At 62.2% G+C, this 57,671-nt stretch carries 48 protein-coding genes and 1 tRNA gene (1 of these 49 running past the window's edge); 30 read left to right on the top strand and 19 right to left on the bottom strand.

Going from position 1 to position 57,671, the window contains the following annotated elements:
• Positions 1-679: the end of an Rne/Rng family ribonuclease gene (locus QM649_RS11145; protein ID WP_415199114.1), read on the top strand. The gene continues 2,681 nt to the left of window position 1, outside the view; 679 of the gene's 3,360 nt are visible here — the last part of the coding sequence; the start codon falls outside the window, past its left edge; it ends in the stop codon at positions 677-679.
• Between the two features lie 512 nt (positions 680-1,191).
• On the top strand, positions 1,192-1,824 hold the full coding sequence (locus QM649_RS11140; protein WP_415199127.1) for a hypothetical protein: 633 nt from the start codon (positions 1,192-1,194) through the stop codon (positions 1,822-1,824).
• A 66-nt stretch (positions 1,825-1,890) separates the two neighbouring features.
• Here QM649_RS11140 and murG read toward each other — a convergent pair whose 3' ends face one another.
• Genes murG through mraY form a run of 4 tightly spaced genes read right to left on the bottom strand, consistent with a single transcriptional unit; the run spans position 1,891 to position 6,655 of the window.
• Positions 1,891-2,967 carry an undecaprenyldiphospho-muramoylpentapeptide beta-N-acetylglucosaminyltransferase gene (gene murG, locus QM649_RS11135; RefSeq protein WP_415199113.1) on the bottom strand — a complete coding sequence of 359 codons (1,077 nt, stop codon included), beginning with the start codon at positions 2,965-2,967 and terminating at the stop codon, positions 1,891-1,893.
• A 5-nt stretch (positions 2,968-2,972) separates the two neighbouring features.
• Positions 2,973-4,064 (bottom strand): putative lipid II flippase FtsW, encoded by a 1,092-nt coding sequence (gene ftsW, locus QM649_RS11130; protein ID WP_415199112.1) that lies wholly within the window; start codon positions 4,062-4,064, stop codon positions 2,973-2,975.
• A gap of 26 nt (positions 4,065-4,090) precedes the next feature.
• Positions 4,091-5,464, bottom strand: a complete 1,374-nt coding sequence (murD, locus tag QM649_RS11125; protein ID WP_415199126.1) for a UDP-N-acetylmuramoyl-L-alanine--D-glutamate ligase — start codon at positions 5,462-5,464, stop codon at positions 4,091-4,093.
• A gap of 57 nt (positions 5,465-5,521) precedes the next feature.
• The gene (gene mraY, locus QM649_RS11120) at positions 5,522-6,655 is read right to left on the bottom strand and encodes a phospho-N-acetylmuramoyl-pentapeptide-transferase (protein ID WP_415199111.1); all 1,134 of its coding nucleotides are present in this window, start codon (positions 6,653-6,655) and stop codon (positions 5,522-5,524) included.
• A gap of 156 nt (positions 6,656-6,811) precedes the next feature.
• On the opposite strand from mraY, the gene QM649_RS11115 reads away from it, so the two are divergent.
• Positions 6,812-7,144: an STAS domain-containing protein gene (locus QM649_RS11115; RefSeq protein WP_415199110.1), complete on the top strand. Its 333-nt coding sequence runs from the start codon at positions 6,812-6,814 to the stop codon at positions 7,142-7,144.
• A gap of 233 nt (positions 7,145-7,377) precedes the next feature.
• Here QM649_RS11115 and QM649_RS11110 read toward each other — a convergent pair whose 3' ends face one another.
• Complete coding sequence (locus tag QM649_RS11110) at positions 7,378-9,324, bottom strand: tetratricopeptide repeat protein (protein WP_415199109.1); 1,947 nt, start codon at positions 9,322-9,324, stop codon at positions 7,378-7,380.
• Positions 9,325-9,458: 134 nt separating this feature from the next.
• Here QM649_RS11110 and QM649_RS11105 point away from each other — a divergent pair, with 134 nt between their 5' ends.
• Positions 9,459-9,803 carry an STAS domain-containing protein gene (locus QM649_RS11105; protein ID WP_415199108.1) on the top strand — a complete coding sequence of 115 codons (345 nt, stop codon included), beginning with the start codon at positions 9,459-9,461 and terminating at the stop codon, positions 9,801-9,803.
• Here QM649_RS11105 and QM649_RS11100 read toward each other — a convergent pair.
• The 3 genes from QM649_RS11100 to QM649_RS11090 all read right to left on the bottom strand — a co-directional run bounded on the left by QM649_RS11100 (position 9,798) and on the right by QM649_RS11090 (position 13,376).
• The gene (locus tag QM649_RS11100) at positions 9,798-10,976 is read right to left on the bottom strand and encodes an acyltransferase family protein (RefSeq protein WP_415199107.1); all 1,179 of its coding nucleotides are present in this window, start codon (positions 10,974-10,976) and stop codon (positions 9,798-9,800) included. The genes QM649_RS11105 and QM649_RS11100 overlap by 6 nt on opposite strands.
• A 101-nt stretch (positions 10,977-11,077) precedes the next feature.
• The gene (locus tag QM649_RS11095) at positions 11,078-12,346 is read right to left on the bottom strand and encodes an EAL and HDOD domain-containing protein (RefSeq protein ID WP_415199106.1); all 1,269 of its coding nucleotides are present in this window, start codon (positions 12,344-12,346) and stop codon (positions 11,078-11,080) included.
• A 52-nt stretch (positions 12,347-12,398) separates the two neighbouring features.
• Positions 12,399-13,376, bottom strand: a complete 978-nt coding sequence (locus QM649_RS11090) for a KpsF/GutQ family sugar-phosphate isomerase (protein ID WP_415199105.1) — start codon at positions 13,374-13,376, stop codon at positions 12,399-12,401.
• A gap of 120 nt (positions 13,377-13,496) precedes the next feature.
• On the opposite strand from QM649_RS11090, the gene QM649_RS11085 reads away from it, so the two are divergent.
• From QM649_RS11085 to tsaE, 9 genes are all read left to right on the top strand, one after another.
• Positions 13,497-14,165, top strand: a complete 669-nt coding sequence (locus QM649_RS11085; protein WP_415199104.1) for a TlpA family protein disulfide reductase — start codon at positions 13,497-13,499, stop codon at positions 14,163-14,165.
• A 35-nt stretch (positions 14,166-14,200) separates the two neighbouring features.
• Positions 14,201-14,719, top strand: a complete 519-nt coding sequence (locus tag QM649_RS11080) for a protein-disulfide reductase DsbD domain-containing protein (RefSeq protein ID WP_415199103.1) — start codon at positions 14,201-14,203, stop codon at positions 14,717-14,719.
• A 137-nt stretch (positions 14,720-14,856) separates the two neighbouring features.
• The gene (locus QM649_RS11075; RefSeq protein WP_415199102.1) at positions 14,857-15,336 is read left to right on the top strand and encodes a hypothetical protein; all 480 of its coding nucleotides are present in this window, start codon (positions 14,857-14,859) and stop codon (positions 15,334-15,336) included.
• 143 nt (positions 15,337-15,479) lie between these two features.
• Positions 15,480-16,637, top strand: a complete 1,158-nt coding sequence (locus QM649_RS11070; RefSeq protein WP_415199101.1) for a cell division protein FtsQ/DivIB — start codon at positions 15,480-15,482, stop codon at positions 16,635-16,637.
• Complete coding sequence (gene ftsA, locus QM649_RS11065) at positions 16,634-17,851, top strand: cell division protein FtsA (protein WP_415199100.1); 1,218 nt, start codon at positions 16,634-16,636, stop codon at positions 17,849-17,851. Before QM649_RS11070 ends, ftsA begins: the two co-directional genes overlap by 4 nt.
• Positions 17,852-17,920: 69 nt before the next feature.
• The gene (gene ftsZ / locus QM649_RS11060; RefSeq protein WP_415199099.1) at positions 17,921-19,276 is read left to right on the top strand and encodes a cell division protein FtsZ; all 1,356 of its coding nucleotides are present in this window, start codon (positions 17,921-17,923) and stop codon (positions 19,274-19,276) included.
• Positions 19,277-19,871: 595 nt separating this feature from the next.
• Positions 19,872-21,122, top strand: coding sequence for a penicillin-binding transpeptidase domain-containing protein (locus tag QM649_RS11055; RefSeq protein ID WP_415199098.1), 1,251 nt, complete (start codon positions 19,872-19,874; stop codon positions 21,120-21,122).
• Between the two features lie 229 nt (positions 21,123-21,351).
• Positions 21,352-22,959, top strand: coding sequence for an NAD(P)H-hydrate dehydratase (locus tag QM649_RS11050; protein WP_415199097.1), 1,608 nt, complete (start codon positions 21,352-21,354; stop codon positions 22,957-22,959).
• Positions 22,956-23,468: a tRNA (adenosine(37)-N6)-threonylcarbamoyltransferase complex ATPase subunit type 1 TsaE gene (gene tsaE, locus QM649_RS11045; protein WP_415199096.1), complete on the top strand. Its 513-nt coding sequence runs from the start codon at positions 22,956-22,958 to the stop codon at positions 23,466-23,468. Before QM649_RS11050 ends, tsaE begins: the two co-directional genes overlap by 4 nt.
• A 384-nt stretch (positions 23,469-23,852) precedes the next feature.
• Here the strand turns inward: tsaE and QM649_RS11040 are convergent, their stop codons facing one another.
• Positions 23,853-24,992: a glycoside hydrolase family 43 protein gene (locus tag QM649_RS11040; RefSeq protein ID WP_415199095.1), complete on the bottom strand. Its 1,140-nt coding sequence runs from the start codon at positions 24,990-24,992 to the stop codon at positions 23,853-23,855.
• A gap of 264 nt (positions 24,993-25,256) precedes the next feature.
• Here QM649_RS11040 and QM649_RS11035 point away from each other — a divergent pair, with 264 nt between their 5' ends.
• Positions 25,257-26,036: a glycosyltransferase family 2 protein gene (locus QM649_RS11035; protein WP_415199094.1), complete on the top strand. Its 780-nt coding sequence runs from the start codon at positions 25,257-25,259 to the stop codon at positions 26,034-26,036.
• Between the two features lie 191 nt (positions 26,037-26,227).
• Here QM649_RS11035 and QM649_RS11030 read toward each other — a convergent pair whose 3' ends face one another.
• The 5 genes from QM649_RS11030 to QM649_RS11010 form a co-directional block, all read right to left on the bottom strand.
• Positions 26,228-27,514 carry an ArnT family glycosyltransferase gene (locus QM649_RS11030; RefSeq protein ID WP_415199093.1) on the bottom strand — a complete coding sequence of 429 codons (1,287 nt, stop codon included), beginning with the start codon at positions 27,512-27,514 and terminating at the stop codon, positions 26,228-26,230.
• Entirely contained in the window at positions 27,511-28,803 is a 1,293-nt protein-coding gene (locus QM649_RS11025) for an ArnT family glycosyltransferase (protein ID WP_415199092.1), read from the bottom strand. The genes QM649_RS11030 and QM649_RS11025 overlap by 4 nt, the downstream gene beginning before the upstream one ends.
• Before the next feature lie 9 nt (positions 28,804-28,812).
• Entirely contained in the window at positions 28,813-30,111 is a 1,299-nt protein-coding gene (locus QM649_RS11020; protein WP_415199091.1) for an ArnT family glycosyltransferase, read from the bottom strand.
• A complete protein-coding gene (locus tag QM649_RS11015; RefSeq protein ID WP_415199090.1) occupies positions 30,108-30,758 on the bottom strand; it encodes a KdsC family phosphatase in 651 nt (216 codons plus the stop codon). The genes QM649_RS11020 and QM649_RS11015 overlap by 4 nt, the downstream gene beginning before the upstream one ends.
• An 87-nt stretch (positions 30,759-30,845) precedes the next feature.
• On the bottom strand, positions 30,846-31,079 hold the full coding sequence (locus QM649_RS11010) for a hypothetical protein (RefSeq protein WP_415199089.1): 234 nt from the start codon (positions 31,077-31,079) through the stop codon (positions 30,846-30,848).
• Between the two features lie 165 nt (positions 31,080-31,244).
• Between QM649_RS11010 and QM649_RS11005 the strand changes: the two genes are divergently transcribed.
• On the top strand, positions 31,245-35,699 hold the full coding sequence (locus QM649_RS11005) for a DEAD/DEAH box helicase (protein ID WP_415199088.1): 4,455 nt from the start codon (positions 31,245-31,247) through the stop codon (positions 35,697-35,699).
• On the top strand, positions 35,692-35,868 hold the full coding sequence (locus QM649_RS11000; RefSeq protein ID WP_415199087.1) for a DUF5522 domain-containing protein: 177 nt from the start codon (positions 35,692-35,694) through the stop codon (positions 35,866-35,868). The genes QM649_RS11005 and QM649_RS11000 overlap by 8 nt, the downstream gene beginning before the upstream one ends.
• A gap of 49 nt (positions 35,869-35,917) precedes the next feature.
• Here QM649_RS11000 and QM649_RS10995 read toward each other — a convergent pair whose 3' ends face one another.
• Positions 35,918-38,377 carry a TIM-barrel domain-containing protein gene (locus tag QM649_RS10995; protein WP_415199086.1) on the bottom strand — a complete coding sequence of 820 codons (2,460 nt, stop codon included), beginning with the start codon at positions 38,375-38,377 and terminating at the stop codon, positions 35,918-35,920.
• A gap of 139 nt (positions 38,378-38,516) precedes the next feature.
• Here QM649_RS10995 and QM649_RS10990 point away from each other — a divergent pair, with 139 nt between their 5' ends.
• The 4 genes from QM649_RS10990 (at position 38,517) to QM649_RS10975 (ending at position 42,125) form a co-directional block, all read left to right on the top strand.
• Positions 38,517-39,569, top strand: a complete 1,053-nt coding sequence (locus QM649_RS10990; protein WP_415199085.1) for a 4Fe-4S dicluster domain-containing protein — start codon at positions 38,517-38,519, stop codon at positions 39,567-39,569.
• On the top strand, positions 39,566-40,855 hold the full coding sequence (locus QM649_RS10985; protein WP_415199084.1) for an MFS transporter: 1,290 nt from the start codon (positions 39,566-39,568) through the stop codon (positions 40,853-40,855). The genes QM649_RS10990 and QM649_RS10985 overlap by 4 nt, the downstream gene beginning before the upstream one ends.
• Before the next feature lie 93 nt (positions 40,856-40,948).
• Positions 40,949-41,512: a carboxymuconolactone decarboxylase family protein gene (locus tag QM649_RS10980; RefSeq protein WP_415199083.1), complete on the top strand. Its 564-nt coding sequence runs from the start codon at positions 40,949-40,951 to the stop codon at positions 41,510-41,512.
• Positions 41,513-41,546: 34 nt separating this feature from the next.
• Positions 41,547-42,125, top strand: a complete 579-nt coding sequence (locus tag QM649_RS10975) for a carboxymuconolactone decarboxylase family protein (RefSeq protein ID WP_415199082.1) — start codon at positions 41,547-41,549, stop codon at positions 42,123-42,125.
• A gap of 75 nt (positions 42,126-42,200) precedes the next feature.
• Here the strand turns inward: QM649_RS10975 and QM649_RS10970 are convergent, their stop codons facing one another.
• Together QM649_RS10970 and QM649_RS10965 are read right to left on the bottom strand one after the other, a co-directional pair.
• Positions 42,201-44,633 carry an ABC transporter permease gene (locus tag QM649_RS10970; RefSeq protein WP_415199081.1) on the bottom strand — a complete coding sequence of 811 codons (2,433 nt, stop codon included), beginning with the start codon at positions 44,631-44,633 and terminating at the stop codon, positions 42,201-42,203.
• A gap of 185 nt (positions 44,634-44,818) precedes the next feature.
• A complete protein-coding gene (locus tag QM649_RS10965; protein ID WP_415199080.1) occupies positions 44,819-48,388 on the bottom strand; it encodes a carboxypeptidase regulatory-like domain-containing protein in 3,570 nt (1,189 codons plus the stop codon).
• A gap of 892 nt (positions 48,389-49,280) precedes the next feature.
• Between QM649_RS10965 and QM649_RS10960 the strand changes: the two genes are divergently transcribed.
• On the top strand, positions 49,281-49,916 hold the full coding sequence (locus tag QM649_RS10960) for a hypothetical protein (protein ID WP_415199079.1): 636 nt from the start codon (positions 49,281-49,283) through the stop codon (positions 49,914-49,916).
• A 110-nt stretch (positions 49,917-50,026) separates the two neighbouring features.
• Here QM649_RS10960 and QM649_RS10955 read toward each other — a convergent pair.
• Positions 50,027-50,103, bottom strand: a tRNA-Val gene (locus tag QM649_RS10955).
• A gap of 281 nt (positions 50,104-50,384) precedes the next feature.
• Here QM649_RS10955 and QM649_RS10950 point away from each other — a divergent pair.
• Positions 50,385-50,948 carry a CDP-alcohol phosphatidyltransferase family protein gene (locus QM649_RS10950; protein WP_415199078.1) on the top strand — a complete coding sequence of 188 codons (564 nt, stop codon included), beginning with the start codon at positions 50,385-50,387 and terminating at the stop codon, positions 50,946-50,948.
• 15 nt (positions 50,949-50,963) lie between these two features.
• On the opposite strand, the gene QM649_RS10945 is transcribed toward QM649_RS10950, so the two are convergent.
• Positions 50,964-51,122, bottom strand: coding sequence for a hypothetical protein (locus QM649_RS10945; RefSeq protein WP_415199077.1), 159 nt, complete (start codon positions 51,120-51,122; stop codon positions 50,964-50,966).
• A gap of 184 nt (positions 51,123-51,306) precedes the next feature.
• Here QM649_RS10945 and QM649_RS10940 point away from each other — a divergent pair, with 184 nt between their 5' ends.
• The 8 genes from QM649_RS10940 (at position 51,307) to iscX (ending at position 57,564) form a co-directional block, all read left to right on the top strand.
• Positions 51,307-51,762, top strand: a complete 456-nt coding sequence (locus QM649_RS10940) for an RrF2 family transcriptional regulator (protein WP_415199076.1) — start codon at positions 51,307-51,309, stop codon at positions 51,760-51,762.
• Positions 51,763-51,806: 44 nt separating this feature from the next.
• Positions 51,807-53,063: an IscS subfamily cysteine desulfurase gene (locus tag QM649_RS10935; RefSeq protein WP_415199075.1), complete on the top strand. Its 1,257-nt coding sequence runs from the start codon at positions 51,807-51,809 to the stop codon at positions 53,061-53,063.
• A gap of 57 nt (positions 53,064-53,120) precedes the next feature.
• The gene (iscU, locus tag QM649_RS10930) at positions 53,121-53,543 is read left to right on the top strand and encodes a Fe-S cluster assembly scaffold IscU (protein ID WP_415199074.1); all 423 of its coding nucleotides are present in this window, start codon (positions 53,121-53,123) and stop codon (positions 53,541-53,543) included.
• 114 nt (positions 53,544-53,657) lie between these two features.
• Positions 53,658-54,038: a HesB/IscA family protein gene (locus tag QM649_RS10925; RefSeq protein ID WP_415199073.1), complete on the top strand. Its 381-nt coding sequence runs from the start codon at positions 53,658-53,660 to the stop codon at positions 54,036-54,038.
• A 43-nt stretch (positions 54,039-54,081) separates the two neighbouring features.
• Positions 54,082-54,789 carry a Fe-S protein assembly co-chaperone HscB gene (gene hscB, locus QM649_RS10920; RefSeq protein ID WP_415199072.1) on the top strand — a complete coding sequence of 236 codons (708 nt, stop codon included), beginning with the start codon at positions 54,082-54,084 and terminating at the stop codon, positions 54,787-54,789.
• 171 nt (positions 54,790-54,960) lie between these two features.
• Complete coding sequence (gene dnaK / locus QM649_RS10915) at positions 54,961-56,850, top strand: molecular chaperone DnaK (RefSeq protein ID WP_415199125.1); 1,890 nt, start codon at positions 54,961-54,963, stop codon at positions 56,848-56,850.
• 14 nt (positions 56,851-56,864) lie between these two features.
• Positions 56,865-57,311 (top strand): 2Fe-2S iron-sulfur cluster-binding protein, encoded by a 447-nt coding sequence (locus QM649_RS10910; RefSeq protein WP_415199071.1) that lies wholly within the window; start codon positions 56,865-56,867, stop codon positions 57,309-57,311.
• Between the two features lie 34 nt (positions 57,312-57,345).
• Positions 57,346-57,564, top strand: coding sequence for a Fe-S cluster assembly protein IscX (gene iscX / locus QM649_RS10905; protein ID WP_415199070.1), 219 nt, complete (start codon positions 57,346-57,348; stop codon positions 57,562-57,564).
• Positions 57,565-57,671 lie beyond the last annotated feature (107 nt).

Here is a 57,671-nt window from a genome sequence, read left to right as displayed (position 1 = left end):
AACCCCGCTGTTCGAGCAGTTCGGCATCCAGGACGAGATCTCGAAGGCGCTCAAGTCCAAGGTGTGGCTCAAGTCCGGCGGCTCGATTGTCATCAACCAGACCGAAGCGCTGGTGGCCATCGACATCAACACCGGCAAGTACGTCGGCAAGACGGCGCGCCTCGAGGACACCATCCTCAAGACGAACCTCGACGCCATCCCGGAGATCGTTCGCCAGATTCGCCTGCGCGACCTGGGCGGCATCATCGTGATCGACTTCATCGACATGGACGAGCGCAAGAATCGCCACAAGGTGATGGCCGCGCTCGAAGAGGCTCTCAAGGCCGATCGTGCCCCGTCGAAGGTGTTGCAGTTCAATGACTTCGGCCTGGTTGCGATCACCCGTAAGCGCGTTAAGCAGTCGCTCGAGCGCACCCTGTCTGTGCCTTGCAACATCTGCACCGGCACCGGCATGGTCAAGAGCCCGACGACGGTCGCGAACGAGATCTACATCGAGCTGCGCAAGATGAACAAGCACTTCGAGCGCGGCGATGTGATGCTGCGTGTGCATCCGGAAGTGGTGAAGACGCTCAAGGCCAGCAACGCCAAGTGGATCAATGAGATGGAAGAGCTGATCGGCCGGACCATCATCATCAAGTCCGACCCGGCGCTGCACCCCGAGCAGTTCGACATCCACTAGCTCCTGCGCGGAGGGCGAATGGCCTTAGGCCTCCGCTCCCTTTGGCCGCGATCTTTGGTGCGGCAGAAAAAGAACCCGTCCGGCATCAGCCGGGCGGGGTTCTGCTTTTTGAGGATGATGGGCCTCAGTCTGAAGGGAATGAAGCCTTGCGCGTTCCAGGTATTTCACATGACAAACAATTTGGAGATGGAAATATTCCTGCCTGGACGACCCACCCATTCCTGCCGAAATCCGGAGTATCCCGGCAAAGAGCGCCAGGAAGCTTTATTTTCATAGCCTTGAGCAGCCCCCATCGCGATTCCCGATAGCGGAGGCGGATGTGCGATCCGTACACACCCGCCAGGCAACAAAAATCGAAAGCACAGAAAGCAGCTACCTCGCAACTTTCCCGGGCATCTACTGTTATATGAGATAGGCCGGATGGTCCGGCGGAACGAGCAAAGACGGACCGATAATGGCCGCGTCCTCCTGGAAGTAGATGGTAGTAAGGGAGCGGCGGGGAGGTGAGTGAAATGCGCATCCTGCGCTCTGTTGCTTTGATGATGTTGCTGGCGTTGCCCCTGGCTTTGGTACCGGCGGCAAACGCACAAATTGCGGTGGGCATCGGTGTCGGGCCCTATGTCGGTTACCCTGCGCCGGTGGATGTCTATGCGGCTCCAGCGTGCGAATGGGGTTATTACTCCTATTACCCGTATGCCTGCGCCCCCTATGGCTATTACGGCGCGGATTGGTTTGTCGGCGGCGTCTTCATCGGCGCTGGCCCGTGGTATCGCGGCTGGTATGGCCATGGCTGGGGTTGGGGCTATAACCGCGTAGGCTTCGGCTGGGGCGGCTACGGTCGCGGCTTCTACGGCGGTTACGGTCGTGGTGGATACGGCTACGGTGGATATGGCCGTGGTGGCTACGGCGGCTACAACCGCGGCGGCTTTGGAAACTACGCTCGCGGCGCTTACGCCGGCGGTGGCTATCGTGGTGGCGTAGGCGGCGGGTATGCCGGCGGCGCACGTGGCTTCAGCGGTGGCGGTGCAGCCCGCGGTGGATTCAGCGGCGGTGCCCGTGGCTTCAGTGGCGGCGGCGGTGGCGGTTTCCACGGCGGCGGTGGTGGCGGTGGCTTCCACGGCGGTGGTGGCGGCGGACACCGGTAAGTTTCGCCCGCACGAATCGAAAAGGCCTGTCCTTCGGGACAGGCCTTTTTGCGTCTGGAGCGGAAGTTACGCTTTACCGGCGATGCGGGCGACCATGCGGGCGATCCGCTCGCTTGCGTCCGGATGGGCCAGCGTCCGCGCCGTCGCGGACATGGCGCGCAGACGAGCCGGATCGCCGAGCAGCCTGGTGAGCGAGTCTGAGAGTCTCTCCGGCGTGGTCTCGGCCTCGATCAGCATCTCTGCCGCGCCTGCCGATGCCAGCACCTCGGCGTTCTTGCGCTGGTGATCGTCGGCGGCCTGAGGAAAGGGAATCAGCAGGGAGGGCTTGCCCGCGGCGGCCAGCTCCGCGACGGTGCTGGCACCACTGCGCGCAAGCACGAGATCGGCTGCGGCGAAGCGGGCGCCCATGTCATCCAGAAAGGCTGCCACCTGCCAGCGCGCCGGATCGGCGCCGCTCTGCTGGTAGGCGTCCAGAGTGGTTTCGGCGTGGCGTGCCCCGGTCTGGTGCAGGATCGTGAGTTCAGGTACAGCAGCGAGCAGTTGCGCCGCGATCTTCGGCATGAGGGCATTCAGCGCCCGCGCGCCCTGGCTTCCGCCGAAGACGAGCAGGTGCGGCGGTGCGCCCTCGGGGCGCGGCGGCAGGGCGAAGAATTCCTTGCGGACGGGGATGCCGGTGATCTCGGCGTTGCGGAAGAACTTTGCGGCGGGGGCGAAATTTACAGCAGCCGCCGAGACGCGCTTTCCGACGAGCCGGTTGGCGAGGCCGGGGAAGGCATTCGGCTCGAAGGCCAGCGTAGGGATGCCGGAGAGTACGGCCGCGCCCATCGCCGGTCCCGAAGCGTAGCCGCCGACGCCGACGACGGCATCGGGCCGGAAGCGGCGGAGCAGGCCGCGGCAGTGCAGGACGCTGAGCGGCAGGTCGGCGAGGGTACGCAGGCGCGTAATCAGGGAAACATTCTTGAGCTGACCGACCTGGATCAGCTCGAGCGGATATCCGGCCTGCGGGACGAGCTTGGATTCGAGTCCGCGCGAGGTGCCGACGAAGAGCATCTCTGCGCCATAAAGAGACTTGAGCTCGTCGGCAATGGCGAGAGCAGGGATGATGTGTCCGCCGGTGCCACCACCGGCGATGAGAATTCGCATAAAAACTAGTCCACTTCGCGGGTAATGTTCAGCAGCACGCCGATCGAAGCGAGCTCGATAAACAGCGAGGTGCCCCCGTAGGAGATAAGAGGCAGCGTAATGCCCTTGGTGGGCACCAGCGCCAGCACGACGCTGATATTGAAGAAGGCCTGGATGAGCAGCGTGGCCGTAACGCCAAAGGCGAGGAAGCGCGCGAACGGGTCCTTGCAGAGGATGGCTGCCCGCATGCCGCGGTAGCCGAGCAGCACGAAGAGTCCGATGACCAGCAGGCATCCCAGCAAGCCGAGCTCTTCGGCCACGTTGGCGAAGATGTAATCGGTGTGCGGCTCAGGCAGGTAAAAGAGTTTCTGCTTGCCTTCGAAGTAGCCGACGCCACGCAGTCCCCCGGTGCCGACGGCAATCAGCGACTGGATGATGTGGAAGCCTTTGCCCAGCGGATCGGCCTGCGGATTGAGGAAAGCCAGGATGCGCTCGCGTCGCCACGCCACGCGGAAGAGCATGAAGTAAAGCACCGGAGCGGCGGCCAGCGCGGCATAGCCGAGATACTTAAAATTCATGCCCGCGAGATAAAGCATGAGTGCCGTGACGCCGGCACAGACCATGGCGGTGCCGAGATCGGGCTCCTTCAGTAGCAAAGCAATAAAGATGAGGCTGGGAACGACCGCGGGCAGCACCGTGCTGCGAATATCCTCGATGGAGCTCATGCGGCTCTGCAGCCACCAGGCAAGGAAGAGCACCATGACCGGCTTTGCGATCTCCGAGGGCTGGAATGAGATGGGACCGAGGCGGATCCAGCGGTGCGCACCGTGCGAGTCGTGCATCACGAAGGCCATCAGCAACAGCAAAACGGTAATGCCGATGGCGGGAAATACGGCGTTTGGCCGGTTATAGAGCCGGTAGTCGATCTTCATCAGCAGCGTCATGGCGACGAGGCCAAGCGCGGCATAAACCGACTGCAACATGACGTAGTGGTAAGGCGAGCCGGTGCGCTCCTTGGCCATCACGGCCGAGGCGCTGAAGACCATCAGCAGGCCGATGACGACCAGCACCAGCGTGGCGCAGTAGAGCCACTTGTCTACTCCGACTCTTTTCGCCATACCACTACTCCTCTGCTACGAAATGCTTACCCGCGCAGCGCCTTGACCAGCTCCTTGAAGGCCTGGCCGCGCTGCTCGTAGTTCTCGAACTGGTCGAAGCTGGAGCAGGCCGGAGCCAGAAGCACCAGCTCGCCTGCCTTTGCCGTTTCGGCTGCCTTTGCGACCGCCACTGCGAGCGTGCCGGCGCTGACGATAGGCGCTGCTCCTTCGATGTGGGCCTGGATCTTCTCCGCCGCCGCGCCGATGGTGTAGACCGCCTTCACGCGCTCGTGGAGCAGGGGACGCAGGACGCGGTAGTCCGACCCCTTGTCCTTGCCGCCGAGGATCAGGTGAATGCCGCCGGGGAAGGCTTCGAGCGCCTTGATGGTTGCGTCGACATTGGTGGCCTTCGAGTCGTTGTAGTAGGCAACGCCGTCGATTTCCGCGACGAATTCGAGCCGGTGGGCAACGGCCTTGAAGCCCTTGACCGCAACGCGGATCGCCGAGGCATCGACACCGGCGAGGCGTGCTGCGCAGACAGCAGCGAGGACGTTCTCGATGTTGTGGCCGCCCTTGAGGGGAATCTCATCGACGCGGAGGATGGCCTCCTGCGCGGCATTCTCGGAGGAGCGGAAGAAGAGGGTGCCGTCATGCACGAAAGCGCCCTGGCGGACGACGCGCTTGCGGCTGAACCAGTAGATCGCCGGACCGTGGCCGCTTGCGCCGGCATGGACAGCCGTCTTCGCCGAGGCTTCGTCGTCGGCGTTGAGCACCAGCGCATCCTCGGGCGTCTGCTGCGCAAAGATACGCTCCTTGGCGGCAACGTAGTTCTCGAAGCTGCCATGGCGGTCGAGGTGATCCGGGGTGATGTTGAGGATGACCGAAATGTTCGGGCGGAAGCTATCGGTGGTCTCGAGCTGGAAGCTCGAAATCTCGAGCACCGACCAGCCTTCTTCGGTCGAGCCATCCACCAGCGCGATCACGGGCAGGCCGATATTGCCGCCGACAGCGGTTTTGAGGCCGCCCGCCGCGAGGATTTCGCCGCAGAGCGAGGTGGTGGTGGTCTTGCCGTTGGAGCCGGTGATGGCGAGGCTCCTGCCCTTGAGGAAGCGCGCAGCCAACTCGACTTCGCCGATGATGGTGAGGCCTAAAGCGCGCACCTGCGCCAACTCCGGGGTATCGAGCGGCACGCCCGGGCTGACGACGATCAGGTCCTGGCGGCGGAAGGTGAGCAGGCCGTGGCCGCCGGCCTCGACCATGATGCCTTCCTCGAGCAGCGCGGGGATGTCCTTGCCGAGCACGGCGGCGCTCCGGATATCCGATACGGTGACCTGCGCGCCCTGGCGGCGCAGAAACAAGGCGGCCGCGAGCCCGGATTTACCGAGTCCCACGACGAGTACTTTTTTGCCCTTCAATTCCATCTTTTTCGGTTCGAGTCCAGTCAATTCAGCCTCATTGTTGCACGTTGCGTCGACGCCCTAGCGCAGCTTCAGCGTGGTGAGTGCCAAGAGCGCAAACACCAGCGCGGCGATCCAGAAGCGCACGATCACCTTCGATTCGGACCATCCCAGCAGCTCGAAGTGATGATGCAGGGGGGCCATCTTGAAAATGCGTTTCTTGCGAAGTTTATAGCTGCCCACCTGAAGCATGACCGAGAGCGCTTCGAGCACGAAGATGCCGCCGATCAGCGGCAGCAGCAGCTCCTGGCGGATGGCCACAGCCACGGTGCCGATGGCGCCGCCGATAGCCAGCGAGCCCACGTCGCCCATGAAAACCTCGGCCGGATGAGCGTTGTACCAAAGGAAGCCGATGCTGGCCCCGACCATCGATCCGCAGAAGATGGTCAGCTCGCCTACGCGCGGCATGCGCTGCAGTTCGAGATAGTCGGAGAAGACGGCGTGGCCGCTCACATAGGTGAGTACGGTAAGCGCGCCGGCGGCGACGATGGTGCAGCCGATGGCCAGACCGTCGAGGCCGTCCGTGAGGTTTACGGCGTTGCTCGAGCCGACCAGCACCAGCGCGACAAAGGCGACGAAGGGGATGAAGGCGAGCAGTCCCCAGAAGGGCAGGTGCGTGAGAAAGCCGGGCGCCAGATGCGGATGGAAGTTTTTGACGAAGGGCACGGTCATCTGCGCCGAGTAGATGCCTTCCTCCTGCATGGCGATGAGCGCCAGCGCCACACCGAGCGCGGCGATGAACTGCCCGCCCATCTTGGCGCGGCCTGTCAGACCGAGGTTCCGGCGATGGACCACCTTGATGTAGTCGTCCGCAAAGCCGATGGCGCCGAAGGCCAGCATGGAGCCCATCACCAGCCACACAAACGGATCGGACAGGTTGCTCCAGAGAAACGTGGGCAGCAGGACGGCGATGACGATCAGCACTCCGCCCATGGTCGGGGTGCCGGCCTTCTTCTGATGATCCTTCGGCCCCTCTTCGCGGATGTACTGGCCGATCTGGAACTCGCGCAGCTTGCCGATGACGAACGGCCCGATGAGCAGCATGATGAGCAGGGCGGTCAGCGTGGCGAAAGCCGTGCGGAAGGTCTCGTACTGGAAGATGCGGAAGGGGCGGAAATAGAGATAGAGCTTCTGATACAGCAGCCAGTAAAGCAAGCGTCCTCCGCCGAATTGGTGTCCTCCCACATCATACGGCTCGGATCGCCGGGATAGAGGAACCCGCCTCAAGGCCGTCAACCGGAATCGGCGGCAGGCACGGTATGATGGGGGCGGCGTCTTTATCCCACGACTGCAACTGAGGTTTTTCGCTGCGTGTCCCTGTCGATCGATGTGTCCCCGGGCCGTTTCGCCACCACGCGCGTTCTCCGCGCGTCCGGGCCGATCACTCTCCAGAACTTCACCCGGCTGCAGGCGGAATTCATGCGCGAGCAATCGCCGCTGACGATTCTCGACCTCTCTGAGGTGCCGCAGATGGACTCAGCCGGACTCGGCGTGATCCTCAAGTACTACGTTGCGGCGCAAAAGCGTGGACACAAGCTGGTGCTGGCCGGCACACGCGGCCGGGTTCTCGACCTGCTCAAGCTGACGCGCGTGGACTCGCTGATTCCGCTGGCAGATACGGTGGAGCAGGCGGAATTGCTCTAGGTTGTATCCACAGATAGAGATGACAGAACCAAAAGTTTTACCAGCTAGCTTGTCATTCCGACCGTAGCGGAGCGGAGGAACCTACAGTTTGCCAGCACGCGCGGAACTGCAGGTTTCTCCACTCCGCGGGACGATGAGACAGTCCCGCTGCGGTCGAAATGACAAGTTTGGGGCGCTCCTCTATGTGGATGCGGTCTAGATCTGCGTCCGGTTCGATGGGTCAGTCCCGTGCTCTAACGGCTTAGCTCGATCGAAACCACCTGCCCGTCCGTCGTCTTATCTGAGGCGATTTTGGAATACCGGATGTTGGCCTTCATTCCCTCAAGATCCTTGCAGGGATGGATGTCGCCCTCCGGGGTGAAGTTCGTCGCCGCGTACTCGATCCGGTAGTAGTTGTTGTTGTAGACGGAGAGCTGCTTTCCCGCTGCGGAGAGCGTGAACTCGAGGACGGCTGGATCGGAGCACTTCACGGCCGAGATGACTCCCTTGGCTGTGTGCCATGGACCGGCGGCCTCCACGCTGGGGTGCTTCGGCGCATCCGAGATCACCACCGTCCTGCCGCCTTCGCCGAAATTCGAGACGCTGGAGAGCCGGGTGGCTACTTTGCCGTCGGGAGCCGTGACCGTGGCGCCATCGGGGATGGCATCCGAGGGCAGCGGGCCGGTGTTCCCTGCAATGGTGCGGCTTTCGATCCTCTGCTGGTTGGCCTGCATTGCGGCCTCCTGCTGCTTGATCTGGGAGATACGGATCTGCAGCATGGCGGACTCCTGCGGCGTCTTCGCAACGGCCTCGGCGGCTTCGAGCACCTGTATGGCGGATCCGGGATTCTGCGCCTCCATCAGCACGTTGGCGGCGTTGATGCGGTAGTTCAGATTTCCGGGTTCGAGCGCGACGGCGTTCACATTCATGATGTGCGCCTCGCTCAGGTTCTTCTGCCGCCGGGCATAGGAGGAGGCCAGAAGATCGTAGGCAGGCGCGAAGCGCGGGTTCAGTTTGATGGCCGCCTTGAGGCAGCTCTCTACCTGGTCCTCATCGGCTTCATTGCTGCTGTACAGGAGCATGGTGGCGTAGTAGTAGTTCGTGAGATAGCTCTGCGAATCGAGCTTGACGGCCTGCTCGTACCACTTACGCGCTTCCCCCGTGCGGCCATCGCGAAGCTCGAGATCGCCCATGGTCTCGTGCGCCTGCACGTTGTCCGGCTCGTCGTGGAGCACAGTGCCGATCATGGCGCGTGCATCCAGCGTCCGCCCGTTGTCGGCGAGGAAGTCGGCTTCGACGGCCTCGGCCTGGGCATCGCTCACCGGCTTCGCGGTGAACGCTGCAGGATCGATGGGCGCGGCCGCCGTGGACAGGACAAAGTAAGAGAAGTTCGCGCCCGAGACATAACCATCCAGCTGGCTCTGGAGCTGCTTCAGATCTCCGAAGGCCTTCTGCGCCGCTTCGAGCGAATCGGTGTGCTGGCTTACCAGTTCGAGGTAATCGCGCAGCCGGTGCGTGTTGTTCTTGCGGTCGGTGATCTCGAGATAGTGGGTCAGCGCCCAGGACTCGGAATAGAAGATCGAGCCCTTCTGTTCTTCATGATAGTAGGGGGAGTTTGCGTCGATCTTGAGCAGCGTGGTGAGTGGGATCAGCCGGTTCTGGCGCAGGTAGAGGATGTCATCGACGCTGGGTTCGCCGAGCCTTACATCCTTGCCGATGATGTCCGTGTTCTGGAAGAACTCGGCCATCCCCTCGTTCAGCCACAGGGGCATCCACTCGATGGCGTTGCCCAGCTGCAGGTGGGTGTACTCGTGATAGACGGTCGCGTAGGGATGCTCGCCTTCTGCATCGAGGCGCAGCGCGATGTAGTTCTTCTCCGGCGCGCGCAGGAAATAGCCGGCAAGCGCCAGGCTTCCCTTGTTGAGATAAGCCTCCGGCTCGAGGACTGCAAACTCCTTCTGATTCTTCACCGCGACTACAAGGATCGGCGAGACAGGGTCGACATTCGCCTTGGGATGCAGCGCCTGGAAGACCCAGCGCATGCGCTCGAACTGGTCGAGGAGCTGGCGGCCGCGCTTCTCCCCGGCATCGGTGAGCACCGTGAAGTGCGGGCTGCGGACTTCGGTCCAGCTTTGGGAGGATGCGGCGAAGGCAGAAGGAACGACAAGGGACAGAAAGAGCAGAGCCGTGCGCTTGAACATGGGAGTTTGGGGCGATCGTAGCAGAGGCGAAGCGCTTTCTCGGAGGAAATCCAGTAGGTTGCTCTGACCGCGCGCCGTGGGAATTCACGCTCCTGTAATATTCCAGCCGGGATGCCTCCCTACACTTCGTCGACATGGAACAGGAACCGTTCTACCTGGAAGTGCTGGCCAGTGACAGGCGCGAAGGTGTGCGGATTTTCCGCGTCATCGGGCCTCTCACCCTGCGAACCTTCTTCGCGGTGCAGGAGGAACTGCGCCATGCGCCGTCTCGACTCAAGATCTTCGATCTAAGCGCCGTGCCGTACATGGATTCTGCGGGTATGGGCGTGATTATCAATGCCTATGTTTCGGCAAAACGCCGTGGCGGCAACGTCGCGGTGGTGGGGCCGAACTATCGTGTCATCGAGCTCTTCAAGCTGACGCATGTGGATACGCTGATCCCGGTCCTCGAGACGGTGGAGGCAGCGGAAGCTTTATAGCGCAGGGTCGGCCAGGGCCAATGCCTCCGCTCTTGAGAGGTTGAGGCGGTCGCGGTGTTCGCGCAGACGCAGGAAGGGCAGCTCGACGATGCGATGCAGCAGCCATGCGGCGGCGAGGCAGCTGACGGCATAGAGCGGAATGGCTACGGTGAGACCTGTCTCCGTCAGGCGGTGCAGGTAGAGCTGGTCGAGATGGATGGCGGCTTTGTGCGAGAGGTAAAGCGCATAGGAGAGTGTCGCGACGAGCTCCGCGCCGGGTATGCGGAGGCGCGCCAGCCAGCCGTCATGGCTTACTGCCGAGGCCGTGAGCAGCGTGAATCCGAGAGCCAGCAGCGGATAACCGACGAGTGTTCCTGCTGCTGAAACTCCGGTGACGGAGGCAAACCGGTCTGCAAATAAGTACAGCGACACGCCGGTCAGAATGATGCCGGTGGCGAGGAGCGCATGTCCGCATGCTGCGATCCGCGCCCACCATGCCGGGCGGAAGAGGCGAATGGCGGCGAGGGCAACGCCCATGGCGAGTCCATCCAGCCTTGAATAACTCGGATAATAGATGCGCTCGAGATAGGCCATGCTGAAACCGTTCTCGGTATGGCTGAGCGGTTGCAGCAGGTGGGTGAGGAACCACCAGCGCACGGCGATGCCGCCGAGGAGGACGGCGGTAAAGAGGCCGCAGGCCTTCCACGCCGCAGGGCGGCGCATGAGAGCAAGCATGAGCAGCGGCAGCAGCAGATAGAAGTGCTCCTCTACGCAGAGCGACCAGACATGCGAGTAGGCCGGGTTCTGCGCGTAGTCGATGCAGAGGTTGAGCGTGAAGGTGAGGAACTCCCAGAGTGGCGAAAGACCAGGCCACTCCCGGAAGGACGGCCATGCGAAGTAGAGTGTCGTGACGACTGCGTAGACGGGCAGGATGCGATAGGCGCGGCGGCGGTAGAAGTCGAGGATCGAGGGGCGCCTGCCGTGCAGATACGGCTTGAGCAGCTGCGTGCCGATGAGATAGCCGCTGAGCACGAAGAAGAGATCGACGCCGATCCATCCGAATTGCGCTCCGGCCTCATACCAGGCGGCCAGGCGATGCTCCAGAGGGATGAGATGAAAGGCGATGACGCTGAGGATCGCGAACGAGCGCAAGGTATCGAGACCAGGCAGGCGGGAAGAAGAGCTGTTTGGCAAGGGACAGGCCTTGAAAGGCGGGGATTGCAGCGATCATAACGGCAGAATGCGCGGAGTTTTTCGCGTATTGCTTGCGCTTCGTTGAGGCAGTATCCAATGTGTCAGCACGCGAGCTGTTGCATCTGGACGTTGGCCCAGCGCAGCGAGTCGATGTAGATGCCGGCAATCCTCGCCTCGCTGATATGCAGATGTTCCGCCGTTTCGGAGATGGGCTCCCAGTCGCCTGATTCGAGCGCGATGATGAGGCGCAGGGCCCGGGCGATGGGGCAATCGACGCCGAGGAGTACGTTTTTCGCCTCTTCCCGCAGCGGCAGGGCATGCACCAGTTTTTCCATGGGGCTGTGCAGCATGGCGCCGATGAGCGACAGCAGGCCGAGCAGGTACTGTTCGTTCGGATCCTCGCCGAGCAGCGATGCGATGCGTTGACAGAAATGCGCCCGTTCGAGCGAGATCTGCAGCAGTACCTTCGGCTGGTCTGCGCCGAGGGCGGCGGCCAGCGCGAGCGAGGCCAGGGTCCGGAAGCGCGCCTCTCCGACCATCATCACCGCGCTCGTCACGCTGGTGATCTGGCTGCGGGTGGGGATGGCCGCCGAGTTCGCGAGACGCAGCAGCCGATAGCAGAGCGAGGCTTCGGCTTCGACGATCGGCGCAATCTCTGACAGGGCGAGCGTCTCGCGGTTCAGCGCGCTGACCAGACGCATGTAATTCGACCAGTTGGCGGGCAGGTCCCGCTCCGCGAGGATGCTCGGGCGGCAGAAGAAGTATCCCTGGAAGAGCTGGTATTTCTCTCGTCTTGCGTCATCAAACTCCTGCTGGCTTTCGATCTTCTCTGCCAGCAGCACGGCATTCGTCTTGGAGGCGATCTTCGCAATGCGCTTCCGTTCGTCCGGACCGGACAGGCGGAAGTCGACTTTGAGATAGTCCGCGTCCCCGGCCAGCGCGCACAGCGCCGAGTCAGGGCGGAAGTCGTCGAGGGCGAGGCGATAGCCGAGCGATTTCAGCTCGAGGCATGCGGCGCGGACCTCGTCATCGGGTTCGATGGTTTCGAGAATTTCAAGAACGGTGGTCGCCGGAGGCAGTATGGTCACCAGCCGCTCGACGAGCGCGGCCCTGGTGCAGTTCACAAAGGCGAGCGTGTGCTGGGTGAGGTTGTCGACGCCCATCATGATGCAGTTGTCGAGCATCTGCAGCGTGGCGTCATCGGCCTCGCCGCGAAAGAAGTTCTCCCATCCCGAGCGGAAGAGCAGCTCATAGCCGATGACCTGGCTGGAGAGGTTCAGGATCGGCTGCCGGGCGAGAAACCGGGTCGGTCCCGTGAGAGAAGCTTCGTCGGATCTTATCTGGGCGGTTGCTGCATGGCAGTCCGGCATCGGGAACTCACTTCCCGGTCATCGGCATTGTGGAGCAATCCGTGAGGATGCCCTAAAACAGTTCCGTCTCCCACAAATCGTGCAGGTGGACGACGCCTTCGATCGCGCCTGACGAGTCGACCACCACGAGCGAGGTGATCTTTCGGGCCTCCATGGCGTCGAGAGCCCGGACCGCGAGTTCGTCGCCGGAGATGGTCTGGGGATGGGCATTCATGGCTTCGCCGGCGGTCTTGCGCAGGCCGTCGGGGCCGTCGCGCTCGAGCAGGCGGCGCAGATCTCCATCGCTGAGGACGCCGGCCAGCCGGCCTTCCTGCTCGACGGTCGTCATGCCCAGCTTCTTGCGCGACATCTCGTAGATGACCTCGGTCATCGGCGTCTCCGGGGAGACTTTCGGGATGGCGTCTCCCTTATGCATCAGCTGATGGACGCGAGCCAGCCGCTTGCCCAGCTTGCCGCCCGGGTGCAGTTCGGCAAAGTCCTCTGCCTGGAAGCCTTTGCGCAGCGAGACGGCGATGGCCAGCGCGTCGCCGAGGGCGAGCATGGCGGTGGTGGATGCCGTCGGCGCGAGGCCCATGCCACAGGCTTCGGCAGGAACGCTGCAATCGAGGGCGATGTCGCTGGCGCGGGCCAGGGTCGAGTCGAGATTGCAGCAGAGGCTGATGAGCGCATCGCCGATGCGCTTGATCTTGGCCAGCAGGCGCAGGATCTCTTCCGTTTCACCGCTGGCGGAGAGCGCGATAACCACATCGCCGCGGGCAACCATGCCGAGGTCGCCGTGTACCGCTTCAGCCGGGTGCAGATAGAGCGCGGGGCTGCCGGTGGAGCTGAGCGTGGCGGCGATCTTCTGCGCAATGATGCCGCTCTTGCCCATGCCGGTAACGACGACGCGGCCGCGGGTCTGGCCGCAGGCGACGATGCATTCCACGGCCCGCTCGAAGTCGGCGGCCATCGGGCCTTCCAGCCGGCCGGCCAGGGCCAGGAGCGCCTCGGCTTCAATGCGGACCAGGCGGGATGGAGTGAGCGGCGTCAAACATCTCAGCGTAACAGGGCGCAGGGCTTAGAGGACAGGTGTCAGAGTGACGGGGAGCGGTCGATCGTCAGCGCCGGGAGATGCCAAGGCACTAGAATGATGCAGAGAGGGAATCGTCGGGTGAAGCGCAACGCAATCGTACTCGCCGTGGTTGTCCTCGCCCTGGTAGTCATGGTCTGGGCGGGCGTCGTCAATTATCGTCATCGCAAGGCGGAAGAAGCCAAGCTCAAGGCCATACAGTCGCAGATGATCACGCTGGGACCGCCGGGCGCGCCGTCTCCGGCTGCGCAGCAGGAAGCCACCGCGGCGGCAAACAATCCGCTGGTGGGTAAGATCGCTCCGGCCTTCACGCTGAAGGACACAAGCGGCAAGAAGATTTCGCTCGCCGATTACAAGGGCAAGGCACTGGTCATCGATTTCTGGGCCACCTGGTGCGCGCCCTGCAAGGTCGAGATCCCCTGGCTGACGAAGTTCCGCGATCAGTATGCCTCGCAGGGTTTTGAAATCCTCGGCGTGTCGGAAGACGACCTCGACGCGCAGAGCAAGGCTGAGCTTGCGAAGCAGGAAAAGGACGTAGCCACGGGCGCGGGCAAGCTGGGGATCAACTACCCGGTGCTGCTCGACGAGAACAATACGGCCAAGCCTTACGGCGGCATCGACGCGCTGCCAACGACATTCTTTGTCGGGCGTGACGGCAAGGTGGTTGCCTCGACCGTCGGTCTTGCCGATAAGGACGAGATCGAAGCCGATATCAAGAAGGCTTTGGCCACGCCGGCCGGGCAGTCGTGATGGCTGGACGCCGTCCGCTGGCTGGGGAGAATCCTATGTTCCGCTCTGTCGCCGTTTTCGCTGCGTTTCTCCTGATTTCGCTGACGCCAGGCGCGCTTTCCGCGCAGAAGATGCCGTGGCAGTCGGACAGCCCGGCGGGCGGCCATTCGGATGCTTCGCCGCAGTCGGTGGAATATCTCTTCCCGGAGCAGATTTCCGTTCCGGCGTGCAAGGACACGGTGGTGGAACTGCACTTCCGGGTGAAGCAGGGAATGCACGTCAACTCTCACCAGCCGCGTGAGAAGTCGTTGATTCCGACGCAGTTCATCGCGGCCGAGGACGGCAATGTGGACATCAGCGCAGTCGATTTTCCGGAAGGAAGCGACTATGTTCTGCCATCCATGCCGAATGACAAGCTGAGCGTGTATACCGGCGAGTTCGTGCTCAAGGCGCACATCCGCGCCAGGGCCGGGGACCACATGCTCGAGGGCGCGTTGCGCTACCAGGCCTGCGACGACCACTCCTGCTATCCGCCGCGCAAGGCTCCGGTCGCTGTGGATGTCATTGCTCGCTGACGGTTTTGGCGCCGATACCACATCGGCGCCGCCTCCGCCTGGGAACATTCACAGCGGAAGTAACGTCAAACCACCGAAGCAGTAGCCTGTTTCACAACCAACCTGCGGTATTCTCGAATCGAAGTCTGGTGAGTCTGATGAGCGGCCTGTCCCTGCGCGATCCCCAAGTTGTCGGTATTCTGGCTGCGGCCGGGTTGTGCCTTGGGGGCATGGTTGCCTACTATTCGCTGCGCAAAAAGGTCTCCGAAGACGAGCTCGAGCGGCTGCGGCGCGAGGCGCTGGTCAAGGCCGGGCGTATCATCGACGGCACCATCCTCGATATCTCTGACCTGAGTCCGGAAGAGAGCGGGCGGCCGGATGGGCTGCGCCTGATCCTCTATAAGTATGAGATCGCGGGCGTAAGCTACGAGTGCTCGCAGGACGTGACCCGGCTGGGCGATTACGTGAATATCTACGAGGCGCGGCTGAGCTTCCCCTGCTCGGTGCGCTACGATCCCCATCGCCCGGTGAACAGCATCGTGGTCGCCGAGGGATGGAGCGGGCTGCGCGATACGGCGAACTCGATTCCGATCCGGAGAGCGCCCCGGCGTTCGCGGATTCCGACTCCGTATCTTTAGAGGGCCAGGGGTGAAGCGGTTAGCGTGGCTTCGCTTCCTTGCCGCTTTTTGACTTTCCTGCTGCTTCTCCTGATTCCCCCCGCGCATGCACAGGGGACGCCCGGTTATAGTCGAAACGGCGACTCTCACGACCTGGCTCGGGCGTGGCGAAAAACGATTCCTATTCAACCCGGAGTTCGGCCTACGCCGACGATGACGCGGACGACGCGTTTCTGCGTCCGGCCAAGCCAGCTGCGCCTTCGCGTGGAAAGAGTTCCCGCGTCTCGAAAACCGAGTCGGTAAAGAACTCCGTACGCGAGCGTCTGCTCGACAAGGCCTCTGAGAATCTGAGCCGCTCCGCCGAGGAAGACGAGCCCTTTCTTCGCACCCGTCGCCGCGTTCCCATTCGCAAGGGGTTTCTGCCGCTCTGGACGCAGACCCGTCTGGGCCGTATCGGGCTGGCCGTGGCCGGACTCGTGGTGCTGGCCGGAGGCGTGGCTCTATTCCTCTCCGTGCAGCACTTTCTGAATACTGATCCGCGCTTCCGCATGGATTCGGCCGCCGATGTACAGACAGTCGGCAACAGCCAGCTCAGCCGGGAAGACCTTCTGTCGGTCTTCGGAGAAGACATCGGCCGCAATATCTTTCATGTGCCGCTGGCGGAGCGCCGGAAGAATCTCGAGGAGATCCCCTGGGTACAGCACGCGACGGTCATGCGCATTCTGCCGAATGAGCTGCGCGTCTCGGTCACCGAGCGCACGCCGATTGCCTTTGTCCGCATCGGGGACCAGGTAAAGCTGGCCGATGCCGACGGCGTGATCCTCGACATGTCCCCGGCGATGATGGCCGCGCGCCACTTCTCGTTCCCGGTGGTCACCGGCATCAAGCCGGAAGATCCTCCGGCTGCGCGCAAGGCGCGCATGCAGCTGTATCAGAACTTCCTCGCCGCGCTCGATTCCGGAGGACAGCATCTCTCCGACCAGATGAGCGAGATCGATCTCTCGGATGCCGAGGATGCGCGGGCTACCGTTCCGGCAAAAGGCACCGATCTGCAGCTGCACTTCGGCGATGAGAAGTTCCTGGAGCGCTACCAGGTGTATCAGTCGCATATAGCCGAGTGGGAACAGCAATATCCCACGCTGGTGTCGGTCGACCTGCGGTATGACGGCCAGGTGGTACTAAAGAAGGGCAACGCCCCCGCGCCCGACGCCTCTTCCGCTCCCGCGCCTGCGGATGCCGCGGTAAAGCCGGATGCGAAGCCGGCAGGCGCGAAGAAACATACAGTCGTGGCCCCACGCCACGCACGGAGGGCCGGCCGATGAGCCAGAAGTCCGACAATCTGATTGCCGTCCTCGACATGGGCAGCGCGAAGACGCGTGTGCTGATCGCTGAGCTGCACGACGGCGCATTGCGCTATCGCGGTCACGGCATTGTGGACGCGGCCGGCATGCGCAAGGGCGTGATCGCCGAACTGAAGCCCGCGGCCGAGGCGGTGAACAAGGCCGCGACACTGGCTGAGAAGCGCGCCGATGGGACGATCGAAAAGTGCGTGATCGCTGTTGGCGGCCCGCACATCCGCGGAGTGAACAGCCGCGGCGGCATCAGCCTGGGCAATCGCCTGCGCGAGATTTCGCGCGAGGACGTCCGTGCCGCTGTTGATCGTGCGCGTTCTGTTTCGCTGCCGCAGGATCGTGAGGTCATCCACCTGTTGCCGCAGCAGTTTATCCTCGACGACCAGCCGAATATCCACGACCCGGTGGGCATGGTGGGTGGGCAGCTTGAAGTGAACCTGCACATCGTGACCTGCTCGGCGGGAGCACAGCAAAGTGTCGTGACCTGCTCCAATCGCGCCGGGCTCGAAGTGACAGAGTCGGTGTTCGAAGCCGTGGCCGCGGCCGAGGCGACGATCTCCGCCGATGAGCGCGAGCTGGGCGTCTGCCTGCTCGATATCGGGGCAGCGACCAGCGAGCTGATCGTCTTCTTCGAAGGATCGGTGGCGCATACCTCGGTGATTCCGATCGGTGGCGACCACTTTACGAACGATCTCGCTGCCGGTCTGCATGTGACGCCGCCCGAGGCGGAGTGGATCAAGTGCAATTACGGCCACGCGGTGGTGACCGCGGTCTCGACCAGCGCGGAGATTGAAGTAACCGGCCTGCCTGGTCATGAGCCGCGCACGGTGCGCCAGCGCATGGTCTGCGAGATCCTCGAGCCGCGCGCACGCGAGCTCTTTCACATGCTGCGCGATAACCTTCGCCAGGGCGGGGTGCTCGAGGCGCTGGGCGCCGGATGCGTGCTGACGGGCGGCGGAGCGCGTCTGCCGGGCCTGCTAGATACGGCGGAGAGCCTGCTGCGCGTGCCCGCGCGGATCGGCTCACCGGTGCCGCTCTCGAAGATGCCGGATGAGCTGGCGCAGCCGGAGTGCTCGGCGCTGATCGGTGCGCTGCTCTATACACATCGCACCAGTATTATTCGAGCGGCGGAAGACAGCAGCCTGCGCGCCAAGCTGCGCGCGATTTTTGCCGGAAGTTTGTAAGTTGAAGAAGTGCAGCAAGAGAGATCGAAAGCAGTTCAGCAGTAGAGGATTCAGAAGGAGTCGGAGCCGATGAGCTACCCGGAAGAGATTCGCATTCAGTATTTTGACGAGGTTCCGCGCGGCGCACGGATCAAGGTGATCGGCGTCGGCGGCGGTGGTGGTAACGCGGTCAATCGCATGATCCAGGCCCGGGTCGAGGGCGTTGAATTCATCGCCGCCAACACCGATCGCCAGGCGCTCCAGCTTTCCGAGGCGCCGGTGAAGCTGCAGCTGGGCACGAAGCTGACCAGCGGCCTGGGCGCAGGCGCGAATCCGGACATCGGCCGCCGCGCGGCTCTGGAGGATTCGGAAAAGATCATCGAGGCGCTCGAGGGTGCGGACATGGTCTTCGTCACCGCCGGTCTCGGCGGCGGCACGGGCACCGGCGCGGCTCCGGTCATTGCCTCGTTGGCGAGTGAGATGGGCGCGCTGACGGTTGCCGTGGTCACCCGGCCGTTTAGCTTCGAGGGCAAGCGCCGTATGGCGCAGGCCGAGCGCGGCATGCAGGAGCTGCTCGAATCGGTAGACACGATGATCGTGATCCCGAACGAGAAGCTGCTTGCGGTAGCCAAAGACGCGGGCTTTTTCGAGTCCTTCCGCATCGCTGACGACGTGCTGCGCCAGGGCGTGCAGGGCATCTCGGACATCATCACCATCCCCGGTATCATCAACCGCGACTTTGCCGACGTGAAGACGACGATGGCGGGCATGGGCTACGCGGTGATGGGCACGGCGCAGCGCTCGGGCGAGAACCGCGCGGTCGACGCCGCGATGGCCGCCATGGCCTCGCCGCTGCTCGAAGCCGGCGCGATCGACGGCGCGCGCGGCATCCTCATCAACATCAGCGGTTCCAGCTCGCTCAAGCTGAGCGAGGTGAACGAGGCCTCGACGCTTATCCAGAACGCGGCGCACGAAGAGGCGAACATCATCTTCGGCGCGGTGCTCGACGAGAACATGGGCGACGACGTGAAGATCACGGTGATCGCCACCGGCTTCAAGCAGGCCGAGGCGCCAGAGCGTCGTGAGCGGATGCTGAACCAGGCGCTGCGGGAGCCGATCGGCCATGCGCATGAGCAGGTGGAGATCAGCTCGACGCCGGTACGGCCGCGCTTTGCCAGTGAGGATTCGGACGACGAATCGGGTTACACGACTTCCATGCGGGACGCGGTGCAGGCTCCGGCGAAGGAACAGGTTCAGGAAGAAGCCTCTGCGGCGCATGTCGCCCCGGTGGCCGAGCCGGTCGTTGCCGTAGCGGAGCCGACCTATACGCAACCGGCGTACGAAGCGTCCGCGCCGGTGCCCGATCCGTTTGCGGACGTTCACCAGGACGAAAACGGCGAAAGCCTGGACATCCCGGCATATCTGCGCCGGGGAAACAGCTTCTAGCCGTTATCGACATGTTTCTGACAGGCTGCATTCGTCAGGATTTTTAGGGGAAGCGTGTCATTCCGACCGAAGCGAGACCGTTCTCATCTCGCGCAGTGGAGGAACCTGCAGTTTTGCCCGCACTTCGAGGGATTTCTGGAGTGAGCAGCCTCACTGCAGGTTCCTCCACTGCGTTCCCTGCGGTCACTTCGGTCGGAATGACAATTTCGAGGCAGAAACAGAACCGCAACACGAATAGGCGCATTGGAAGGCTTTTCGCCCCGATCAAAAGGCCGTCGGGGGCGCCACGATACACTGGATAGAGGCGACTCTACCCCGAAACGCACGTGATTTGAGCCGGTGAGTGGAGCCTGGCGGAACTCTGCGTCTGCCGCGGGGTTTTTACCGGTAGATCTTCCGCGACCCCGGCAGGGGTCTCTTTTTCCAATGGGACCGGCAAGAACCTTAGCGTGAGCCTGTTGACGCTTTTGGTCATTGCCGATGAGTCCTACATAAATTTAGGCATTTCGCCTTTCCCGTTTCTGCGTACGATCAGGCTTAAGGGATCGGATTTTGGGGAATCGGGCTCAGGGATGAGCTCGAGGATGGGATTTCAATGAAGCGCATTTTCCTTTTCGTGCTCGCCATGGCTTTTGCCGGCTCCACGCTCTGCCGTGCCGGCTCCGCGACCACGCATCATCCCGTCCGTCACCGGGCCCGCGTACATGAATCCGCCACAGCGGCAAAGCATATCACCAGCAGCCAGCACAGCCGGCGCGTGGCCTCGACCACGGTCGTTCGTACCCGCACCCGTGGAGGCGCACGGTTGCGCCGTGCGAACCTGGTCGTCCGCCGCGGCGGTGGTGAGCGCTTTTATGCCAGCTCCTTTACCGACATCGATCAGACCCAGGGCGACATTACGACCGGTGAAGATCCGGTCGTCCGCCAGGCGGCGATTGCCGCGCTCGGCAACATGAACGGTACAGCGGTTGCGATCGATCCGAGCAATGGCCGCATCCTCGCCATGGTGAACCAGAAGCTGGCTCTTTCGAGCGGCGCCGAGCCCTGCTCCACGATCAAGGTTTCGGTCGCGCTGGCCGCCCTCGAAGAGGGAATCATCACCAAGGACACGCAGGTGAATCTCGGCGGTTCGTACCACATGGACCTCACCGAGGCGCTGGCACACTCGAACAACCTCTACTTTGAGACGGTCGGTCGTCGCCTCGGCTTCGAGCGCGTGCGCCACTATGCGAACCAGTTCGGTCTGGGCGAGCTGGCCGGTTACAACATTCCCGGTGAGCAGCTCGGTGTGTATCCCGACCAGGTGCTGCCTGAGGATCGCGGCGGCGTAGGTCGCATGTGCTCCTTCGGCGAGAGCGTCTCGATGACCCCGCTGCAGCTCGGCGCGCTGGTCTCGGCGATTGCGAACGGCGGCACGCTCTACTACCTGCAGCATCCGACCTCGCCTGACCAGGTGCTGAACTTCCAGCCCAAGATCAAGCGTACGCTCGACATCGCGCGCATCATTCCTGAGATTCAGGATGGGATGCAGGCCGCGGTGCAATACGGCACAGCCCGCTCGCTGCGCGCCAACTTCAGCCAGTTCCCGGTGATGGGCAAGACCGGCACCTGCTCTGACAATGGCACGCGCTTCGGCTGGTTCGCCTCCTATGCGGATACGCAGTACGGCCGCATCGTAACGGTGTTCTTCCTCGAGGGCGGACGTCCGACCTTCGGCCCCAAGGCAGCGGAGCTGACCGGCGTGTTCTACCGCAACCTCTGGGATCACAGCTACTTCGCCTCGAAGCAGCCGAATGAGCCGATGAGTCCGGCCGCGGCTTCCACCGCTCAAGGCGCTCCCCAGTAGGACTGGCCGTCCAGGCCTTTCGCCTTCGGCTCCCGCTCCCTTTGGTCGCGGGACTCGCCGTCCAGGCCTTTCGCGCGTCGCGCCTTCGCTCTCGTTGGTCGCGGTTTTTCATCTCCACTGGAATGGCCTCTGCAAAGCAGAGGCCGTTTTCTTTTTCAGAGATTTCTCGCGGTGCCACCGTCCGTTATGGCAGTTCGTGCATCTCGAATCAGTTAGGATGCGAAACGAGATGCGGATTCTTTCAGCGGACGAGATGCGGGCCACCGATCGTGTGACGTCCGAGCAATATGGTGTGCCCCCGATCGACCTCATGCGCCGTGCCGGTGCGGCGGTGGCGCGCTTTGTGTTGCGCGAGTTTTCTTCCGCTGCTTCGGTGCTGGTGCTTTGCGGCAGAGGCAACAATGGTGGGGACGGCTTCATCGCTGCGCGTGAGCTGATCGCTGCCGGACGGCAGGTGCATGTTTTGCTGCTTGGCGATCCAGCTGCCATCCAAGGCGATGCGAAGATCGCCTTCGACGAGATGGGATTGACGCCGGTGCTGATTGGCGAAGAGACCGATCTCGACAAGCCTGAGGTGCGCGAGCTTTTTGAGAATGCGGACCTGCTGCTCGATGCAGTGGTCGGCACAGGGTTCCAGCCTCCGTTGCGGGGTACGGCTGCGGCGCTGCGGGATCGAGTGCATGCGCTCGAGACGCCGGTGGTTGCGGTCGATCTGCCTTCGGGCTGGGACGCGGACTCGCGGGAGTTCGCCGTGGAAGGCGCCTTTCGTGCCGATGCGGTTGTTACCTTTACCGCGCCCAAGGCGGCGCATGTCTGCGGCAATCTCTGCGGGTCGGTGTATGCGCCGATCGTCGTCGCGCCGATCGGATCGCCGGATGCAGCCATCCGGTCGGAGCTGAACCTGACGTGGACTGGGGCGTCGAAGGTGGCACTCGACGGGCCGCGGCAGGCGGACAGCAACAAGGGCATCTACGGCCATGTATTGCTCGTGGGAGGAGCGCGCGGCAAGTCGGGTGCTCCGGCGATGGCGTCGCTGGCCGCGCTGCGGGCAGGCGCTGGGCTGGTGACAACGGCGGTGGCCGAGTCGATTCTGCCGCAGGTGGCTGCGATCACCCCCGAGCTGATGACGGCGGCTCTGCCTGAGGATTCCGATGGTGGCTTTGACCTCAAGCGCGTAGATTTAGACGCGCTGCTCGATAAGATCACGGTGCTGGCCATCGGTCCGGGCCTGGGGCAATCGCCTTCAGCGGAAAAGCTGGTATTGACGCTGCTGGACCGGGTAAAGATTCCGCTGGTGCTCGATGCCGATGCGCTGAATATCGTGGCGAAGCATCCCGATAAGCTCGATGGGCGCGGCCGGACGATTGTGCTCACGCCGCATCCGGGCGAGATGGGACGGCTCGCAGGGATCAGCACGAAGGATGTGCAGGCGAAGCGCGAGACGCTGGCCCGGGAGTTTGCGGCGAAGCATCACGTAACACTGGTTTTAAAGGGATGGCGTACACTCGTGGCTCAGCCTGATGGCCAGATCGCGGTGAATACGACGGGCAATCCCGGCATGGCCAAGGGCGGTAGCGGAGATATTCTCACCGGCATCGTCGCGGCGCTGCTGGCGCAGCATCCCAGACAGGTAACCGAAGCGGTGAACGCGGCTGTTTATTTGCACGGGCTCGCAGCGGATTTCGCTGTCCGCGAGCAGGACGAGCGCACGTTGCTGGCTACCGATACGGTCGCGCATCTGTGGCGGGCGTATCGCTTTTCACCGCAGGACGAGGCCGGATTCACATGGCTCGCAGGCCTGCCGCAGGATACTCTGGACTCCCTGGAGGTTCGATGACGACGACCGAGAACGCAAAGGCCGAAGCTGTCGCGAAGGCCGCAGGCGTGAAGACCTATGAGTTCACCACGACCTCTGCCGCGGAAACGATCGCGGCTGGCCACAAGATTGCCGCGTTGCTCACGCCGCCGAAGTTTCTCATCCTGCGTGGAGACCTGGGCGCTGGCAAGACGACGCTGGTAAAGGGTATCGCCGAGGCGCTGAACGCGGCCGATCCGGACGAGGTGACGAGTCCGACCTTCACGCTGATCCACGAGTATGAAGGCGAGTATAAGGGCGCGCATGGCGGGGGCAAGACGCCGGTGGACCTCTACCACCTCGACCTTTACCGGATTGAGGGAGAACGGCAGCTCGACACTCTCGGTCTCGATGACCTGGCTACGCCGGATAGCATTGTGCTGGTCGAATGGGGCGAAAAGTTTCCCAGCGTAATCCGGCGCAGCGATGGCGAGATCGTGATGAGCTCAACCGGCGGCGACGCGCGCAAGATCGTACTGACGCTCAAGTAGGGACTGGCCGTCCAGGCGTTTGTCTTCGGCTGCTTCGCGCAGGCGATCCGCCTTCGGGTCCCGCTCCCGTCGGTCGCGATTCAGTCGGGGCGGGGACAAAGGCGTAGAAAAACTGTCATTCCGACTGGAGCGAGACGTCTTTCGTCTCGCGGTGTGGAGGAACCTGCAGTTCTCTTTGCACAAACGAGGATACTGATACCCCATCCAGGCTCTGTTTTGGGGGAGCGCAGAAATCACCCTATCTTGCGAAGAACTGCAGGTTCCTCCACTGCGCTCCCTGCGGTCGCTTCGGTCGGAATGACAAAGCTGTTTGGAGTTTGTGCTTCCCCACTCAAGCCAGAAGCGGGCTTGGATGGGCGGTTGAGGCTCTATCTGAGCCCTGAGCTACTGATCCGCCAGCGTTTCGAGGTCGGGTGAGGCGAGACGCGTGTCCGTGGGGCGCACGTGGAACTTCTTCGGATAGAAGACGACCTGCGGCGTCCACGTGGCTACCATCTTTACGCTGTCGCGATCGATGCGCATGGGAGTGATGACCAGGTGCGGCAGCTGTCCTTTGCCTTTGAGATAGCCATGGCAGCCGAACCACAGGTCGCCGTCCGGGCCGATGAAGGGCGAGCCGTGTCCGAGCTGGCCGTAGGGGACGTCAGATTTCTGCGTGTAGGCGTGTTTATAGATCTTCGCCCACTCTTCATCCTGCGCGCCGTAGATCGGATTGTTGCGTGATTTGCGCCAGGGGCCGCTGATGGTATCGGCGGTTGCCTCCCCCACCTCGTAGCCGCGTCCCCAGGAGGAATACAGCAGGATGTAGGTGTGGCCGTGCTTCATCACGGTCGGGCCTTCGAGTCCGACGGATGGCCCTCCCTTGGCGGGGCCATCCCATGCGCCATCGGTGCCGGGCTGGATGACCGGGAATGGCTGCCCGATGGTGGCGGCGTTTGCCAGGTCGACCTGCGTGGCGGTGACGCCATCGCGGAAGAGATAGATTTTGCCGTCGTCATCCTGGAAGAGCGTTGCGCCGTTGCCTTCCGTGAGTGGCTTGTCCTCGGTGAGCACCTTGTAGGGGCCGGTGATCTTGTCGGCCACGGCGAGAGCGATGCTCTCGGGGCTGTCCGGCGTCTCGCCGAAGGGGCAGGAGAAGGTCAGGTACCACTTGCCCTTGTACGGAAAGAGCTCGGGAGTCCAGAAGCGGCGGCGGTACCAGTGGTCCTTGCTGGGAGTGATGAGGAGGCCGAGGTCTTTCCAGTGGGTCAGGTCGGTGGAGGACCAGAGCTTGACGCCGGGAATGGGGCCGGCGGAGGTGCCGTCAAAGAAAGGAAAGGCAGTGCCGGTCATGTACCAGGTGTCGCCGACCTTGGTGATCTGTGGATCGCGGATCGGGTCGCTCTGGATGGGGTTTGCGTAATCGAAGTGCGGGTCTTTGCTGCTGGCCAGCGCGGGCTGCGGCGCGACGCAGGCGACAAACAGGGCAATCAGGCTCAGAAGGCGCAGGCGCTGGAGAAAAGTGGGGGCGTTCCGGTACGACACGATCTCTTCCTCTAAGAACCCGCGACGAGGCTTCCGCGGGCCAGGCAAATTCCAGATGATCCGATATCAGATTAGATGAGCGGGCAAAGCAATCGAAGCAGTGCTGGCGCAGGGATTTGTCTCCAGGCATCTGGTTTCAAAACGGAGATTTGTCCCATCTAACGGAAGGGACACCGATTGAGGCGTGATGTTGCGTGGAAGCGCTTTGTTTTCATAGAGGCGGGGGCGGCCGAAGGTAGGGACGCGATATAACTGAAAGCGAAGATGCCTGCCACGCTGTCCATCGCCATGATCGCGCGCAACGAGGAGAAGAACCTCCCGCGCACCCTTTCAAGCGTCCGCTGGGCCGATGAAATCGTGATCGTCGACTCCGGCTCGGTGGATCGCACCCCGGAGATCGCCCGCGAATTTGGTGCGCGCCACTCCTTCAACCGCGATTTTCGCGGACATCCCGAGCAGAAGACGATCGCCATCGGCAAGTGCACGAAGGATTGGATCCTGCTGCTGGACGCGGACGAGGTGGTGAGTCCGGAGCTGGCGAAGGAGATCCAGGAGACGATCCAGAACCCGCAGTACGAGGCCTACTGGGTGCCGCGCCTCAACCTGTTTATGGATCGCTGGATTCGCCACGGTGGCTTCTATCCGGACCACAAGCTGCGCCTCTTCCGCCGCGGTTCGGCGGTGATGGAGACAGGTGTGGGTCCGCATGGCACGCCGCAGTTCGAGGGGCCGAAGGGCACGCTCAAGGCTGACCTGATCCACTACGCGTATCCGGATTTTGAGCTATACCTGAGCCACATGAACGACTACAGCTCGGAGAATATCTACGCGCTGGTGAAACGCGGCAAGGGCAAGTCGCTGGGTGCTTTTTTGTGGCTTGGAGTGCTGAACCCGGTGATGACCTTCGTGAAGAATTACTTCTTCCGGCTGGGTTTTCTCGATGGCACGCAGGGGTTGATCTATCACCTGAACCACTCGGTATATATCCACTGGAAATATGCCAAGGCCTGGTACGCACAGAAGCCGAAAGAGGTCGAGCCTTAAGCTGCTACACGCAGGGCGATCCGCCTTCGGCCTCCGCTTCCATTGGTCGCGATCCGGGGTATGTTGTTCTCCCGCCCAGGCGGAGCTTGGACGGGGCACGCTTATCCTTGCTTGCTGAAGAGAACTGCAGGTTCCTCCACTGCGCTCTCTACGATCGCTCCCGGTCGGAATGACAAAGATCGAAAAGGCTGTTACCGCCAAGGCCAGATCGTCCAGCGTTTCTCCGCGCTCTGGATGAGGTACACGGTGAAGATCGCCATCAGCGGTTCCAGCGGATGGCGGAAGCGCGCCGAGATGGTCACTGCGTAATAGGTAAGTGGCAGTACGGCGAAGGCGCAGGCGTAGAGGCCCGCAGCCGGGATGCGACGGCGCAATGCGAGCGCGAGGCCGAAGAGCCCGAGCAGCGTGGTGATGTCGAAGTTGATGTCCGGCCCGTATTCCTTCATGACGCCGCGCGTGGTGGTGCGGGGCAGTCCAGCCCAGAAGTAGTAGGCGCGCAGCAGGCTGATGTGCAGGAAGTGGCCGACGTGCTGGCCGATGTAGGCCTTCGCCTTGTCGCCGCGCATCTTCGAGTAAGGCACCTCGCCCATCGAGCGATAGAGCGCAAACTGGCCGGGGTCCATGTAGGGATGCTCGAAGCCCATCTCGAGGCCGTCCGAGCCGGGACCGTTGCCGAGATAGAGCTCCACACCGAAGTTCGAGCGCAGCGGCACGAAGGCGTGCAGGGACTTCCAGTTGCGATAGGTCCACGGCGCGACGCAGGCGATAAAGATCAGCGCGGCGGCGACGGCTTTCACCGCCTGCGACTGCCAGTCGCGCAGCGGGCAGCCGAAGACGATCCACAGCCCGCAGATAGGCAGGAAGAGCAGCAGCGAAGGATTGGTGAGTGCGATGACGGCCCAGACAAAGCCGAAGCCTAGCCATTCGCCGAGCGTCGGAGACTCATGGCGTTCCTCGCCTATGCCGCGCATGCGCAGCGCGAGCACCAGCACCAGCGAGAAGAGAAACGCGGTGAGCGCCGTCTCCCACACCCACTTGACGGCGTACTGCATGGCTGCCGGATAGATCGCCCAGATCCACGTGGACCATGTGGCCACGCTGCGGCTGAAGGAGCGCCGAGCGATCTCCCACACGGTACGTACAGTAAGTGCGGAGAAGAGGCTGTTGATAGCCAGGAGCACCCACGCAGAGAGGTTCGAGTACACGCCGAAGAGCTTGAAGCTGGCGGCGATGAGCAGAGGATAGACAGGCGGCAGCCATGCGGTGGGTCCGGTGTGTCCGTGGAAGGGATCACCGTAGCCGTAGCCTGTGGCGAGCGCGTGGCCGATGCGGCCCATCTCATGCCCGAAGGAAAAGTGGTCTTCAATCGCGGGGAAGCGCCAGGTGTGCGCGACCGTCATGTAGACGATGCGCACGGCGAGCGCGATCCAGAAGGGCAGCCACGGCGCGCGGAACTCATCGCGGGCAAGAGTCTTCATGCTGCTTCATGCTTTCTGCGCGGCTGCGCGGACTGGAACAGGTACACGGTGAAGATGGCGATGAGCGGCTCCAGCGGATGGCGAAAACGTGCAGCCACGGTTACAAAATAGTAGGTGAGCGGCAGCAGCAGGAAGGCGCAGGCGAAGAGGCCCGAAGCCGCGATGCGATTCTTCAGCGATAAGAGCAGGCCCAGCACGCCGGCGACGCTCAGGAAGCCGTAGTCGAGTTCGCGGAAGAACTCGCCCTCGGCATGCTTCTCGACTGGATGCGGCACACTGGCCCAGAAGAAGTAGAAGCGCTTGAGCGAGATCGCCGCATAGTGCGCGTGGTGCGTGGTCATGTAGGCATGCCACTTCTCGCCCTGCTGGCGCACGTATTCGACTTCGCCGAGAGCCTTGTAGCGCATTGTCTCCGGGTTGCGCTCTTCGAGCGGCAGGGTAGCCATGAATGCAAAGCCGTTCGAGCCGGGACCGCTGCCTGCGTACATCTCCGCGCCCATATTGCCGCGGATCGGGATGAGTTTGTGGAAGACTGCTGCATTGCGGGCGATCCATGGCGTGAGAATGGCGAGGAAGACGACGCTCGCAAGCGCAGCCTTGCCGATGGAGGCCGTGAGACGCTGTGCGCCGAAGAGAATCCAGAGCCCGCAAATCGGCAGGAAGAGCAGCAGCGTGGCATTCGAGAGCGAGATGAGGCCCCACAGCAGTCCGAACCCGAGCCAACGCGCGGTTGACTGCGCGTCTGTATCCGTCTCGCTCTCGCCGATGTTGCGCATGCGCAGCGCCAGTGCCAGTGCCCAGGTGAAGAGCATCGCGGTGAGCGACATCTCCCATACCCAGTGGATGGCGTACTGCAGCGCGGCGGGGTACACGGCCCAAAGCCAGGCCGACCACTTTGCCACGCGCTGGTTATAGCAGCGTGTGGCAATCTCGTAGATAAAGAGCGCGGTCGCGGCGGAGAAGAGGCTATTCAGCGTGAGGAGAATCCATGCCGAGAACGCGGTGTAGACGCCGGTGAGCTTGAAGACACCGGCGATGAGCAACGGATAGAGCGGCGGAACCCACGCGGTGGGACCAGTGTGCCCAACGAAAGGATCGGCATAGCCGTAGCCTGTGGCGAGCGCGCGGCCGATGCGGCCCATCTCCCAGCCGAACTGGAAGTGATCCTGCGCGAGACGGATCTTATAGGTGTGGCCGATGGTGATGACCAGCACGCGCAGCAGGAATCCGGCCCAGAAGATAACCCAGGGGGCGCGAAAGCGGTTCGATGTTGTAACTGTAGCTGTCACGAATTCCCGTTATGCCCGCGCAGCCGGAATACGGCGCCGTTCGGCGGATTGGAAGAGATAGACCGAGAGGATCACGATGAGCGGCTCGAGCGGATGCCGGAAGCGTGCCTCCACGGTGACGAAATAATACGTGAGCGGCAGCAGCGCGAAGGCCCATGCGAAGAGTCCGGCTGCAGGGATGCGCCGCTTGAGCGCGAGCAGCAGTCCGAGCACACCGGTGATGCTGGGCAGGCAGTAATCGAGTTGGCGGAGAAAGTCGAGAAACCAGTGCTTGTCGGTAGGATGAGGCACGCTGGCCCAGAAGAAATCGAAGCGCTCGAGCGAGAGTGTTGCGAAGTGTCCGGGATGCGCAGCGATATAGGCCTTGGCAAGCTGGCCGTGCTCGCGCACGTACTCGATTTCGCCAAGCTGCTTGTAGAGCTTATGCTGCGGCTCCTGCTCGGGCAGGCCAATGAGGGCGCCGTAGCGGAAACCCATGGAGCCGGGGCCGTTGCCTGCGTAAAGCTCCGCGCCGAAGTTCGAGCGCATGGGTACGAAGGCATGCAGGGCGCGTTCGTTGCGAATGATCCACGGCGCGATGATGGCAATGCAGAGAATGCCTGCGGCCGTGGCCTTTGCGATCGCCTGTGGAAGCTTTGCGCTGCCCGCAAGCAGCCATAATCCACAGATGGGCAGGAAGAGGAGCAGCGTCGAGTTCGAGAGCGCGAGCACACCCCACAGCAGTCCAAAGAGAAGCCATTGGCCGAGCGTGGCTTCGCGGCGAGATGCTTCTCCGATGCCGCGCATGCGCAGCGCCAGCAGCAGCACCGCGGTAAAGAGCGCGGCGGAGATGGCCGTCTCCCACACCCAGCGCGTGGCGTATTCCATTACTGTCGGGTAGAGTGCCCAGATCCAGCCCGACCACACCGCGACCTTGCGGTTGAAGCAGCGCGCGGCGATCTCGTAGATCCACACTGCAGCCGCCGCGTTGAAGAGACTGTTGATGACAAGGAGCACCCAACCCGCGAAGAGGGAGTAGACGCCGAAGAGCTTGAACGCCCCGGCGATGAGCAGCGGATAGGCCGGTGGCACCCACGCCGTGGGGCCGGTGTGCCAGTTAAAAGGATCGGCATAGCCGAAGCCGGTAACCAGTGCGCGCGCGACGCGTCCCATCTCATAGCCGAACTTGAAGTGATCGGCGTAGGCAGGGAAGCGATAGGTGTGCGCGACAGTGATGTAGAGCACGCGCACGAGGAAGCCGACCCAGAAGAGAGCCCATGGTGCGCGTAGAGAGGATGCGCGGAGTGAGCGCGTCTGCTCCGGCTTCATTGCGCGGTGTGTCCTGAACCCGGGCTGCGCTCTTCAATGTAGCGCTCGATGGTCTCATCGAGCACGCCCTTGGCTTCGAGGATGAACTCAACCGCATCGCGGCCTGCGCCATGGCCGCCGGGGCTGGGCGTGACCCAGTGTGCCGCGGCCTTCACCTGCGGACGCGCGCTGGCGACGGCGATGGCCAGTCCGCAGACGCGCATGACAGGCAGATCGATGATGTCGTCGCCGACGTAAGCGATCTCCTCGAGCGTGACACCTTCCTTCGCCATCATCTCCTCGACGGCCTGCATCTTGTGGGCCTGTCCCATGTAGACGTGGTCGAGGCGCATGTCGCGCGCGCGCAGAGACACGGCCTCGGACACACGTTTGGTGATGATGCCGACGCGGATGCCGGCAAGGCGTGCGAGCGAGACGCCGGAGCCGTCATGTGCGTTGAAGCCCTTGGCCTCAATCATGGTGCTCGATGCGAAGGCGAAGCCGCCCTTGTCGGCCAGTGACTCGGCGTGCGCGGCAGTGGAGAGCGCAGCCGGAGGCGCGGGAAAAAGCCAGATGCCGCCGTCGGTGAGGACGCCGTCAACATCGAAAAGCAGCAGGCGAATGCGGCGGGCGCGGTCTTCCGCGCTCAGCGTTGCGGATGCGGGCATATATCCGCATTTTACGTGCTCGCTGCATGACTGGAGATTCAGAAGAAGCTGCGGATGGGAGGTTTACCAGGAACCCTCTGCGCGAGCTCAGGCACCGTAGCTGCGGCTCTCTTCGGCTGTTTCCCACGGGTAGGTCTGGAAGGGCAGGAAGGTGCGTTGAAAGAAGGCGTCGTCCACGATGTAGCACTCACCGTCTTCGCCCTTGATGATCCACTGCCCGCGGCGCACATGGCGAAAACCCATATCCGTGGTGATGGTCTGGTCAGCCTGGCATTGCGTGGCGTCAACAAGAAGCGGACGGCAGGTACGGAAGCTACTCATATGTCCTCCGCCGGAGATCCCGGCACCTCTGATTCAAATTCCTTGCTCATAAGGGCCGCTGCAAGGCTTTCTAAAGATTTCGTCAGGGCAATTTACGGATGAGGCGGCATCGGAGCTAAGTTGTTGAAGGCGAAGAGGAGACGAAAATCGGTCTAGAATAGCCGAATGCCACCCTCTGAACTGCCTTCCCCGCCTGTTTCCGTGCCCGCGAGCCTGCGCTGGGCGCATCCGGTGGTGCAGGAGTGGTTCGTGCGCCGCTTCGGCACGCCCACCGAGCCGCAGGAGGAAGGCTGGCCGCACATTCTGGCAGGCAAGCCGGCGCTCATCTCCGCGCCCACCGGCAGCGGCAAGACGCTTGCGGCGTTTCTCATCGCGATCGATTCACTGCTGCGGCAAGCGGTCGAGGGGCGGCTGGATGCGGCGACCCAGGTGGTTTATGTCTCGCCGCTCAAGGCGCTCTCGAACGACGTGCAGAAGAACCTCGAAGCGCCGCTGCGCGAGATCCAGGAACTGGCGATGACCCGCGGCTATCTCTGTCCACCGATTCTTGCTGCGGTGCGTACCGGCGACTCTCTGCCGGCCGAGCGGCGCGCCATGCTCAGGCAGCCGCCGCACATTCTGGTGACGACGCCAGAGTCGCTTTACATCCTGTTGACGTCTGAGAAGAGCCGGCAGAACCTGCGCCGCGTGCGCACGGTGATCGTGGATGAAATCCATGCGGTGGCCGACGACAAGCGCGGTTCGCACCTGGCGCTTTCGCTGGAGAGACTGGACGCGCTAGTGGCTGGCGAGAATCCGCTCGCGCCGGGTGATTTCATCTTTGGGCACACTGCGCCGCAGCGCATCGGGCTCTCGGCCACGCAGAATCCTATCGCGCTGGTTGCGGATTTTCTTGGCGGCTCGCGCGGCGCGGAAGTCGAAATCGTGCAGACCGGACAGCGGCGCGCGCTCGACCTGGCGATTGAAATTCCGAACGAAGAGCTTGGTTCGGTGGCGACGACGGGCGTGTGGGAGAGCATCTACGCGCGGCTGGTCGAGCTCTCGGCCGAGCATCGTTCCACGCTGGTCTTCGTGAACACGCGGCGCATGGCGGAGCGGCTGGCCTTCGCGCTGGGTGAGCTGATCGGCACGGAGAACGTTGCCGCGCATCACGGCAGCCTTTCGCGCGCGCTGCGGCTTGAATCCGAGCGGCGATTGAAAGAGGGTGAGATTCGTGTGCTGGTGGCCACGGCTTCGCTGGAGCTTGGCATCGATATCGGCTCTGTCGATCTGGTTTGCCAGATCAACACGCCGCGCGCGATCGGCGTGGCGATGCAGCGTGTGGGCCGTGCAGGACACTGGCGTGGTGCGACGCCGAAGGGCCGCTTCTTCGTGACGACGCGCGACGACCTGATGGAGACGGCGGCGCTGACGCGCGCGATGCGCTGCGGCGTGCTCGATCGCCTGGAGATTCCTGCCAAGCCGGTCGATGTGCTCATGCAGCAGATCGTCGCGGCCTGCGCGGCCGAGCCTTGGGAGGAGCAGAGGCTATTTGAATTATTCAAACGGGCGCAGCCGTATCGCGATCTCACCTGGGCGGAGTTCGACGAGGCGCTCTGTCTGCTGAGCGAAGGCATTGAATCGAGCCGCGGACGCTATGGGTCGTACCTGTTGCGCGACCGCGTGCATGGGCAGATTCAGGCGCGGCGCGGGGCGCGTATCGTTGCCGTGACAAACGGCGGCACGATTCCCGATCTGCCGTTGTTTCACGTCATCATGCAACCGGAGGGCGTGCAGATTGCGACGCTCGACGAGCATTTCGCGGTGGATTCGTCGCCCGGCGATGTGATTTTGCTCGGCAATACCAGCTGGCGCATTCAGAAGATCGAATCGAGCGGGCACGTGCATGTGGAAGACGCACACGGGCAGCCGCCGAGCCTGCCCTTCTGGACGGGCGAAGCGCCGCAACGCACGTGGGAGTTGTCGCAGTTCGTCTCCGCGCTGCGCTGCGAGATCGATGCGCGCACGCCGAATGTCGAGCCGGGTTATATCAGCCAGTCGCATGAGGAGGTCGCGGCGACGACTGCATGGCTCAAGGAGACATGCGCGGTGCATGACTCCGCAGCCGAGCAGATGATTGGCTACGTGGCCGCGGGGCGTGCGGTGCTGGGCACGGTGCCATCTGTAACCACGATTGTTGCAGAACGATTCTTTGACGAAGGCGGAGGTATGCAGTTGATCCTGCATGCGCCTTTTGGAGGTCGCGTCAACAAGGCGTGGGGGCTGGCGCTGCGCAAGCGATTCTGTCGTGGATTTAACTTCGAGCTGCAGGCTGCGGCCACAGATAACGGGCTCAATATCTCACTGGCGGAGCAGCACAGCTTTCCGCTGAGCGATGTCTTCCAGTTCCTGACGACGCATACCGCGAAGGAGCTGCTGGAGCAGGCTTCACTGGCCTCGCCGATCTTCAAGTCGCGCTGGCGTTGGGATGCATGCCGGAGTTTGCAACTGTTGCGGTTCCAGAAAGGCAGGAAGGTGCCTCCGCAGATCATGCGCACGCGCTCCGAGGATCTTCTGGCCAGTGTCTTCCCGCAGGCTGCTGCGTGCTTCGAGAACATCGAGGGCGATATCCAGATCCCCGACCATCCGCTGGTGCGCGAGGTGATGCGCGATGTGCTGCAGGAGGCGATGGATCTCGAAGGTCTGACAAGGCTGCTCGCGGATATGGACTCTGGCGCAATCCGTTGCGTAGCCATCGATACGACGACGCCCTCCGTCTTCGCGCATGAGTTGCTGAATGCGAATCCGAATGCCTTTCTCGATGAGGCTGGGCTTGAGGAACGTCGCGCGCGCGCCGTGGCCATGCGCGGCATGCTGCCGGAGCAGGCGCTGGGCGAGGCGGGGCGGCTCTCCCCTGCGGCCATCGAAGAGGTGCGTGCGCAGGTGTGGCCCGATCCGCGCGACGAGCATGAGCTGCATGACCTGCTATGTGCGCTGGTGATCGTGCCGCAGGATGTCACGGATGATCCGCGTACAAGGCATTGGGGACCGCTCTTCGCGCCGCTTGAGCGCAATCATCGCGCCGGGCTTGTGGTGGCCGGGGGACGGGAATACATCGCCGCTGCGGAGCGATTGGCGGAGTTGAAACTGTTGTGGCCGGATGCTGCACATGATCCATACCTGGCGGAGCTGTCGACGAAGATCGCGAGCGCGGACGAGGTACTGCGCAAGGCCATGCAGGGATGGATGGCGCTCCTTGGGCCTGTGACATCGCGGAGCCTCGGCGAGCGGCTCGGTGTTGCAGCATCGGAAGTGTGGAAGCAGATGCTGGTGCTTGAGACCTCGGGCACGATGCTGCGTGGATGCTTCGATCACCCTCCATCCACCGAGCCGATCGCGGATGAAGATGTGGAGTGGTGTGAGCGGCGGCTGTTGCAGCGCATCCACAAGCGGACTCTGAACTCACTCCGCAAGCAGGTTGAGCCGGTCACGCCGGCGGTCTACATGCGCTTCGCGCTTGACTGGCAGCACCTCGGTGCGCAGCGGCAGCTTTCCGGCGAGCAAGGGCTGCTCGAGGCGATCCGCGGGCTCGAAGGATTCGAGGCTCCGGCGGTGGAGTGGGAGCGGTCCATCTTCCCGCAGCGCGTGGCGAACTACGATCCGCGCTGGCTCGATGCATTGACGTTGACCGGCGTCGTCGGCTGGGGGCGCATCTCGCCGCATCCGGCCTTCGCGACGGTGGATGGCGGCGGTCCTCGCCGCATCGTGCCGACCGGCATGGCGCCGATCACCTTCTTTCTGCGCGAAGAGGCGTTGTGGATGGATTTGTGCCTGCAACAGCGACAAATACCCGAGGCGAATCTTGAGGCGTGCCTGAGCCCGCTGGCGAATCGTCTGCGCTCATGTCTCGGCGATCGAGGAGCGATGTTCCCGGCAGAGCTGGCGCGGCTTTCCGGCGCGCCGGGAGAAGAGACGGCGCTGGCGTTGTGGGAGCTGGTGGCTGCCGGGCTGGTCACAGCCGATGGCTTTGACAGCCTGCGGCAGCTGGTGGATCCGCGTCGCAAGCAGATATTCGCACAGCCTGCGCGTGTGCGTTCCGCTGCGCAAAGCCGGAATGCCGCCGGACGCTGGAGCATGCTGGCGCAGGCTCCGCTGTTCGATGAAAGTGTGGGTGAGGCGGCGAAGCGGCGCGAGTCGGAGATCGAATCGGCTTGTGTGACGCTGCTGCGGCGCTATGGCGTGGTCTTTCGCGATCTGTTAACCCGTGAAACATCGATGCCGCGCTGGCGGGATCTCGTCGGCATGTATCGGCGCATGGAGGCGCGTGGCACGGTGCGCGGTGGGCGCTTCGTTTCGAGTTTCAGCGGCGAGCAGTTTGCGATGCCGGAGGCGCTGGAGATGCTGCGCGAGGTGCGCCGCAGGCCGCAGCCTCCGGCGCCGATCACCTACGCCGCGGCCGATCCGATGAACCTTGTCGACATCGTGATTCCAGGTGAGCGCGCGGCGGCTGTTCCGGGGAAGACGGTGACGTGGCCGTCGAATGAAGCACAGGAAGAGTCTTCCAAAGAGACAGCGTTGCCCGTGCCCGTAAGCCTCTTCCCGCTGGCTGCCGTGCCGCGCGAAGGCGAAGCATATGCCTGAAGAAGAGCAGTTGCTGGAAGGGCGCGACTATTACATGGACGGTCCCTATCTCGTCTTCACCACCGAATATCACCTGCGCCGTGGATATTGCTGCGGTTCGGGATGCCGCCATTGCCCGTGGCGTGAATCTGTAACGGAATCCGATACAGACTCCGCATCCTCGAAATAAAACGGCCTGCGCTCGTAAAGAACGCAGGCTGTTTTTGTGAAACGGTGGACTACGATCCGCTTGTCACGATGTGGATCTCCGCACCCTTGCCGTCGTCGGGGATGGTGATCTGCCATGCGCTCCGTGTGGGCGCCTGTCTCACTTCCAGATCCTGTCCCGCGGACTGCGCCTTCGGGCGATTCGGGAATCCGTATACCTCGAGCTGTACCTCGCGCCACCAGGCTGGATAGCTGCCCTGGTGCGCGCCGATGCTCACCGTGAGGCCGTCGGGCGTAGCTGTGCATTTCGCCTCCATACGGAGCGACGCGCCATGCTCAAAGTCGTAGGAGATGCCGTCGTCGTCATAGACGGTGCCGGCACAGGCCTTCTCCGCGTCGGGATAGACACGTAGCGTGAGCGGGCCGTTCGGCTTCTCCACGGTGCTTTGCGTAAGCGGCTGCTCGGGAATGATGGAGCCGCCGCGCGCGTATACGGGCAGGACTTCGAGCGTGGGTGTGATGGTGACGGGATTGGTTGCGTCGTTAAGTTTCTCGATGCGCGCCCCGGTCCAGTAGTCGTACCAGATGCCCTTCGGGAAGATGACCGGATAGTCGTCTGTCTCTTCAGGAAAGCGTGGCGGCGCGACGAGCAGATCCGCGCCAAACATAAACTGGCCGGGTGCATCGAGATCGATGGGGTGATGGTCGGCTGCATCGTTGGGGAAGTCGAGGAAGAGCGGACGGACCACAGGAAGACCGGTCTGCGACATGGTCTTGACCGTCGTGTAGAGGTAGGGCATCAGCTCGTAGCGCGTTTCGACATAACGGCGACGGATGGCTTCATGCGTGCCGCCGCCGACCCAGGGTTCCTGCGGCTTGCTGGTATCCACGGTGTGGTCGCGATCGATGGTCTGGAAGGCGCCGACCTCGAACCACTTGGTGAGCAGATCCATCTGCGGTGAGCCGAGGAAGCCGCCGACATCGGCACCGGCCATGGCGAAGCCGCTCAGGCCGAGATTCTCGAGCGTCGGTGTGGTCAGGCGCAGGTGATTCCAGGTCGAGCTGTTGTCGCCAGTCCACGTGGCGGCGTAGCGCTGGCCGCCGGCATAGCTGGCGCGGGTGAGCACAAAGGGGCGCTCGTTCGGGCGCAGCGTCTTCAGACCTTCATAGGTACCTTCGGTCTGTAGCATGCCGAGGATGTTATGAATCTCGAGATGGTTGGTGACGCGATCTTTGAAGCCAAAGTCCTGGTCGCCGCGAATATTTTCGAGCGCTTCGTCGGGGATCGTCTTATTCGGCGTGTTGAAGACCGAAGGCTCGTTCATATCGTTCCAGAAGCCGGCGATGCCTTCCTTCGCGAACTCGGTGTAGAGTGTGCCCCACCATGCGCGCGTGTCCGCGGCGGAGTAGTCGGGGAAGACGGTGTTGCCGGGCCACACCCAGCCGACGAAGTCCTTGCCGTTCGGCATCTTGATGAAGCGGTTCTGCGCCTCGCCTTCGTCGTAAGGCTTGTAGCCGGCGTTGGGCAGGCTGGCGATGTGCAGATCGGTGATGGCGACGACGTGGATGTTCTCGTCCTTCAGCTGCTGGATCATCTGCTCGAAGGATGGGAACTTCTGGCGGTCGACGGTGAAGGGCCGGTGGTTCTGCTGGTAGTCGATGTCGAGGTCGATGCCGTCGACGGGAAACTTGTCGTCGCGCAGGTGCTTCGCGATGTCGAGCACGTTCGACTCGGGCACATAGGAGAAGCGCGACTGCTGATAGCCGAGCGTCCACTTGGGCGGCATAGGCGTATTGCCGGTGAGCCACGCGTAGTCCTCGGTGACTTGCGCAGGCGACGGGCCATACATCAGGTAGTAATCGATGGGGCCGTTGACGGAGCCGAAGCTGTACTCGTGCTCGCGGTCCTTGCCGAAGTCGAAGCTGGCGCGCCAGGTGTTATCGAAGAGCACGCCGAGTACGCGGCCTGCGCGCCACGAATAAAAGAAGGGGATGCTTTTGTAGATCGGGTCGGTAGATTCGGACCAGCCGATATCGGTGTTCCAGTCGACGAAGCTCATGCCGCGGCGGTCGAGCGGGCCGGGCTTGTCGCCGAGGCCAAAGAAGTGCTCGTCGTTGTCGAGGTCCATATAGAGGCGGAAGTTCGAGCCGTCATAGACGGGTGCTTCGGCCTGCTGCTGCAGCACGTTGCCGGAGAGGTCGCGGACGGTGAGGCGCATCTCGTTATCGACGGAGATCTCGACCGACTTGGTGCGGAAGCCATGGGGCGTCGCCGTGACCGAAGAGCGGGCGGCGCGGCGATCGGCGAGCACGGCCCAGGACGCGTCTTCGGGGCGATGGTCCTCGCGCCATTCGCGGACACGCAGGATGTCGTCGCGCAGTGCGGTGACTTCAATGGTGAATGCATTGCCGGTCACCTGCATGCCGTTCGGCGTGGGATGAACGGTCTGGGCGTGGCCAGCTACCAGGGCAGAAGAGAAGAAAGCAGCGGCAAGCAGCGCTCGTCCCGCCGGGAGAAATATAGACGACATGCCCTTATTCAATGGGGCGGCAGAAGCGGCGTCAACCTGCGGACCCCGGCAGGTTGGGATTTGTCTCCATCTTCTGATCGATACCCGAGGTAATCTGCTCACCCTTATACTGCCTCGCGAACCACCCTTGGCGGAAAACGTGACCACACCAACGAATGCGACGAGTCCTCCGAATCCGAGGCGTCCCCGGCGCGGAACCTACCGGCCGAAGCCCGAGACTCTGGCCCTGCTCAAGACATCCGGAAACGCGATCAACGGCCTTGGAGAGACGCAGGTGCGCCGTCCTTCGCCGTTCTTCTGGCATCCGCCCGATAAGCATCCGTGGGGCGGCCTGCAGGTTGTCGCGCGCGAGAACTCTCGGAAATGCCCAGGCTCGGCAACGGCCTTCCAGGCCGCATACAGCTATCCGGAGCTGATTCCGGTTGCGGCTGAGCGTGCGGCAGCGACGCCGCAGCAGTTCTCGGAAGAGCTGAAACGGTTTGCGCTGACGCATGAGGCGGATGACGTGGGAATTGCGGCGATGGACCCTCTCTATGTGTTTGAGGGATACACCATCGAAGAGCCGTGGGTGATCGTGCTGGGGCTGGCGCATAACTATGACCGGCTGAAGGAAGTTCCATCCGACGAGACAAACGGCGTAGGCGTCTGCGATGTCGGGGACCAGTATGCGAAGGGTACACGGTCGTCGTATGCGCTCGCGAACTGGATCCGCGCCCAGGGATATAAGGCCGATCCGTATCCGGGGCCTTCCGCAGGCGCGCTCGCGCTGATTCCTCCGGCGATTGCGGCGGGGCTCGGCGAGCTCGGCAAGCACGGGTCTCTCATCAGCCGGCACTTCGGCGCGGGCGTCAGGCTGGCTGGCGTTACGACGGATATGCCTCTGGTCGCCGATGGCCGGGACATCTTCGGCGCCGATGATTTTTGCGCGAACTGCCAGGTCTGCACCAACGCCTGCCCTCCGGCGGCGATCGCGCCGCAAAAGCAGATGGTGCGCGGGGTCGAGCGCTGGTACGTGGACTTCGACAAGTGCATTCCGTTCTTTGTGGAGGCGGCCTCGTGCGGCATCTGCATAGCGGAGTGCCCATGGACGCGGCCGACGGCGCGGCCAAAGCTGCTGGCAACGATGGCGCGGCGGCTGGATCAGAGTGAGAAGGAGCAGGCCGAGTCGGAAGAAGTCGGGCAGAAGCGATGAGCGAAGAGTCTTCCCTGGCCGCGAGCGAAAGCTCGATCCACTATGCCGGATGGGGTGTGACTGCGGCTGCGTTTGCCGGAGTGATGGTGAGTTTTGCGCCCATCGTTCCCTATACCTTCAGCCTATTTCTCAATCCACTGCACGCATCTTTCGGCTGGAAGCGCGAGGCGATGAGCGGAGCCTTCGCGCTCGCCGCAATGACGTGCGCGCTGGTCTCGCCCGCGATCGGCCTGCTGCTCGACCGCTTTCCACCACGGCGCATCCTGCTGCCTGCCATCGTTCTCTTTGCCGCAGCGCTGGCCTCTCTGAGTCGGATGGGGTCCGGCATCGGCCGCTTTTATCTGACCTATTTCGTGCTGGGACTGGCGGCGAACGGCACCGCGCAGTTTGCCTACACCCGCACGGTGCTTACGTGGTTCGATCGCCGCCGGGGATTCGCGCTGGCGCTCATTCTTACGGGCAGCGGCGTGGGGGCGCTCATCATCCCGCCGTTGACACAGTGGGTGATCCAGCACCATGGCTGGCGAAGCGCATACCTGATGCTGGGCAGCATCGCGCTGCTGGGCATTCCGCTGACCGCGCTGCTGGTGCGCAACCGCCCGGCCCCGGCGCAACAGATCGAGAAGCATGTCGAGCCGGGAGCGACGATCGGCGCGGCGCTGCGGAGCTGGCCGTTCTGGATCCTGGCGATCATCATCCTGCTTTCGGCCTTTAGCGAGAACGGCCTTGTGACCAATCTCTCGGCGATTCTCACGGAGCACGGCATCGCCGCCTCCGCTGCGGCGCTGGCGTTGTCCGTGCGCGGAGGCGCGGGGATTGTGGGCAGGCTCTGCTCCGGATATCTCCTCGATCGCTTCCCGGCGCAGCGTATCCAGACCTGCATCCTGCTGCTCTCCGCCGCCGGAACCCTGATTCTTGCCTACGCGAAAACGCCAGCAGTGTCTCTTACAGGCGCGACGCTGCTGGGGATAGGGCTGGGCAGCGAGGCCGACGTGGGTCCGTACCTGCTCTCGCGCTACTTCGGACGCAGGCATTTTTCGGTGCTCTATGGCTTCACCTGGACGGCATATGCCATCGGAGGCGCTACCGGCCCTATGACGATGGGGCACCTCTACGATCGCGCCGGAGCGTATTTGCCGGTCTTCATCGTAGGTCTCGCAGGCGTATCCCTGCTGGCGGCGCTGTTCAGCCTGTTGCTGGTTCCGACCGGATCGGCAGCCGTGGAAGGTGCCGATCCGTCGTTATCCGGGTCGTGGCCGCTTCCAGCCACCGGCCAGGAGCCCTGAGCAGTGTCAAAAATCCACCGGAAGGTGGAGGCGCGCCTGGGCGGATAGGCCGATGATGAACGGCGCATTTACTTCAAGGATGTGAGGAATCGAATGGCACATATCGCGCTGCCCCCGGGGCATATCGGCATACGCGGAGCGATGGCGTTCCGGCCAGAGACTGCGCGGCCCATGAACGATCTGGTGGAGATCCTGTTGACGGGGCCGAGCACGCTGACAAAGGGAGAGCGGGAACTGATCGCGACGCACGTGTCGAATCGCAACCGCACCACCTTCTGCCACAACGTTCATGGCGCCATCGCGGCGGCCCACCTCGGCGGGAACGAGGCGCTGGTGCAGCAGGTGAAGACCGACTATCTCCAGGCGGAGATCAGCGCCAAGCTGAAGGCGCTGCTCACGATTGCAGGCAAGGTGCAGCAGGACGGCAAGCTCGTTACACAGGAAGATGTGACGGCTGCGCGGAACGAAGGTGCGACCGACCTCGAGATCCACGACACGATCCTGATCGCCGCTGCATTCTGCATGTATAACCGCTACGTCGACGGCCTGGGGACCGAGCAGCCGAACGATCCGGACCTCTATCGCGAGCGCGGCAAGCGCACGGCCCGCGATGGGTATATCTCGTCCAGCGCCGAATATCTCGCGCGGAAAAACTAACTTCTACCGTTCTATCTTCACCAGGAGATCCGTCATGCCACACATTGCATTACCAGAAGGAATCCCCGGAATCGCGGCCGGCTTTGCCTATCGGCCGGAGACGTCCAAGCCCATGCGCGAGTTGGCGCATATCCTGCTGCACGAGCCCGGTACACTCACACCCGGCGAGCGGGAGCTGATCGCCACCTACGTTTCTTCGCGGAATCGCACGCACTTCTGCGCATCCAGCCATGGCGCCGCCGCGGCGAGCCACCTTGGCGGTTTCGAAGCCGTCGAGGCGATCAAGGCCGATGTTGAAACGGCGCCTGTCAGCGCGAAGCTCAAGACGCTGCTACACATCGCAGGCAAGGTGCAGCAGGACGGCAAGCTGGTGACCCCGGCCGATATCGAAGCCGCACGCAAAGAAGGGGCGACTGATCTCGAGATTCACGACACGGTTCTGATCGCTGCTGCCTTCAGCATGTACAACCGTTATGTCGACGGCCTCGGAACATGGCAGCCCGAAGAGCAAAGCATGTACACGCAGATGGGCAAGCGTCTGGCTGAGGTGGGCTATCGCAACCCCGGGCTCGAGGCCGGCGCATTGAAAGAGCGCGAGACGGCGAACGTCTAAATACGTGAACTAGATACGTGATACAGGTCTGAATAGGTGTGAGTGCAGGGGCAGCATCGTTTCGCTGCCCCTGCCTCATTGCTCGCGCAGAAGCATCATGGGATCGACGGCCAGAGCGCGGCGTGCCGGGAGCCACGTGGCAACAAGCCCGATGGCGAGCATCGTCACCAGGACGCCGGCCAGGATCAGGGGATCGCGCGGAGTGGCCTGATAGACGATCGAGGAGAGCACGCGCGCGGCCATCACGCCGAGTACGAGTCCTGCGAGGGAGCCGATCGCCAGCAGCCGGAAAGAGCGGCCCAGCGCTGCTGCCAGCACCTTCCTCTGGTTGGCTCCAAGCGCGATGCGGATGCCGAGTTCGCGCAGCCGCTTGCTCACCGTATAAGAAGCCATGCCGAAGATGCCGGTGATCGCAAGCATGGTGCCGAGGATTCCCATCACGCCCAGAGCCACGGTTGCTACACGCGCGGCAAAGAGCGCCGAGTCGAGCTCGCTGTTCCAGGTGTGGATGTCGAACGGCAGTGTTGGGTCAAGACCGCGCAGGACCCGCGAGAGCGCCGCGGCGGTCTCCTGCGGCTCGCGCCGTGAGTGAACGATCAGCCATGTGTCGGAACCGCGCTGCTGCTGAAAGGAAAAGAACATCGCGGTCTTCTGATCCTCGGTGAGCGTCTCGTATTTGCCGTTTTCGACGACACCGACAACCAGTACGCGCTCGCCTCCCCAGACTTTGAAGTGGCTGCCGACGGCTTTCTGTACTGAGCCGAAGATCTTCACTGCGAACTGGCGGTTGATGACGGCGACGAGGGGATTCGGATCCACATCGTTCACGGTCAGCATGCGTCCGGCCAGTAGGGTAGTTCCGGCGGCCCGGAAATAATCCGGCGAAACGTTGAACTGCTGCGCATCCGTCGCGGTATTGGTTCGCCGGTAATCTGTCGTCGAGTCATAAAAGACATCGGAGTCGCTTCCCCCGATGCTGAGCGGGAGCCTGTCGGCAATGCCCACGGCGGTCACGCCGGGAATGGCCGCCGCAGCCTCGATCATCTTCTTCTGCATCGGCACCCACTGGTCGCGCTCATAGCCGGCCATCTTCAGGTCGACCTTGGCCAACATGACGTTCGCCGGTTGAATGCCGTAACTGCTTTCGAGCGAACGGGCGAGCCCGCGGACGGCTACCAGTGAAGAGGTAACGAGAACGGCGCAGATGGCGATCTGCAGGCCGAGCAGGACATCGCGCACGGTCAGACGCCGGCCGCCGCTGGTAGTCGCTCCGCCGGAGCGGATGACCTGCCATGGATCGCTGCGCAATACCTGCCGCACCGGCACGATGCCGAAGAGCAGGCCGCTGAAGATGGCAAGTCCGATTGCAAGTGCGTAGGTCATCGCGTCCGGATTCACCGGCACATTGATCGGGATATTGGGGATGGGACGCCAGGTGCTCAGCAGGCGCAGCAGCGTGACAGCTCCGACCATGCCGACAGCGCCGCCGATGAGCGAAATCACGACAGCCTCGGTGAGCAGCTGGCGGAGGATCAGCTGCACGCGCGAGCCCAGCGCCATGCGCACGGCGATCTCGCGCGAGCGGTCGGCGGCGCGCGCCGCAAACAGGCTGCCGAGATTCGCGCAGGCGGCGAGCAGGATCAGGCCGGCCAGCAGCATGAGGCCGGACATGAAGGCGCGCGTTGGCTGGCCCAGCGTGTTGCCGACCAGTCCCGGATGCGAAAGCGCGAGCTTCAGCCCGTCATCCTCTTTCGGATGCTCTTTGGCCAGGGAGGCAGCGATGGTGTTGAGATCGGCGGCACCAGCCTCCGCAGTGACCCCGGGCCTGAGGTGGCCTATCGTCCACGCATAGTGGTCGCCGCGATTCTCAAGCGGGTCCCAGTCGCCGATCTCTGGCTGGTCGACGAGGGGCGCCCAGATGTCGGGCGCAAAGAAGAGCTCCGTGCCGCGGAAGCTCTGCGCAGCCACGCCAACGATGGTGAAGGGATGCTTGTTCAGTTGAACGGTGCGGCCCAGGATGCCGGGGTCGCCGTGGAAATAGCTGTGCCAGAGCGCGTAGCTGAGGACGATCTCCTGCACGCTGTTCTTGCCGTGCTCTTCCGATGCATGGATAAAGCGGCCGAGATAGGGCTGAACGCCCAGCGCATCGAAATAATTCCCCGACACCATGTAAGGCCACACCACGAGAGGGCTGCCGCTGCCGGTGTCGAGCCCGATACCGCCCGGAATACTGTAACTCACCAGCTGGTCGAAGCTACGGTTGCGGTCGCGTAGGTCACGGTAGTCGGGATAGGACTGCGAGGGTGAGGTGTTGGCTCCCGTTCCGCGCTCGACCATGAAGAGGTTTTCCGAGTGCGGCACGTTGAGCGGACGCAGGACCAGCGCGTTCAACACGCTGAAGACGATGGCGTTTGCGCCGATGGCGAGCGCCAGCGTGAGTATGGCGGTGATGGCAAATCCGGGGGACTTCCTCAGCTGACGCCACGCAAGTTTCAGATCGGAGACCATGCCTGCTCCCTCAACGATGGATTGGGATGAGTCGCTTCCGGGCCTAAATCTTGAGTACGTCAGCTTTCGGCCAGGAGTTCCGTTGGTGGCGGAGATATTGCGGAGTGCCGAGCTATTTTTCGCCGCACAAACGCCGACGCCACGGTCCTGAGACCGTGGCGTCGGTGTCTATGGGTTCGTTCAGGCTAGAAGGTGGCTCGCAGGGCGAACTGTATCTGTCTGGGGGTGTAGTTGGGGTCGACGTTGGTCAGTTGGCCGAAGCTTCCATTGCCGAGCTGCGCGTCTCCGCTGTTGTTATTCGGCATGAACAGGCTCACCGTGTTCGTCAGGTTGAAGAACTCGGCGCGGAACTGCAGGTTGAGCGATTCGTGGATGGGGAAGTTCTTGAAGAGGGAGATGTCCACGTGCCGGAAGGCCGGGCCGTAGAGCTGGTTGCGCTCCTGGTTGCTGACCGTGCCGATTGTCTGCCCCTCGAAGGCCGAGGTGTTGAACCACTCGGCCCGTCCGGGGCTGTGGATGTGGAAGGGAGCGATGATGTCGGGGCGGTCGTTGCCGGGCGAGCCGATCTCCGGGCCGCTGTAGGGATGCGCGCAGTTGCCGGTAGTGGCAGCGGCGTAGCCTGTGGGCACGACGCAGCCGCCCGCGGTCGAGTTCTCAACCGAGAAGTCCTTGCCGCTCTGGATGGCGAAAATCTCGTTGAACTGCCAGCCGCCGAGGACCTGCTTCCGGAAACCGTTGAGGTTCTGGCCATAGGGAATCGCATAGGTGCTCTGCAGCACGAAGCGGTTCCGGATGTCGTTGTCGCCGTTGCCGTACTCGGTCTTGCGCAGGTTGTGCGGATCGGCGTTGCCGTAACCCTGATCGCCTTCTTCGCTGAGCCCACTGAAGTCATCCAGAACATGGGACCAGGTGTAGTTTGCATTCAGAGTGAAGCCGTGACTCAGGCGCTGCTCGAGTGAAGCCTGCAGCGCGTTATAGGCGGATACACCTTCGCTGTCGTAGTAGCCGACGGTTGCGACATTCGGCAGCACGGAAGAGAGGATGTAGGTTTGCGACGCAGCCGCGGCCGGACCGGCAGGGCTGGGGAGGTTGATGTTGTTCAGCACCTCCGGTTGATGGTTTCCGACCTCGCCCACGTAGCCGATGGTGGCGACTGCCGCGCCGATCTGGCGCTCCACGAGCAGGTTGTACTGGTACACTACTCCCTGCCGCAGCTTCGGATTCTCAGCGACGAAGCTCAGTCCCGAGATAGACGCAAGGTTCGGCGCCTGGCCTGCGACGAACGGCGCAGTCGGAATAGGAAGGCCTTGCGATAGTGTCTGGGTGCCGGTGCTGCCCTGGCTGTCGGTTCCGCATACCGGAGTGGCCGAGGCGCCATGGCTGGAGATGATGTAGTAGGCAAGCGTCGATTCGCAGCTGGGCTGGTATGCGGAGACCCAGGGCACGTTTTTGAGATCGGCGTTGGAGGTGTAGTTGCCGGGGAAGTAGCTCATGCCGAAGCCGCCGCGGACCACTGTGCCTGGCTTGACGGTCACAGCGAAGCCGATGCGCGGAGCGAAATTGGAGTAGTCGGTGGCAACGCCCGCAGTCGCGGAGGCGCCGTTGTAATTCGCCACCTCGAGCGCGGAGTCGATATTAGACGCTGACAGGGTCTGCGCCAGCGGCCAGTTGAAGTTCGAGATGTGATTGTGCGCATCGGTGAATGGCGTGAAAACGTCATACCGTGCGCCATAGACGATGGTGACATTCGACCATGGCTTCCAGAAATCCTGCCAGTACACGCTCGGCTCCCAGGCGCGATAGTCCGGCGGGTCGAGGTTGTAGATGCGCGTCGGGCTGGTGAACGCGCCGATGAGCATCGACGCCAGCACGTTGGTGTTCTGATCGGTGACGGAATAGCCGGAGGTGTCCGTGCTGAGACCGAAGCTGTATGCACCCACGGCCGAGGCACTCTGCACGTTACGCGCCTGGCGGCGGATGAGGCTCGCGCCCATCTTCATGTTGTGGGGGCCGACGGTGTAGGAGACATTGCCGGCGTACTGGAAGGTGTTGTCGATGTCCTGAAGAGGTACGTACGCGCCGTCACCGAGATCTTCATAGTTGCTGATGCCGGCGACCGTCAGGCCGCTTGAATAGTTGTTGAAGTTGTTCGTTCCTGAGGGGAAACCGAACTCGGTTGCCGCGTTGACTCCATAGTTGAGCGGCGTAGAGAGATTGTTGATGCGCGTGTAGCCAGCCTTGAGTTCGAGAATCAGGTGCGGAGTGAAGATATGCGTGAAGTTCAGCTGATAGCCGTAGGCCACATCGGCCGCGTCGCCGGAAAAGTTGTAGCGTCCGCCGCCGGGGATGACGCCGGAGATGGCATTCGGGCCTCCTACAGGCAGCTGTGCAGGGTTGAAGCTGGAGACGTTGTTGTAAGTGAACCGGGCATAGAGCTGATTATTCGTGTTGAAGCTGTGATCCACGCGGGCATCGACCGTGGTGCTGTACTGCGTCTTGTTGCCGCCGGATACATAGTTATTTGTCACGCCACTATTGGTGCCGGCGGCATTCGGGGCAGGGAAGAGCTTGAGGTAATTCAGGGCGATGGGGTCGACGGTATACGTGCCTCCGCTTCCCGGCGTGGGATTCACCGCAGGCAGTGCGCCGTCGGCGATGGCGGCATTGATCAGATTCGTGGGAGACGAGCCTCCGATGCTGTTAATACTGTCGAAGTTCGTGGCGTCCGGAACGGTGCTGGTGTAGGGATTGATCGCCTGCACGAGGCGGAATCCTTCATACGAACCAAAGAAGAAGGTTTTATTGCGGAAGATAGGACCGCCCAGCGAGCCACCGAACTGATTCTGGCGTAACTCAGGCTTTTGCGGAATCGACGATGTGGTCGCGAAGTAGGAGCGTGCGTCGAGAACATCGTTGCGGAAGAACTCGAAGAGCGATCCGTGGAAGGCGTTCGATCCGGATTTGGTGATGACATCGATGACGCCGCCGGCCGTGCGTCCGATCTCCGGCGCATAGTTGTTGGTCTGGACGGAGATTTCCTGGATGGCATCGACGGAAGGCTTTACACCGATGCTGCCGATGATGCGCTCGTTGTTATCGATACCATCGATGATCTCGTTGTTGAGAACGTCGTCCTGCCCGTTTACCGATAGTCCATTTGTAGAGCGGCGGTCGTCCGGACGCTGGCCGCTGGTGAGGCCGTTACCGGGTCCCTCGTTCGCGCCGGGCACCAGCTGCACTTCCTGGATGAAGTTACGGCCGTTCAATGGAAGATCGACGACGGCGCCCGCTGTCACGCTGGAACTTACGGTAGCGTTGTCGGCCTGAAGCAGCGGTGTTGCCGCGGTTACCTGCACGGTTTCTGATGCGGCGCCGACGACCATCTTCGCGTCGGCACGGCCGCGGTCACCGGCTTCCACTCCTAAATCGGGAATGCTGAAGGTGCGGAAGCCGGTTGCTTCCACGCGGATGGAGTAGTGCCCGGGCAGCAGCAGGGAGAAGAGATAGGCTCCCTGTGCGTCAGCGGTAACCTGACGGGATTCATGCGTCGCGAGACTGGTGAGCGTAACAGTCGCCCCGGGAAGGACGTTGCCCTGGGGGTCAGTTACAACGCCTGTGATATCAGCAGTGGTGAGCTGAGCCCTGGCCTGCGGGATCAGGCTGAAAAAGAAGATAAGTCCTAAAACCAGGATGCGGCTATGCCACACCTCATTCAGGATGCGTCGAGTGTACTGGCTCCAAAAAGGTTGCTGCATGAAGGATTTCCTCCTCGTATCGCTTCTTCTATAAGAAGAAGCTCGGTCGCAAACCATACGGGCGGACTCTGAGATACGGCAAGGTTCTTACGGTTAAAGCTACGTGTGTCAGCGCTAAGCGAAGTAAATTCTCCATGTAAATGGGGAGGTAAAAGTCAGGTAAATGTGCGTATAATCCGTGGCGGTTCAGGAAGGTCCGATTCTCAGGTGTATAACTATGCCCCCAAACGCTGAGTCATCTGCTACTGCCTGGGATGAGACGCAAGCAGAATGCAGAGATCCGAAAGAGCAGGCCGTTCTCGATCAGTTGGAGAAGATCCTGTGCAGTGTGCATTTCCGGAACAGCAGGCGCTATCCGATTTTCCTTCGCTATGTTGTGCTTCATGCGCTGGACGGTCATGAGGGAGTGCTGAAGGAAAGATTGATCGGTGCGGATGTCTTCGATCGTCCGCGCGATTACGATACGGCGGCAGACCCGATCGTACGGGTGACCGCGGGAGAGATCCGAAAGCGGCTCGCGCGATATTATGAGACGCGCGAGCATCAGGACGAACTGAGGATCGAATTACCGATCGGCTCTTATATGCCGATTTTCACCGAAGTGGAGCAAGGTGAAGATATCTTGACTTATCCACTGGGTGAACCGGCGAAGTTAGAAGAACAGAAACCGTTTTCTTTCCATCCTATCTACGAAAAACCCACATCCCTTAACATCAGCCGCCGATGGTTGCGTTGGATTTGTTTCACGCCAAGAGGACGCAGCCTGCTCGTATGCGCGGCGTTACTCTTCTTCGCATGCGCCGGTCTGTTGCTGCTGCGGGCTGCCCGGTCAAAGGTCGATGCCACTTCGTATTGCTGGGCTCCGTTGTTCAGCGGGGAGAACCCGGTACTGGTGGTGATGGGAACTCATCCCGCGGAAGGGAGTCGGAACTTCTCGAGTCAGGACGAGAGCGATGCAGCCGGAAACTCGATCGCCTCGCAGGCCGGAGCTGCGGACATGGTGCCGATGCGGGATATCTCGAGCTTCGAAGAGCTAGTGGAACCGCTGATCCTGCGCCATCGGCGATACACCTTTCAGGCCGCTCGCATCACGACCATCGAAGAGATCGAGCAGGGACCGGTGCTCCTCATCGGCGGGCTGGATAACCCGTGGACGCTGCGCCTCACCAGGAAGCTTCCTTACACGCTGGAGTCCGATGCGAATCACACGGGATGGATCTTCAACCATCAGCATAAGGATGTTCGCTGGGGTTTCAATCCATTTGTCGAGCCGGCGAGGGAAGCACGGGATTATGCCATCGTGGCTGGATTTTTCGATACGGACATCCAGCAGCACGTGGTCATCGTAGCGGGTATCGGAAAGAACGGGACGGCCGCCGCGGCGGAATTTCTCTCGCAGAATACGTACTTCGCAAACTGGCTGGCGCACATCGATTCGCGCAGAAAGAACTTCGAGGTGGTGCTTGCCACGGATCTGCTGAACGGCGATCCCAGCCCTCCGCAGGTGCTGCAGAGTCTCACGTGGTGACGGAAAGAACGATCGCCCGTCAAAAACAGACAGCTGCCCCTGCCTTCGCGCGCAATCCGACGGGCAAAGGGACGGTCCCAGACCTAAAACGTAAGATTGTATGTGGGAAATGGTAGGCACGATTGGATTCGAACCAACGACCTCTACCGTGTCAAGGTAGCGCTCTAACCAACTGAGCTACGCGCCTGCGTTGTGGTGACTTTCCTACTATAGCAAGTTTTCCGGATCCTGGCTTGTTCCGGATGGAGAAAGCTGTTGAAGGCATTCACTTTTGCCCGGGGCGCGGCTTCGTATGGAGGCCGGCTGGGCGAAATGCGGGCGCCTTTCGCGAAGCATTGTCTCTGCTGGGCTGTGCCTCGGGACCGTTCGCTGTTCGTATCGTGCCGTGGGGGGAGCGGCTGGGATACTATCAACGTTTATTAACGATTGCCCGCCCGGCCCGCCGGAAGGCTGCTAAGACATCATGCGATGAAAGAACTGCGCGCCGCGCCGAACCTGCTGACACTCCTGCGCCTTTGCGCAGTCCCGTTCCTCGTTCTGGCGATTCTCGACCATCATTACCCGACAGCTTTTGTGCTGTTCGTCCTGGCCGGCGTTTCGGACGGCCTGGACGGTCTGCTTGCACGCCTGCTCGAGCAGCGCACGGTGCTGGGCCAGTATCTGGACCCGGTGGCCGACAAGCTGCTGCTGAGCACACTCTTCCTGGTGCTGAACCATGAAGGGCTCATCTCGCGGCGGGTGACGGTGCTCGTCTTCGGGCGCGACCTGGGCATTGTGATGGTGGCGGCCATCCTTTATGCCAGCGTAGGCATGCGGAATTTCCGGCCGAGCATCTTCGGCAAGGCAAACACCCTGGCGCAGATCCTCGCACTGGTGACCGTGCTGCTGAGCATGTTCTATGCGCCGCCGTTCATCCTCTGGCTCAGGCATGGGTCGCTCGAGGCCACGGTAGCCTTCACCGTGATCTCCGGCTTCCACTACGCCTGGCAGATCGCGAAGCGCCTCAGCCCGGCCGAGAGCACGGCTTCTTAAGACAGATATCTCTGCTCAGGACTCTTCCTCTTCTTCCTCGACGGCCTCTTCGATGGCCATATCGCGGAATTCATTCGAGTCAAAGACTTCGCCGCAGTCCTGACACTCGACATACTCGACATCCTCTTCGCGCGCTACCACGCGCACCTTGGGGTGTTTGCAGGGTGTTTCCATTTTTTCGGGTGTGTAATGGTGAGGAGTAGACGATATCGCCACGATTGTACCGAGCTTCGCCGTTCTGTCAAATGGCTTTCTTCAACCCGTAGGATGAAGAGGATGCGTTTCGGGGTGGCTTGCGATTGAATTCGGACGGTTGCGGACCTATACTGAAGAGTACCGTCAGGGACCGGGACCCCATATGCTGAGATTAACCAAGAAGGCCGATTACGGGCTTATGGCGCTGAAGTTTATCGCCGAGCATGAGGATGCGGTGTCTCTCAGCGCCAAGGATATCGCTGAGGCTTACCATATTCCGCCGCAGCTGCTGGCCAAGATCCTTCAAAAACTTACCCGCGAAGGGCTGCTCCGCTCGCACGCTGGAATGAACGGCGGCTATACCCTTTCCCGCCGCGCCACCGATATCACCGCTTTTGAAGTGATCCGGGCCATCGATGGCCCCCTTTTCATCACTTCCTGCGTGACGGATAGCGGTTCCTGCGACCTTACGAGCAGCTGCACCATCAAAGAACCTCTGGCACGCGTGAATGACAGCATCTCCGACGTGCTCAAGAACATCAGAATTTCGGACCTGGTGGACTCGAGCCACAATCCGGCAGCGCAGCAGCTGGTTTCGATTCGTACCAGCCGAGCGTAAGAGCCGGACAAAGCCAGGCGCAGCAGAGAGCAGCAGGAGATACGATGAGCACTTCCCAGAACGATACCGTCAGCGTCCCCGAGGGTGTACACCTCCCTATCTATATGGATAATCACGCCACCACCCCGCTCGATCCGCGGGTCCTGGAGGCGATGATGCCGTACTTCACCACCATCTATGGCAATGCCGCCAGCCGTAACCACTCCTTTGGCTGGGAAGCCGAAGCGGCCGTGGAGAAGGCGCGCGAGCAGGTGGCCAAGCTGATCGGTGCGACGGCCAAGGAAATCATCTTTACCTCGGGCGCGACCGAGTCGAACAACCTGGCCATCAAGGGCATCGCGGAGATGTACCGCGAGCGCGGCAACCACATCATCACCCAGGTGACCGAGCACAAGGCTGTCCTCGATACCTGTAAGCGCCTCGAGAAGTCGGGTTACCGCGTGACCTATCTGCCGGTGAAGGCCGACGGCCTCATCGACATCGAAGACCTGAAGCGGGCGATCGACGACAAGACCATCCTGGTCTCGATCATGTTTGCCAACAACGAGATCGGCGTGATCCAGCCGGTCGCCGAGATCGGCAAGCTCTGCCACGAGAAGGGCATCCTCTTCCACACTGACGGTGTGCAGGCGGTAGGCAAGATCCCGGTCAACGTGCAGGCCATGAACATCGACGTGCTCTCGCTCTCCGGCCACAAGATTTACGGCCCCAAGGGTGTCGGCGCTCTGTATGTTCGCCGCCGTAATCCCCGCGTCCAGATCGCTGAGCAGATCAACGGTGGCGGCCATGAGCGCGGTATGCGTTCGGGCACGCTGAACGTTCCCGGCATCGTCGGCCTGGGCAAGGCCTGTGAACTGGCCGGCGAAGAGATGGAAGCGGAGACCAAGCGTCTGATCGCCCTGCGCGACCACCTGAAGGCGAAGTTCGAGGGCGCGCTCGATCATATTCACGTCAACGGCTCGATGGAGCACCGTCTTCCGGGCAGCCTGAACATGAGCTTCGTTTACGTCGAAGGCGAGTCGCTGCTCATGGGTATCAACGATATTGCGGTTTCGAGCGGATCTGCCTGCACCTCTGCGACGCTTGAGCCATCTTATGTACTGAAGGCTCTGGGCCTGGGTGATGATGTCGCCCACAGCTCGATCCGTTTCGGACTTGGCCGCTTCAATACCCAGGCTGAAGTGGATTACGTGGCCGACAAGCTGATCGACGTCGTGCAGAAACTGCGCGAGCTTTCACCGCTGTATGAGATGGTGAAAGAGGGCATCGACCTTACCAAGATCGAATGGACGGCACACTAGTCCGGAAGTTATTGATTCTGGGCAGGTTTATCGGGCAGGTTCATAAGGAGAATTCTCATGGCATATAGCGATAAGGTCATTGACCACTACAACAATCCCCGTAACGTAGGCCAGCTCGACAAGGCCAGCGACGAAGTCGGTACCGGCCTCGTCGGCGCCCCCGAGTGCGGCGACGTCATGCGTCTGCAGATCAAGGTGAACCCTGAGACCCAGGTCATCGAGGAAGCCAAGTTCAAGACCTTCGGCTGCGGTTCGGCCATCGCCTCCTCCTCGCTCGCCACCGAGTGGGTGAAGGGCAAGACGGTCGAGGAAGCGCTCCAGATCAAGAACACCGACATCGTGAAGGAACTCGCGCTTCCCCCGGTGAAGATCCATTGCTCGGTGCTGGCCGAGGACGCTATCCGCGCTGCCATCGGCGACTGGAAGAAGAAGAACGGTGTTGCCGAGGGAGCCGAGGCTCCGGCGGTCGCCGCTCACTAAATCGAAGCACGGCAATGGCGCGGATGAGCTCCCGGTGGCAACGCCGGCCGCTCTCCGCGCCACGCGCTTCTAGCGGCTCAGGTTTTCGAGCATTTTCATTCAGGAATTACGCCGATGAGCACCGAACAACTGCAGGTTCTGAACGCCAATAACGCCCAACAGAAGGGCATCCAGGTGACCGAGCGCGCCGTAGCGCGCATTCGCGTGGCCATGGCCAAGGAGGGCATTTCGCCCGCCGAGGGTGGTCTGCGCCTGGGGATCACCGGTGGTGGCTGCTCGGGGCTTTCCTACAACATTCGTTTCGACTCTCAGCCCCGTGAACGCGATCGCGTGTACACGTTCGGGGATGTGCGTGTCTTCGTCGATCCGAAGTCGTTCATCTATCTGCATGGCATGATCCTCGACTACGAGGAGACGCTGATGCGCCAGGGCTTCAACTTCATCAACCCGAACTCGTCGAAGTCCTGCGGGTGCGGGTCGTCTTTCTCTGCCTGAAACCACCCGGCGACGAGCCGGTTTTGAGAACCATCCCGGAACGATGCCGACTGCTGAGATTCAATCCGTAAGCGCCGCCTGCTGGGCATGCGGCGCCTCTGTTGCGCCCGGGCAGAGCTTCTGCCCTACCTGCGGCAAGGTACAGCCGCCTGCTGCGAGCGTCGACTACTTCGCCGTTTTCTCGCTGCCCCGCAAGCTCCATCTCGATGTCTCCGCCCTCGAAAAGTCCTTCTACAAGCTGAGCCGCCGCCTGCATCCGGATGTCTACGCGCAGGCTTCCGCGGACGAACAGCAGTGGAGCCTTGAGCAGACCTCGCTGCTGAACGATGCCTATCGTGCATTGAAGAATCCTGTCACGCGCACCGAGTACCTGCTGAAGCTTGAAGGCGTGGAGATTGAGGCCGGCAGGAGCGAAGGCAATGCTCCCAAGGACTCCCGCATTCCCCCCGATCTTCTTGAAGAGGTCTTCGAGCTGAACATGCAGCTCGAAGAGATGCGCATGGCGAAGAAGATGGGCGAGGACGATCCGCAGACACGCGCCGATCTTGAAAAGGCTCGCGTGCAGTTCGAGGCTCAGCTTGCCGACTCCGACGCCCAGCTTGCCGCGCAGTGGACGAAGTGGGACGCCGCGCTCGATGCTGCTGATGCGGCCGGGCAGCAGCAGGCGAAGGATGCGATGGTCGCTGTGCTCGATCGCCGCCGTTATCTCCGTAACCTCGTGCGTGATGTTCATGACGTGCTTGAGGCATAAACCAGAGGAATCCATGGCTTTGACTTTTCATTTTTCGCGGCGTAATGGCCGCCATGCCTATACTGCGGGAGCAGCCCTGTGAACCTGACCCAAATCAGCGACCAGCCCGGCAACGCTCCGAACCGCATCGTCGGTATCGATCTCGGCACCACGAACTCGCTCGTCGCCTTCATGCAGGGTGAGAAACCTGTTGTCATCCCCGGTGAAGACGGTTCGAACCTCGTGCCTTCCGTCGTGGCGATTCCCGAGCCCCGCACTATTGTGATCGGCAACCCGGCGCACAAGTATCTTGCTTCCACGCCGGAGAAGGTGATTTATTCCGCGAAGCGCCTGATGGGCCGCGGTTTGGAAGACGTGCAGGAAGAGCTGAAGCTCTTCCCGTTTGCGCTTGCCGCAGACATCCAGCCCGGCGAAGTGCTGCGCATCCAGCTTGGAGAACAGCAGTTCACGCCGCCCGAGATTTCGGCTTACGTGCTGCGCCAGCTCAAGAAGAATGCCGAGCGCTACTTCGGCGCTCCGGTGACCAAGGCTGTGGTGACTGTGCCCGCGTACTTCAATGATGCGCAGCGTCAGGCCACGAAAGACGCAGGCCGCATCGCAGGTCTTGAGATTCTGCGCCTGGTGAACGAGCCCACGGCTGCGGCGCTGGCGTATGGACTCGATCGCCAGAAAGAAGGCGTGGTTGCGGTCTATGACCTCGGCGGCGGTACCTTCGATGTGTCGATCCTCAAGCTGCACGAGGGGATCTTCGAGGTTATCGCGACCAATGGCGATACGCATCTCGGCGGCGACGACATCGACAACCTGCTGATCGCCATTGCGCTCGATGACATCCGCGGCGAACTGGGTCTCGACCTGAGAGGCCATGCCGAGGCGATCCAGGCGATCCGCAAGTCTGTGATCGAAGCGAAGATTGCGTTGTCCTCTGCCGATACGGCAAGGCTGGATGTGACGTTGTCCGGTGGCACGCCGTACCAGCGCGAGATCACGCGTGAGCAGTTCGAGCAGCTCATCCGCCCGGTCATCGACCGCACCATCGGTCCGTGCCGCCAGGCTCTCAAGGATGCAGGCGTAACGCCGGAGCAGATCGATGAGGTCGTGCTGGTCGGCGGCTCGACGCGTATTCCTCTCGTGCGCCAGCTCACCAGCGAACTCTTCCATCTGGAAGCGCGCGGCAAAAAGCCGCACATCGAGCTGAACCCTGATGAGGTCGTCGCGCTCGGCGCTGCGGTGCAGGCGAATATTCTTGAGGGCGGTTCGGCGGCTACTGCGGACATGCTGCTGCTCGATGTGACGCCGTTGTCGCTTGGCATCGAGGCGCTTGGCGGCGTGGTGGCGAAGATCATCCAGCGCAACTCGACAATCCCAGCTTCGGCGACCGAGCACTTCACCACCGGCGTCGATGGGCAGACCAACGTCGCTATCCATGTGCTGCAGGGCGAGCGCGAGCTTGCGAAAGACTGCCGCTCGCTGGCGCGCTTCGATCTGAAGGGCATTCCGCCGATGTCGGCCGGTCTGCCGCGCATCGAGGTGAAGTTCCTCATCGATGCGAACGGCATCCTGCATGTGTCGGCTCGTGAGCAGAGAAGCGGACAGGCCGCGGAGATCGAAGTGAAGCCGACCTATGGCCTCACCGATGAGCAGGTCGAGACGATGATCCTCGAGTCTTTCGACTATGCGGAGCAGGATATTCAGCAGCGCCAGCTGATCGAAGCACGCAACGAGGCGGATACGATCCTGACTGCAATCGAGAAGGCGAAGTCGAATCCCGCATGGCAGCAGCTGACTGCGGAAGAGCATGCGCAGATTGCTTCGCTCTCCGAGAAGCTTGCGAAGTTAAAGGAAGGCGAAGACCTGAAGGCTCTGCGCGAGGGGACGTACGCGCTCGACGCTGCGACGCGCCGCATCGCCGAGTTGATGATGGACAACGCCGTGGCTTCGGCCATCGGCGGGCAGACCATGGAGTCAGCCGGTGAGTCGCTCGGGCAGGGACCGACGGCGCCTCATCCCTTTGCGCCTGCGGATATCAAAGAGTCAAGCAACCGGGAATCAAGCAAGTAGGAATCGAGATCAGCATGAGCGAACAGAAGAACCAGGAAATCGATCTGAGCAAGCCGCCCGCGCCGAACATGGTGCGCGTCACCTTCCTGCCGGAAGGCAAGACCATCGAATTTGAATTCGGCACGATGCCGTATGACCATCACGGCAAGCCGATGTCGTTTCTCGATGTGGCCGAGAACTATGGCATTTTCCTCGATCACGCCTGCGGCGGCGCCTGCGCCTGCACGACGTGCCACATCCTTGTGAAGGATGGCGCGACAGGCATCAGCGAGGCCGACGATGATGAGCTCGACCGTCTCGACATGGCTCCCGGGCTCGAGCTGAACTCGCGCCTCGGCTGCCAGGCTGTCATCACCAAGCCGGGCGCCTATGTCGTCGAGATTCCGAGCTGGAACCGCAATTACGTTTCCGAAGGCAAGCCGCTGGCGCTCAGCAATTCGCCCGAGCAGCCCAAGAGCTAACGCGACCCCGTCGCCGCAACCGCAAGGAGACACCATGCCGCGCGAGATCATGTGGAGCGATGCCGAAGAGATCGGCATCCAGCTGCAGGAGAAGTATCCGGAGCTCGACCCGCTCACCGTCCGCTTTACCGACCTGCATAAGTACGTGGTCGGTCTCGAAGGCTTTGCTGATGATCCGGCGAAGTCGAATGAAGGAAAGCTCGAGGCCATCCAGATGGCCTGGTACGAAGAGTTCAAGGACGCGGCAGAGTAGCTTTTAGCCGCTAGCCCTTAGCTTTTAGCTCCACTCTGCCGCTGCCTGCTTCATGTCGAAAAGAAGCAGGCAGCGGCATTTGTACGTCATACGGTTACAGATGCTTC

Source organism: Silvibacterium sp., from assembly GCF_047605705.1.
Classification (GTDB): domain Bacteria; phylum Acidobacteriota; class Terriglobia; order Terriglobales; family Acidobacteriaceae; genus Silvibacterium.
Note: the sequence above shows the minus strand (reverse complement) of the source record. Positions and strands in the feature narration are given on the sequence as shown.

Coding starts and splice junctions, on each gene's coding strand:
- QM649_RS11140 (WP_415199127.1), top strand. CDS start 1,192: ATGCGCATCCTGCGCTCTGTTGCTTTGATGATGTTGCTGGCGTTGCCC.
- murG (WP_415199113.1), bottom strand. CDS start 2,967: ATGCGAATTCTCATCGCCGGTGGTGGCACCGGCGGACACATCATCCCT.
- ftsW (WP_415199112.1), bottom strand. CDS start 4,064: ATGGCGAAAAGAGTCGGAGTAGACAAGTGGCTCTACTGCGCCACGCTG.
- murD (WP_415199126.1), bottom strand. CDS start 5,464: ATGGAATTGAAGGGCAAAAAAGTACTCGTCGTGGGACTCGGTAAATCC.
- QM649_RS11110 (WP_415199109.1), bottom strand. CDS start 9,324: ATGTTCAAGCGCACGGCTCTGCTCTTTCTGTCCCTTGTCGTTCCTTCT.
- QM649_RS11105 (WP_415199108.1), top strand. CDS start 9,459: ATGGAACAGGAACCGTTCTACCTGGAAGTGCTGGCCAGTGACAGGCGC.
- QM649_RS11095 (WP_415199106.1), bottom strand. CDS start 12,346: ATGCCGGACTGCCATGCAGCAACCGCCCAGATAAGATCCGACGAAGCT.
- QM649_RS11080 (WP_415199103.1), top strand. CDS start 14,201: ATGTTCCGCTCTGTCGCCGTTTTCGCTGCGTTTCTCCTGATTTCGCTG.
- QM649_RS11075 (WP_415199102.1), top strand. CDS start 14,857: ATGAGCGGCCTGTCCCTGCGCGATCCCCAAGTTGTCGGTATTCTGGCT.
- ftsA (WP_415199100.1), top strand. CDS start 16,634: ATGAGCCAGAAGTCCGACAATCTGATTGCCGTCCTCGACATGGGCAGC.
- ftsZ (WP_415199099.1), top strand. CDS start 17,921: ATGAGCTACCCGGAAGAGATTCGCATTCAGTATTTTGACGAGGTTCCG.
- QM649_RS11055 (WP_415199098.1), top strand. CDS start 19,872: ATGAAGCGCATTTTCCTTTTCGTGCTCGCCATGGCTTTTGCCGGCTCC.
- QM649_RS11050 (WP_415199097.1), top strand. CDS start 21,352: ATGCGGATTCTTTCAGCGGACGAGATGCGGGCCACCGATCGTGTGACG.
- tsaE (WP_415199096.1), top strand. CDS start 22,956: ATGACGACGACCGAGAACGCAAAGGCCGAAGCTGTCGCGAAGGCCGCA.
- QM649_RS11035 (WP_415199094.1), top strand. CDS start 25,257: ATGCCTGCCACGCTGTCCATCGCCATGATCGCGCGCAACGAGGAGAAG.
- QM649_RS11030 (WP_415199093.1), bottom strand. CDS start 27,514: ATGAAGACTCTTGCCCGCGATGAGTTCCGCGCGCCGTGGCTGCCCTTC.
- QM649_RS11020 (WP_415199091.1), bottom strand. CDS start 30,111: ATGAAGCCGGAGCAGACGCGCTCACTCCGCGCATCCTCTCTACGCGCA.
- QM649_RS11015 (WP_415199090.1), bottom strand. CDS start 30,758: ATGCCCGCATCCGCAACGCTGAGCGCGGAAGACCGCGCCCGCCGCATT.
- QM649_RS11010 (WP_415199089.1), bottom strand. CDS start 31,079: ATGAGTAGCTTCCGTACCTGCCGTCCGCTTCTTGTTGACGCCACGCAA.
- QM649_RS11005 (WP_415199088.1), top strand. CDS start 31,245: ATGCCACCCTCTGAACTGCCTTCCCCGCCTGTTTCCGTGCCCGCGAGC.
- QM649_RS11000 (WP_415199087.1), top strand. CDS start 35,692: ATGCCTGAAGAAGAGCAGTTGCTGGAAGGGCGCGACTATTACATGGAC.
- QM649_RS10995 (WP_415199086.1), bottom strand. CDS start 38,377: ATGTCGTCTATATTTCTCCCGGCGGGACGAGCGCTGCTTGCCGCTGCT.
- QM649_RS10985 (WP_415199084.1), top strand. CDS start 39,566: ATGAGCGAAGAGTCTTCCCTGGCCGCGAGCGAAAGCTCGATCCACTAT.
- QM649_RS10980 (WP_415199083.1), top strand. CDS start 40,949: ATGGCACATATCGCGCTGCCCCCGGGGCATATCGGCATACGCGGAGCG.
- QM649_RS10975 (WP_415199082.1), top strand. CDS start 41,547: ATGCCACACATTGCATTACCAGAAGGAATCCCCGGAATCGCGGCCGGC.
- QM649_RS10970 (WP_415199081.1), bottom strand. CDS start 44,633: ATGGTCTCCGATCTGAAACTTGCGTGGCGTCAGCTGAGGAAGTCCCCC.
- QM649_RS10965 (WP_415199080.1), bottom strand. CDS start 48,388: ATGCAGCAACCTTTTTGGAGCCAGTACACTCGACGCATCCTGAATGAG.
- QM649_RS10950 (WP_415199078.1), top strand. CDS start 50,385: ATGAAAGAACTGCGCGCCGCGCCGAACCTGCTGACACTCCTGCGCCTT.
- QM649_RS10945 (WP_415199077.1), bottom strand. CDS start 51,122: ATGGAAACACCCTGCAAACACCCCAAGGTGCGCGTGGTAGCGCGCGAA.
- QM649_RS10940 (WP_415199076.1), top strand. CDS start 51,307: ATGCTGAGATTAACCAAGAAGGCCGATTACGGGCTTATGGCGCTGAAG.
- QM649_RS10935 (WP_415199075.1), top strand. CDS start 51,807: ATGAGCACTTCCCAGAACGATACCGTCAGCGTCCCCGAGGGTGTACAC.
- iscU (WP_415199074.1), top strand. CDS start 53,121: ATGGCATATAGCGATAAGGTCATTGACCACTACAACAATCCCCGTAAC.
- QM649_RS10925 (WP_415199073.1), top strand. CDS start 53,658: ATGAGCACCGAACAACTGCAGGTTCTGAACGCCAATAACGCCCAACAG.
- hscB (WP_415199072.1), top strand. CDS start 54,082: ATGCCGACTGCTGAGATTCAATCCGTAAGCGCCGCCTGCTGGGCATGC.
- dnaK (WP_415199125.1), top strand. CDS start 54,961: ATGCAGGGTGAGAAACCTGTTGTCATCCCCGGTGAAGACGGTTCGAAC.
- QM649_RS10910 (WP_415199071.1), top strand. CDS start 56,865: ATGAGCGAACAGAAGAACCAGGAAATCGATCTGAGCAAGCCGCCCGCG.
- iscX (WP_415199070.1), top strand. CDS start 57,346: ATGCCGCGCGAGATCATGTGGAGCGATGCCGAAGAGATCGGCATCCAG.